We start from the raw sequence: 57,671 nt of genomic DNA on the forward strand, positions 1-57,671 counted from the left end.
AGAATGGGTTTCAAGGAATATGACACGGGCAGACAGGGCAGCTGGATGGTCCAGCTTTCCGATACGCCAGGCACACAGGGAAATCAAAACTGATGAAGCGTAACCGCAAAGTCAAAATTCTTGCAACTCTCGGCCCCGCCTCTTCCGAAGAGGCAATGATCGAAAAGCTGCATCTGGCCGGCGCCGATCTCTTCCGCATCAACATGAGCCATGCGAGCCACGACGTGATGCGCACGCTCATTCAGCGTATCCGTTCGGTCGAGAGCCGCAACGGCCGTCCCATCGGCATTCTGGCCGACCTGCAGGGTCCCAAGCTGCGCGTCGGAAAATTCGCCGAAACCAAGGTCGATCTCGTTCCTGGCCAGACCTTCACGCTCGATAATAACGACGCCCCCGGCGACAACAGCCGCGTTTTCCTGCCACACCCTGAAATTCTCGAAGCGGTCAAGCCTGGCCATCGCCTGCTGATCGACGACGGCAAGCTGCATCTGCGCGCTGAAAAATGCGACGGCAAGAGCATCGTCACCACGGTCGTTTCCGGCACCCGGATTTCCGACCGCAAGGGTATCAGCCTGCCCGACACCCTGCTCGGCGTCGGCGTGCTGACCGACAAGGACCGCGTCGACCTCGATGCCGTTCTCGCGACCAACGAAGTGGACTGGGTTGCACTTTCCTTCGTCCAGCGTCCGGAAGATCTGGCCGAAGTCCGCAAGATTTCCCGCGGCCGCGTTGGCCTGATGTCCAAGATCGAGAAGCCGCAGGCCATCGAACGGATCGAGGAAATCATCGAACTTTCCGACGCATTGATGGTCGCACGCGGCGATCTCGGTGTCGAAATGCCGCTGGAGGCGGTTCCGGGCATCCAGAAGCAGCTGACACGCGCCTGCCGTCGCGCCGGCAAGCCCGTCGTTGTCGCCACCCAGATGCTGGAATCGATGATTACCGCACCGGTTCCCACGCGCGCCGAAGTTTCTGACGTCGCGACTGCCGTGTTCGAAGGTGCGGACGCCATCATGCTTTCGGCTGAATCGGCTTCCGGCGATTATCCGGTCGAAGCCGTGTCGACCATGGCGTCCATCGCCAGCACGGTGGAGCAGGATCCCTATTATTCCAACATCATCTACGCGCAGCGTCCGCAGCCGGAAGCAACCGGTGCCGATGCGATTTCGCTTGCCGCCCGCCAGATTGCCGAAACGCTGAAGCTCGCAGCGATCGTCACCTATACCTCGTCCGGCACGACGGGCCTGCGCGCCGCGCGCGAACGGCCGCAGGTTCCGATCATTGCCCTTTCGCCGATCATTCAGACCGCACGCCGCCTGTCGGTCGTCTGGGGCCTGCACTGCGTTGTGACCGGCGATGCCAGCGATCTGGACGACATGGTGAACCGTGCTTGTCGCATCGTTGTGTCCGAAGGTTTCGGCAAGCCGGGCGACCGCATTATCATCTCCGCCGGCGTACCGCTCGGCACCCCCGGAGCGACCAATATGGTACGCATCGCCTATATCGGCTCGGACGGCCAGAGCGGCGTCTGACACCCGGACAGATCGTCATGAAAAAACCCGCCGTCGCCGGCGGGTTTTTTGTTGGCCTTTCGGCCACATTAGAACAGCTTGGGCTCAGTGCATTTTCACCGGTGTGCTGAAGCGGCTGGACTCGATTGCCGCAGCGCCCGGCCTGAAGCTTGCCGAGGTGGCAGAGGCGGACATGTCGTGGCTGAGCATGCGATTGGCGATAACGCGCGGCGCCTTCACAGAACGCCCGGTCGTACCCTTGTTCTGGTTGAGCGCCCAATCTGAGATCAGATCCTGCGTCAGGCGACCACCGCCGACCATGGCCTGATGGGAAACGGCCGCGTCCTGCTTGCTGGGGCGTGAGCCCTTGGTCGGAAGGCCGGCGGTGAGGCCACCATTGACGGCGGGCTTCAGATCAAACGCATCGCCGAAGCCTTCCTTCGGTTCCGCCTTGGCCGTTTCGGCGGGCGCTACCGTAACCTTGTGGTTGACAGCGGCCGGGAATGCCGCAGCTGTCGGAACGGCAGCGGACTGGACCTGCGAACGGGCAGCCTGACCGCTCTGTTCAAGAGCCGCAACCACAGTCGGCGAAAGCGTATCCTGCCGCGCGTCGGCAAGATCGTCTTCACCTTCGGGGTCAGCATTGGCTGCCGCCAGCAGGGCTTCCGCCACGGCCGGACGGTTGGCAGGTACCGGAACGGAGGCGAGTTCGCCGGTCGCAGCAGGGGTTGCACCATCTGCAGAAGCCGTCAGGATCGAGCCTTCAGCGTCGCCTCTCATGCCACGCGGCCCAAGAAGTGTCGGCACGGGTACGGATACCTCGGCCAGATCGGCAAATTGCTGACGCTCAGCTGGAGCGGACGCCGGTGTCGGCGTTGTCGCAGCCTGCAGTGCATCCTGCGCCGCGTTGCGGGCAGGAGAATAAAGTGCAGTCGCAAGGCCGGTATTGGCCGGCTGATTGCCGAAGGCGGGACGAGCCGTTGGCAGCGGCGCATCGTTCACGCCAGGAAGAGATTGTGCGGAAGCAACGGCAATGGCCTGTTCCGGCTCGGGCGCTGCGGGCTGCGGAGCAGCCGGCCGTGCGACAGCCGGGCGTTCGGCGGGCTCCGGCGCTGCGATGCTATCCGGATCTTCATCCTCATCGCCTCCGCCGCCAAAGAGTGTCTGCAACAGCGTCTTGCGCTTGCCGCCGCCGGAAGAAGCAGGACCAGAACCGGCGCTGGAAGCAACCTGGATGGAGGACGAGCTGACGCGCTTCTTGTAATCCGCCAGAGCCTGCTCGTAACCGGGAAGCGGCTTGCCGTCGGAAGGAAGATGCAGCGTATTGCCGTTCGGGAAGATGCGGACGAGTTCCTGGCGGCTCATGCGCGGCCAGGCGCGAACGCCGCCGACATCCATGTGCACGAAGGGAGAACCCGAACTCGGATAGAAACCCACGCCGCCGATCTGCATCTGCATGCCGATTTCGCGCAGACGCGACAGCTTCACGCCGGGTATGTAAAAATCCATGGCCTTGCCAAGCATATGCTGGCTTTTTTCCGCGACACCCTTGGTGCGCGTACGCAGGAGACCATTGGTCTCCGGCGAGCGGAAGGCCGAAACGACGTTGATGTAATCGGTCGCGCCGCTGCGGCGATAAACTTCCCAGACGAGATCGAACAGGCGCGGATCCATCCGTGTCGGCTGGTTGCGGCGCCAGTCACGCAGGAACCGGTTCAGCTCCTGCAGACCCTTCTGGTCGTATTTGCCATTGCGCTTGAAGGTGATGACCGCCTTCTCGCGTGTATGGATATAATACAGTTTAAGGCTGCGCGTCTCGGCGAAGGCTTCCGTCGCCGAGGCACCTACGAAAGGCATGGCGGCGAGCATCAGGCAGGCAAAGGTGACAGCGCGTGCCGACAGCTTCGTGCATATATCCTTGATCAAGCCGCGCGCGATCTTGGTCGACAGCGCGTTATTCCGATGCAGATATGGCAATTCGATCCCCGCCTGGAAGACAATTTCTGTCACATTGCCTCAAATGAACGTCAAATACGGTGACACGATGGCAAAATTGCCACACACATGCAACCTTCCTCTACATAGTGAATCAGCCACTAACAAGAGGTTTATAGACGGTAAGCGGATATCCTTGCTCAGAAGTTAACGAATCTCACGATCTGCCGGGGAATATGCCATTTGCGGCATCAGGCGGCATCTCGAAGCGGATCATCGGGATCGATGCCATAATCCTTCAGTTTTCGATAAAGCGTCGATCGCCCTATGCCGAGTTTCCGTGCGACCTGGCTCATCTGCCCGCGATAGAAACGAAGGGCGAAGCGGATAAGCTCTTCCTCGATCTCCGCGAGTTTTCGGATATTGCCCGAATCGTCCATGCTGGAGATCAGGTTGCCTCCGCGGTAGATGGTCGTCGAAATATCCGCCGTATCCTCAAGAACGGCGTTAGTTTCGGCCAATGGCGGCGGCGGGGAATAGGCCGCGAGTTTCAGCGACGATCCAGACGGCGACCGGATGGAATCTCCCGCATCATCCCCTGTTGCAAATTCCGGCAGTTGCAACGCGATCTGCGGAAAATCGGAATCCGCCAGTTCCTCACCCTGCGACAGCACGACGGCGCGGAAAACGGCGTTTTCAAGCTGGCGGATATTGCCCGGCCAGTCATAAGCCGTCAGCAGCGCCAGGGCGCTGGCATTGAGGCCAACGGGATTGGGCAATTTCTGCTCCGCCGAAAAACGCTCGGCGAAAACCCGCGCCAGATGGGGAATATCCTCCTTGCGGCGGCGCAGCGCCGGAATGGTGATCGGGAAGACGTTGAGGCGATAATAGAGATCCTCGCGGAAACGGCCTTCCTTCACCTCTTCGATAAGGTTCTTGTTGGTGGCGGAAATCAGCCGGACGTTGACCTTCTGCACACGCGCGGAGCCGACCGTCTCGATTTCGCCCTGCTGAACGGCACGCAGCAGCTTGACCTGAACGTCCAGTGGCAGATCGCCGATTTCATCGAGGAACAGCGTTCCGCCATCCGCCTCCATGAACTTGCCGATGTGCTTTTCCGTCGCGCCGGTGAATGCGCCCTTTTCGTGGCCAAAGAGAATGCTTTCCACGAGATTATGCGGGATCGCACCGCAATTGACGGTGATGAACGGCTTGTTCGCCCTGTCGCCGGCCGACTGGATGGCGCGCGCGACCATTTCCTTACCGACACCGGATTCGCCTTCCAGCACCACGGGAATGCTGGACTGGGCCGCACGCTGCGCGAGCTCGATGACCCTCAGCATTGCGGGGCTTGCGGAAACGATATCGGTAAAATTCACTGCATTGCTCCGTCCGCGCCTGCCCGTGCGGGCCTTTGCCTCTCTCCTGTCGAGCTTGAGGGCATTGGAGATGGCGGCGCCGATCCTTTCCGGCGAGACCGGCTTGACGACGAAATCGAAGGCGCCGGCGCGCATGGCCTGCACGACGGTGTCGATGCCGCCCTGCCCCGTCTGGACGATGACGGGAACATCGGTGCCAAGTTCGCCCACGGCTTTCAAAAAGGTCAGGCCGTCCATTTCCGGCATCATAAGGTCGAGGACAACAACATTGATCTCGCCGCTATATTGCTTGAGCAGCTCCAGCCCCGCTTTGCCGTTTTCGGCAAGCAAGGCGAGATGCCCATAACGTTCCACCGCGTTTTTGAGCAGGCGGCGCTGGACAGGATCATCGTCTATCACGAGAACATGCGCGGTCATTTTTGGCTCCGGTTTCCGGTTTATGGACCTGCGTCATGCGGTCCCTTATGCCGCACTCTGGCACAGGAGATTTGAACATCCAGTTTTGAGATTTGCTTGCATTTTATCCATTGCTACGGGAAACAAAGGCCCCATATGCTTCGAAAAGCATAACCAGAAGGATACGTCCGATGACCCTTAATCGCTCCATTCCGCAACCCGTATTTTCCCTTGCGGAAACCTCCGGTCCCGTGCTTGGTGACCTGCCCGACTGGAAGCTTTCGGATCTTTATCCGTCGGGCGACTCGCCGGAATACAAGGGCGATCTTGAGAAGGCGGCAGCAATGGCGACGGCTTTCGAGGATAAATGGAAGGGCAAGCTTGAGACCGCCGCAAAGGCGACAGGCGCCAACGGCATCGGCGCTGCCCTCAAGGAGTATGAAGCGCTGGACGATCTCATCGGCCGCATCGGCTCCTTTGCCGGACTGACTTATTTTTCCGATACGTCGAACCCGGCAAACGGCAAACTTTACGGCGATGCCCAAGCGAAACTGACGGATATTTCCGCCCATCTCCTGTTCTTTACGCTTGAACTCAACCGCATCGACGATGCGGTGATGGACGCCTGCATGGTAAATGATGCCGCGGCAGGGCATTACCGGCCCTGGCTGGTGGATTTGCGCAAGGACAAGCCGCACCAGCTTGACGACCAGCTGGAACAGCTGTTCCTTGAAAAATCGATGACCAGCGCGAGCGCCTTCAACCGTCTGTTCGACGAGACGATGGCCGATCTGCGTTTTGATATTGACGGCGCAAACCTTCCGCTGGAAGTGACGCTCAACATGCTCCAGGAGCCTGAGCCGGAAACCCGCAGGAAGGCGGCCGAAGCCCTGAGCGCCACCTTCAGGAACAATCTGCGGGTCTTCACCCTCATCACCAACACGCTCGCCAAGGACAAGGATATTTCCGACCGCTGGCGCAAATTCGAAGACATTGCCGACAGCCGCCATCTGGCGAACCGCGTCGAGCGTGAAGTTGTCGATGCGCTGGCTGCCGCCGTCAAAAACGCCTATCCGCGCCTTTCGCATCGCTATTACGCCATGAAGGCGAAATGGCTCGGCATGGAGCAGATGAACTACTGGGACCGCAACGCGCCGCTGCCCGATACGTCCAATACGATCATTCCATGGGATGAGGCAAAGGATACCGTGCTTTCCGCCTATGGCGATTTCGCGCCCGAGATGGCTGATATCGCCCGCCGTTTCTTTGATGAAGAGTGGATCGACGCTCCCGCCCGCCCTGGCAAGGCTCCGGGGGCATTCGCTCATCCGACGGTGCCATCAGCCCATCCTTATGTGCTCGTCAATTATCTCGGCAAACCGCGGGACGTGATGACGCTTGCCCATGAGCTTGGCCACGGCGTGCACCAGGTGCTGGCCGGCGGCCAAGGCGCATTGATGTGCGCCACGCCGCTGACGCTTGCCGAAACAGCTTCCGTCTTCGGTGAAATGCTGACCTTCCGCAAGCTGCTCAACGACACCAAGGATGTGAGAGAGCGCAAGGCTATGCTCGCCCGTAAGGTCGAGGACATGATCAACACGGTCGTTCGTCAGGTTGCGTTTTATGAATTCGAACGCAAGCTGCACACCGCCCGCAAGCAGGGCGAGTTGACCTCCGAACAGATCGGTGAATTGTGGCTTTCCGTTCAGGCCGAAAGCCTCGGCCCGGCAATCCGGATTTCCGAAGGCTACGAGACATGGTGGACCTATATCCCCCATTTCATCCATTCACCCTTCTATGTTTATGCCTATGCCTTCGGTGATTGCCTGGTGAACTCGCTTTATGCGGTCTACCAGAAGGCCGAGACCGGCTTTCAGGATAAATATTTCGAGCTTTTGAAAGCGGGCGGCACCAAGCACCATTCCGAGCTTTTGAAGCCCTTCGGTCTTGATGCGACCGATCCTTCCTTCTGGGACAAGGGCCTTTCGATGATCGAGGGGCTGATCGACGAGCTGGAAGCGCTGGATAACAAACAGGCTTAACCTCGCCAGCCGGCAAGGCTATCCTATTTCGGACAAGCTTTGCCGGTTGATATCGCCGGTATGGACACCAATGATGACTGCAGGCGACGAGCAAAGGCAATGAAACGCAAACCCGCTGATCTGACCTTGAGGGAAACCCTGCGCTGGGAGCCGCAATCGGGCTTTCAGCGCATTGACCAGCATATGCGCCGGCTGTTGCGCTCCGCCGATGCGTTGGGTTTTCGCGCACCCCTCAATGCGGTCCAGACCCTGGAAAAGACGGTGGGCGGCGAAAACCCGCTCTGCGTAAAGCTTGTCATGAACTACAAGGGTGAGCTGGATATTGAAACGGCCGACTTTCGTCCGTTGCAGGAAAATACCGTCTGGCGCGTCCGCATTGCCACCCAAACCACCCTTGATTCCGCCGATACCTTCTATCGCCACAAGTCGTCGCGCCGGGAGCCCTATGATGCCGCCCGCGCCGAATTCTCAGCCGCAGATGCGGATGAGGTTCTGCTTCTCAACGAGCGCGGCGAGTTGTGCGAGGGATCCTCGACCAGCATCTTCGTCGAAATGCCTGATGGGCAATTGCTGACGCCGCCGCTCGACAGCGGCATTCTTCCGGGCGTCCTGCGCGCCGATCTTATCCGTGAGCGCAAGGCCCGCGGGCAGGCGCTGAAACCGGAGGATCTTGCCGGGCGGCGGTTGTTCGTGGGTAATTCGCTGCATGGCTTGATTGCGGCGGAACTGGTCTAAACCGTCACCGCCAGAAGCCGGTCCCGACCTTTCTCCTTGGCCGCATAAAGGGCCTTGTCGGCACGCATGAAAACCTCGTCGGCGCTTTCCGCCATACGATAGGCGGTCATGCCGGCCGAGCAACTGTAGGAAAAATCCGGGAAATCGGGCAGGGGTCTAGAAAGACGCACCCTTTGCAGCAGCCGTTCGACAATCTCCCCGCTTTCGGCAACGGAGCTGCGCGGCAGGATGAGCATGAATTCTTCACCGCCAATCCTGCCGAAACAGTCCACCCGGCGCACGACGGAATGGGCGATGCCGACAAAATCACGCAGAACCGCATCACCGCATTTGTGGCCGAAACGATCGTTGATCTGCTTGAAAAAATCAATATCGAGCGTGCAAAGGCAAAAGGGCGCTTCAAGACCTCTGCCGACCCGTTCCACCTGCAGGGCCAATTTCGCGAAAACGAAACGACGGTTCGCCGTTCCCGTCAATTCGTCAGTCTGCGAGGCGCGCACCGCCAGATCGCGGTCCTGCCGCAGCGTTCTGTAGCCCTGGCGCAATTCGGTGACGTCGCTTGCGATGCAGAGCATCCATCCATCCTGCTGAACCGTCTCCGTCATCCAGAACCAGCGGCCGTCATACATGTCCATCTCGAAGGCACGATAGGGCAGCTTGCCGCGCCGGGACTGCGCTGACATCAGCCACCCCTCGAAATCGTTGTTTCTTATGACGACGCCGGTGCGCAGGCGATGGTTCAGCCGCATGATATCCGCCCAGGTCGGGAAATCTCCCGCAGCAAGCTGAAAGCTTTCCCGAAACGATGGGTTGGCGTGCCGCAACCGGTCCTCGGAATCATAGAGGGCGATCAGAACGGGGGTGGCACTCTGAAGCGCTGCAACACGCTCGATAAGACTATCCAACAGGCAACTCTCCTGTGATGGCGAAAATTTCCCCCGTCGTCATCCGGCCAAAGCCCCCAAGCCTTTGGACATATACACGAAAAGAAGAACCTAATTATAAACGCAGTATCTAAAATGCGAAGAGGCAGAATGTGGTGGAAAGGGTGCGCCGGCCCACCCCGTCGTCACCACCGTCATATGTCCGTCATCCACCTGCCCTTTATTGTGGCACGCTTTTATGATCTAGCTTACTTATTGGCTGAAAAAGGAAAATTGACGAATGACGGACGCAAACCATCCGATTTACGGCGATATTGACGGCCCCATCATCATGATCGGCTTCGGCTCCATCGGGCGCGGTACTCTTCCGTTGATCGAACGTCATTTCAATTTCGACAGGACCCGTCTCGTCGTCATCGATCCGCGCGAGGATATCGCGGCGTTTCTGGCCGAGAGAAACATTCATCACATCCGCAAACATCTGACCAAGGAAAACTATAAAGAGGTTCTCAAGCCGCTCCTCAAAGGTGTCCAGGGCCAGGGCTTTTGCGTCAATCTTTCCGTCGATGCCGCATCCGTTGATCTGATGAGGCTCTGCCGCAAACACGGCATGCTCTATATCGACACCGTGGTGGAGCCATGGCCGGGCTTTTATTTCGACGCCGACGCCGACAATGCCTCCAGAACCAATTATTCGCTGCGCGAGACCATGCTGAAGGAAAAGGCGCGCAAACCGGGCGGCACAACGGCGGTTTCCACCTGCGGCGCCAATCCGGGCATGGTGTCCTGGTTCGTGAAGCAGGCGCTGATCAACCTCGCCAGGGATACGGGTCTCGATATCGAGGAGCCGCAGCCGCATGACCGGGAAACATGGGCAAAGCTCATGAAACAGCTTGGCGTCAAGGGCGTGCATGTGGCCGAGCGCGACACGCAGCGGGCAAAGGAGCCCAAGCCATTCGGGGCGTTCTGGAACACCTGGTCCGTCGAGGGTTTTATCGCCGAAGGTTTTCAGCCGGCCGAACTCGGCTGGGGAACGCATGAAAACTGGATGCCGAAAAACGCGAAAAAGCAGAAAAAGGGCAGCAAGGCGGCGATCTATCTCGATCAACCCGGCGCCAATACCCGGGTGCGGACGTGGTGTCCGGGCCAGGGCCCGCAATATGGATTTCTGGTCACCCACAATGAAGCGATCTCGATTTCCGACTATTTCACCGTCCGCAATGACGATGGCGGCGTGATCTATCGCCCCACCTGTCATTATGCCTACCACCCTTGCAACGACGCCATTCTTTCCCTGCACGAACTCTTCGGCAATGGCGGCACGGCCCAGCCGATCCAGCATGTGCTCGGCGAAGACGAACTGGTCGACGGCGCCGACGAGCTGGGTGTTCTTCTCTATGGCCATGACAAAAATGCCTATTGGTACGGCTCGCGGCTGACCCTGCAGGAGGCGCGCTCACTCGCGCCCAACCAGAATGCGACCGGGCTGCAGGTCAGTTCGGCGGTGCTGGCCGGAATGGTCTGGGCAATTGAAAATCCGCAGGCCGGCATCGTCGAGGCAGATGAAATGGATTACCGCCGATGCCTTGAGGTGCAGCGCCCCTATCTTGGCCCGGTCGAGGGACATTATACGGACTGGACGCCGCTCGATGGTCGCCCCGGCCTGTTTCCCGACAATATCGACAAGTCCGATCCTTGGCAGTTCCGCAACATCCTGGTGCGCTAAAGGACCGGAGTCTCATATTTGTCACGCCGGCGCTTTCATGCGGGACGTCAGGAACCCGGGAGAGCAAACAACGTTGCCTTGAAATAAAGAACGCTTCACGGCATGGTCGAAGCACAAGGGTTTCATCGAATCGCAGGAGAACAGGCTCATGAACTTCAAGACAAGCGCTGCTTTGCTTTCAGCCGCCATCGCGGTGTCTTCATGCGTCGCGCCGGGTCCCTCCCAGCAGACCTCCATGGCCCCCTCGCTTGCCCGCGGGCCGGCCGTCGATGGCCGCTGGATCGACCGTAACGGCATCGTATCGACATTCCAGAACGGCGCTTTCTCCACACGTTCGACCGACACCAATACGCTTCTGGCGTCTGGCACCTATGTCACCATTTCGCCGACGCTCTACGAAATCAACATGACGTCACTGGTTCGCAATACGCAATCGCGCGTCAACTGCGCCCTTGTCTCCCCGTCACAATTGAATTGCACGACAGACACAAACAGCCAGTTCTCGCTGACGCGTCAAGGCTGATAATCTTATATTTTCAAATGGATAGCATTGTGAAACGCACGCTTCAAGCGTGCGTTTTTCTTTATTGCGCGACTGTCATAATTTCGCTTGCGACAACTGCCGCTAAATGGAAACATCGCGCTTTGAAAGACTGACATATTTTCGGACTAGAAAATAAGCACGACCGGATGATGATCGACCGGCCGTGGCTTCCGCTTTGAACAGGAGAGAGGGACCATGAAGAAAATTTTGGGACTGGGCATGCTGAGCGTTTCGGTAATAACGCTTTCGGCTGGAGCGGCTCTGGCCGATTACGAGCTCAACATTCTTCACATCAACGATTTTCACTCCCGTATCGAATCGATCAACAAGTCCGACTCGACCTGCTCGGCGGAAGAAGAAGGCAAGAATGAATGCTTCGGCGGTGCTGCGCGCCTCTTGACCGCAATCAACCAGACCCGCGACGCGCTCAAGGCTGAAGGGAAAAATGTTCTTCTGCTTAATGCCGGCGATAATTTTCAGGGGTCACTATTCTACACCACCTACAAGGGCACCGTTGAAGCAGAAATGCTGAACGCCATGAAGTTCGACGCCATGACCGTCGGCAACCATGAGTTCGACGATAGCGAAGACGGGCTTGCCGGCTTCCTCGACAAGGTCCAGTTTCCGGTCGTGACCGCAAACGTGGTCGCCAGCGCCGCCTCGAAGATCGGTGATCGCGTCAAGCCTTCCATCGTCCTTGAAGTCGGCGGCCAGAAAATCGGCATCGTCGGTGCGGTGGCCAACGATACGGCGGAACTGGCGACGCCCGGTCCCAATATCACCATTGCCGAAGATGTCGCGAAAATCAGCGAACAGGTGCAGAAGCTGAAGCAGGACGGCGTCAACAAGATCATCGCCCTTACCCATGTCGGATATCCGCGCGACCTCGAATTCATCGCGAAAATCCCGGATGTGGATGTCGTGGTTGGCGGCCACTCGCATACGCTGCTTTCCAACACCGACCAGAAGGCCGAAGGCCCCTATCCGACGCTCGTCGACAATCCCGGCGGCTACAAGGTTCCGGTGGTTCAGGCCGGACAATACAGCAAATATCTCGGTGACCTGCGCGTCGTCTTCGATGACAGCGGCGTGGTCAAGGAAAGCAAGGGCGACCCGATCCTGATCGATTCCTCCTTCAAACCCGATGAAGCGACGCTGAAGCGCATCGACGAGCTGAAAGCACCGATCGAGGCTCTGAAATCCAAGGTCGTCGGCACTTCGGAAGGCCCGATCGAGGGCGACCGCAAGATTTGCCGCGTCAAGGAATGCTCCATGGGCAATCTGGTGGCGGATGCCACACTGGCCCGCGTGAAGGATCAGGGCATCACCATCGCTTTCGCAAATAGCGGCGGCCTGCGCGCTTCCATTGATGCCGGCGATGTCTCGATGGGCGAGGTCCTGACGGTTCTGCCGTTCCAGAACACCGTTGCGACCTTCCAGCTGAAGGGCGAGGATATTCGCGCCGCCCTCGAAAACGGCGTCAGCCAGATCGATGATGGTGCTGGCCGGTTCATGCAGGTTTCCGGCCTGAAATATTCTTTCGACCGCTCGAAGCCTGCCGGCAGCCGCATCGTTTCGGTTGACGTTAAGGAAGGCGAGACGTTTGTGCCGCTCGACCCGGCCAAGACCTATATCGTCGCGGCCAACAACTATGTTCGCACCGGCGGTGATGGCTTCAAGGTCTTTGCGACGAAGGCGATCAACGCCTATGATTTCGGCCCCAATCTCGAAGAGGCTGTCGCCGCTTATATCACCGCAAACAGCCCCTATAAGCCCTATACGGACGGCCGCATCAGCGAAGTGACACCTGCCGGTTACGTGGCTCCGGCAAAGCCCGCAGCACCTGCACCCGCAGCAACCGCACCGGCACCGGCACCGGCAGCAGGCACACAGGCTCCGGCAGCAACACCGGCTCCGGCGCCCGCAGCGCCTGCTGCCACCGCACCTTCTGCCACGGCACCTGCCGCCACCGCGCCCGCGACCGCCGCTGCTGCGGTCAGCAAATATGTGGTTGAGAAGGGCGATTCGCTCTGGAAGATCGCGGCGGAAAAATATGGCGATGGCGCTCTCTGGACCAGAATTGCCAAGGCGAACACGCTGAAGCATCCGAACCACATTGAGATCGGTGAGGAACTGGAGCTTCCGGCGCAATAAGCCGGTAGCGACCAGACAGGGCAATTTGCCGCAGACCGGAAGCCGACCCTCAACCACGGGGTCGGCTTCTTATTTTCCTATAAAAAACAGGTCACTACAGGCCGCACTTTGCAAAAGGGCATCGTGCCTGCCAGCCAGCCCCGGAAATCACCTCCAGCGGTGGTTCTATCCTGAGAAATTTCGTCTAGAACATGAACAACTTGACGACAGGGGCGTATAGCTCAAGCATTTGCGACAGAATTCGTCAGGGTTCTCGTCGGTATGCATAAAACAAAAGATGGAGCCTTCCGCCCTCTCCCAAACGGAAAGCTCTTGTGCAAACAGTCCGAATTTCAGGGTGTCATTCATGGCGACAGAACTATCCGCACTCCCCGTAGACCATCCCGGCATAAGATTTGGCAAGGTCGGCGTTCTGCTCGTTAATCTCGGCACGCCGGATGGTACGGATTATTGGCCGATGCGCCGTTATCTGGCGGAATTCTTAAGCGACAAGCGCGTCATCGAATGGTCCCGCCTTTACTGGTATCCGATCCTTTACGGCATCGTCCTCAACAAGCGTCCGCAAAAGGTCGGCAAGGCCTATGAGGAAATCTGGAACCACGAACGCAACGAAAGCTATCTGCGCACCTATACCCGCAGCCAGGGTGAGTTGATGGCAAAGGCGCTGACGGATCTGCCCAATGTCGTCGTTGACTGGGCGATGCGCTATGGACAGCCTTCCATCGCCTCGAAAATCGACGCACTGAAAGAACAGGGCTGCGAAAAAATCCTGCTTTTTCCGCTCTACCCGCAATATGCCGCATCGACCACGGCAACCGTCAACGACAAGGCTTTCGAACACCTGATGAAGCTGCGCTGGCAACCTGCACTGCGCACCGTGCCCCCCTATCACGACGATCCGGCCTATATCGAAGCACTCGCCGCCTCTGTCAAAAACCATCTGGCGACGCTGGACTGGGAGCCTGAGATGCTGATCACCTCCTTCCACGGCATTCCGCAATCCTATTTCAAAAAGGGTGATCCCTATTATTGTCATTGCCAGAAGACCGCCCGCCTGTTGCGCGAGGCGCTGGGACGGACGGACAAGAATTTCATGATCACCTTCCAGTCGCGTTTCGGGCCGGAGGAATGGTTGCAACCCTATACCGACAAAACCGTGGGAAAACTGGCTTCAGAAGGCATCAAGCGCATCGCCGTCATGAATCCCGGCTTCGTATCGGATTGTCTTGAGACGCTTGAAGAAATTGCCGGTGAAGCCGGCGAGATTTTCCTGCATAATGGCGGCGAGAAATTTACCCATATCCCCTGTCTTAACGACAGCGCCGAGGGTATGGATGTTCTCGAAAAGGTTGTACGGCGAGAGTTGCAAGGCTGGGTGTAATCTTGCCATAACGATGCTGGGGTAAAATCCCTGACGGTTCTTACCCTGGAGGAAATGTGATGATTGCATTGGGCGGTTTCGATATTGTTGTTCTGGCAGCGGTGGTGCTGGTTATTCTGGTGCTGTTTGCCGGCATCAAGACCGTGCCGCAGGGGCATCGTTACACGGTTGAACGGTTCGGGCGTTACACCCGTACGCTCGAGCCCGGCCTGAACCTCATCGTGCCCTTCATCGAAAGCATCGGTTCGAAAATGAATGTCATGGAGCAGGTGCTCCATATACCGACGCAGGAAGTTATCACACGCGATAATGCCAGTGTCTCCGCCGATGCCGTCACCTTCTATCAGGTCCTCAATGCCGCCCAGGCCGCCTACCAGATTTCCAATCTGGAAATGGCGATCGAAAACCTCACCATGACGAACATCCGCTCGGTAATGGGCTCGATGGACCTCGACGAATTGCTGTCGAACCGCGATGCGATCAATGATCGCCTTCTGCGCGTGGTGGACGAGGCTGTCGGGCCTTGGGGCATCAAGGTCACCCGCATCGAGATCAAGGACATTGCGCCGCCGAAGGACCTCGTCGATTCCATGGCACGGCAGATGAAGGCGGAGCGTGAAAAACGCGCGCAGGTGCTGGAGGCAGAAGGCGCCCGCAACGCCCAGATTCTGCGCGCCGAAGGTGCAAAGCAATCGGCCATTCTTGAGGCGGAAGGTCAACGCGAGGCCGCGTTCCGCGATGCCGAGGCCCGCGAACGTCTGGCCGAGGCTGAAGCCAACGCCACCCGCATGGTGTCGGACGCCATCGCCGCCGGCAATGTCCATGCCATCAACTATTTCGTCGCCCAGAAATATACCGAGGCGCTCGCCGAGATCGGCACCGCCAAGAATTCCAAGATCGTGCTGATGCCGATGGAGGCCTCGGCGCTGATCGGTTCGCTCGGCGGTATCGGCACGATTGCAAAAGAGGTCTTCGGCGACAGGGGCGATGCGCCAACCGCACCCGCCGCCCCCACATCTTCCCGCTCGGTGCCACCGACGCGGTCTTCCGGCCAGACCATCAATGTCACGGTGCCCGGCAATCCCTTCGGCTCTTCATCGGAGAAGTGACGATGCTGCAACGGCTCGCCTCGGAATTTGGACCATGGAGCTGGTGGATCGTCGGCTTCATTCTGCTGGCCGCCGAACTCGTTGCTCCAGGGGTGTTCCTGATCTGGATCGGCCTTGCCGCGCTGGTCATCGGCGCGGTCTCGCTGTTTTTGTGGGACACGGCATTCTGGGCATGGCAATTGCAATTTGTGCTCTTTGCCGCCCTCTCCATCATCTTTGCCCTGCTTGGCCGGCGATATTTCGGCAGAAACCGGGAAACCAGCGACGAACCCTTTCTCAATCAGCGAGAGGCAAGCCTTGTCGGCCGCACCGCGACGTTGCAGGAGCCGATCGTCGAAGGGCGAGGCCGGATAAGGCTGGATGACACATGGTGGTCCGTCAACGGCGAGGATATGCCTGCCGGAACACGTGTCAGGATCGCGGCCGCGCGTGGTCGAACCCTCACGATAGAACCGCTCGACCGATCCTGACGGTCAGGCGACGCCGATCCGCAGAAGATCGTGGAAATGCACCAGTCCGATCGGCCGGTTGTCGTCATCGATGACGATAAGTGCGCCAATGTGGAATTTTTCAAGCGTCGCCAGAGCGCTGGTCGCCAGCACCGATTTTTTGACCGTTTTTGGATTGCGGGTCATGATGTCGTCAACCGTCAATTCGGCGAGGTTGCGCGACAGGTTGCGAGCCAGATCGCCCTCGGTGACGATGCCGCACAGGCGGCCATCCTCGTCGAGAATGCCAACGCAGCCGAAATGCTTGCGGGAGAGAACGCCGACCGCTTCCGGCATGGCCGTACCCTTGGTGACCAGCGGCACGCGATCACCCGTATGCATGATATCGCTGACCAGCGTGAGGCTTGCGCCCAGTTTGCCACCGGGATGAAACACCCTGAAATCGCCGGCGGTGAAATTGCGTGCCTCCAGAAGTGCCACGGCAAGGGCATCGCCGAGTGCCAGCTGCATCAATGTGGAGGTTGTGGGGGCGAGACCGAGTGGGCAGGCTTCCTGTTCATTGGGAACGAGAAGCACGATGTCGGAGGCTTTCGCGAGCGATGAGTTTTCGGAACAGGTGAGCGCGATCAGAGGAATGGAGAACCGGCGCGAATAGTTGATGATGCTGCGCAGCTCCGCACTTTCCCCGCCTTTGGAGATGGCTAAAACCACGTCATCACCGCCGATCATCCCCAGATCGCCGTGATTGGCCTCCGCCGCATGCACAAAAAAGGCAGGCGTGCCCGTCGAGGCGAATGTGGCCGCGAGCTTCGCGCCTATATGTCCGCTTTTGCCGACCCCTGTTATGATGAGACGGCCATTTGACTGGCCGATGGTCTCGATCGCCTTGCAGAAAGGCTCGGAAAGACCGTTCCTGAGAGCGTCCTCAAGAGCGGCAAGGCCAGCCCGCTCCATCGAAATCGTCCGCACCGCGGATTTGATGGCATTGTCTTCGACCAGTTTGACGGCGCGCGTAATCATGGCCGACTGTTACTCTTTCACCCGGAATATGTCCACTCTCCAGCCGGCGAGCGCTGCTTTTTAGTGGCGCAAGTCAGTGCCGCAAGTCGGGCGGAGAAATTTCCTCAATCGTGCCAAGCCGCTTGAAAGGGATGTTTTCCTCATCGACCAGATATCGCCCGACCGTCCTTACCCACGAGACCGTTCCGTCACCACGGCGCACCGCATATTCCTGGCTGTAGAAGCTTGCGGCCTTCAGCGTGGTCAACGCGGTCTCGATGACGCGATTTCGATGATCAAGATCCACTTTTTCAAGCATCTGGAAAATGCTGATGCCCTGCATCGCCTGCCTCAGCGGAATTCCGAAGAGTTCAGCGCAGATTTCGTCGAGATAAAATCGGTCGTTGGTAATATCCCAGCAATAAAAACCAACCTGATTGATGTTCAAAACGGGATTCATGAAAAGAAACTGTCACAAAAAATAAAAATCAACAGGATTTGCTGAGCGCTTATGGCCAGCACCACGAATTATAGGACAATTCCGTGCCAAATTGAAACGTTTAAATCTTATCATATTAGAAATATTTTTCATTAAGGCATAGGTCTCCGAACAGTCCGGCCTCAGGAAATTGACCTGCCGCCGCGGACCAAAACGGCCGCTGATATCCCGCTGCCACCGCAACGCTGAAATCCCGGCAATCTTTATCAACTGTTAACCATAAAAAACCTATTGTTAAAGCGATGTTAAAACTTGCGTCGCCTGCCTGATCGCCGGTTTGTCCACATCATTTCTCCGGCCTGTCGCTCAATGGCCTGGAGAAGTGCTTGGCGAACTTTCGATCCGGCATCGGCCAAATTCGCCGGGTGAAGAGGAATGAATGTGAAGGGCGCCGCCACACGTCTGCCGACGTCGCGGAAAGCAGCAACCATGCTGCTTGCCTGCACGCTTCTTTGCACGTCCGGAAACGCTTTCGCACAGACTGCGGTCACGACACCCCTGCCCAATGCAGTTCCCTCCCGCGACGGAACGCCTCCCGGCACGCCGACAGCAGAGACTGAGGCGAATACGGCGCAGACCACTGCACCTGCACCCGCGCCGCAACTGTGGCGCCCCTCGAACAATCCCGGCGATGCGATCTTCGAACAGCAGGACGAAGCGGGACAGCCCTATGCCGAGGCCGAAAATCCCTATGAGCCGACGGTAGACGGTGGCGAAAACCCGCAAATAGCGACCCAGCCGGGACAGACCCCCGGCATAAGGCTCGGCACATTCCTGTTGCGGCCATCGATCAGCCAGACGATCAACACGGAAAAACAGACCAATACCGGCGGCCCTTCCCGGCGCAACTATCTGACGACGGGCATACGGGGTACGCTGACCAGCGACTGGTCCCGCCACGCGCTGACGGTGACGGGTGATGGCGCCTGGGAGAGGAACTTCGGCAGCGACAAGGATGGCGAGGAGCCGAGGGCAAGGCTCGAGGCCGATCTGCGCCTCGATCTTGGTGAAGAAACAACGGCCAATCTCACGGCCGGTTACGAATTCAGCCGCGAAGATACGACAGATCCCAACGCTTTGACCGGCGCATCGGTGCAGGGTGGCGAACACCGCTTCACCGCCGGCGCATCGATCGAACGGGATTTCGGCAAGCTGCGCGGGCTTGCGGCGCTCGACCTGTCGCGAACGGTCTATACGGATGCGAAGGGCCTGAACGGCCAGCCGATCAGCCTCAGCGACCGCGACCAGAAAGCCGCGAACCTGCGCGGGCGCATCGGCTACGAATTGTCGCCGGCCTTGATCCCCTTCCTCGAACTGAACGCCGGAACAACGAAGTATGACCGGCGTCTCGATAATTCCGGTTACGCCCGCTCCTCGAATTCCTATGGCGCGAAGATCGGAACCGAGGTCGATCTCGGCGAAAAGACGCGCGGTGAGGCCGCCATCGGTTACCTGCGCAAGCAATATGACGACGACCGCCTTGCCGCCATCGGCGCGCTGACGCTGGACGGCGAACTGAACTGGTCACCCCAGCGCGGCACCAACGTCAATCTCGGGCTGCGCACGATGATAGAGGACTTCGCCGGCGGCCCGCAGGGCGGCTGGATTTCCTATCGGCTCGATGCCGGCCTGACCCACGAATTGCGCAGCAATCTGGTTGCACGATTGACGGGGCAGGTCGTCCACCGGACATTCCCCTCCTCTGACATCGAGAATGCGGTGGAATATACCGCAGGCGCCGGCCTGACCTGGGGCCTGAACCGCTATCTCGACCTGACGGCGGACGTCAGCTACCAGTGGACGCCGGTTTATGACAGCAGCGAACTGCGTTTCGGCGCCGGACTTGTCCTGAAGCGATAAACAGCTTCAAAACAGAAATCCCGGCGCAAGGCCGGGATTCCCATGACATATTTTGATGGCATATCTGGGCTGAATTACTTCAGACCTTCGATCAGGGCCTTGATCGGCTCCTCGATCGCAGGACGGATATCACCACGCTCCAGGGCGAAGGCAACGTTGGCCAGGATGAAACCATCCTTGGCGCCGCAATCGAAGGTCTGGCCGCGGAAATGATAGCCGGCAAACTCCTGCGACTGGGCAAGCGTCAACATGCCGTCCGTCAGCTGGATTTCGTTGCCGGCGCCCCGTTCCTGATTTTCGAGAATGTCGAAAATCTCGGGCTGAAGGATATAACGGCCGTTGATGTAGAAATTCGACGGCGCCGTTCCCTTGGCCGGCTTCTCGACCATTTCGGTGATCTTGAAACCTTCGCCCACGGCATCGCCCACGCCGACAATACCGTATTTATGCGTCTGATCAGGGGCGCACTCCTGCACCGCGATGACGTTGCCGGCGGTCTGGTCGTAAAGTTCGACCATGCCCTTCAGGCAGCTCTTCTGCGAATGCATGATCATGTCAGGCAAAAGCACGGCGAAAGGCTCGTCACCGACGATGTCCCGTGCGCACCATACCGCATGGCCAAGGCCGAGCGGCACCTGCTGGCGCGTGAAGCTTGCCGTGCCCGCCTTGGGCAGAAGGCCGGCCAGCAATGTCAGCTCGGCATTCTTGTTGCGCTCGCGCAGCATCTGTTCGAGTTCAAATTGAATATCAAAATAATCTTCGATCACGGCCTTGCCGCGGCCGGTGACGAATACAAAATGCTCGATGCCCGCTTCCGCCGCCTCGTCGACGACGTATTGAATGACAGGCTTGTCGACGACGGTGAGCATCTCTTTCGGAACCGCCTTGGTTGCGGGCAGGAAACGCGTGCCGAGACCTGCGACCGGAAATACGGCCTTCCGAATTTTCTTCTGTTCTACCACATATCCCTCCTGAGAGATAAAACTTGATCACAATCCCCGCACGCTGTTGTTATTTCAAAAATAACAACGTTTTGTAAAGGGTGACGCTACCATCTATTAATGGTAAAGAATTTGTTGACGTTCTTTTGTTATCCATGACGACGCCCGATGCGTTTTCGCAATCGAAATGACATTCGAGAGAACGAAAGACTGACGATGATAAAGATGATCCTTTCAGGTGTCCGCAAATTCGGCTGCATGATGGTTGCAGGTTTGGCAATCTCGCTGGCGCCCGTTTCTGCTCACGCAGATGCGGGGTTCAGACAGTGGATCAACCAGTTCTACGCAACAGCCGCCAAAGAAGGCATTAGCAAGGCCACATATCAAAAGGCCTTTGCCGGCGTCAGCGAGCCGGATCCGGATGCGCTGCGCAAGGCGACTTTTCAGCCGGAATTCACCACCCAGATCTGGGATTATCTCGATTCCCGCGTGAACCCCTATACGGTGCGGATCGGCCGCGAGATGAAGATGAAGCATGCGACGACCCTCAACTGGATCGAGCGCAACTTCAACGTCGATAAACATATCATCCTTGCCATCTGGTCGATGGAATCCAATTACGGCGCCGTTCTCGAAAAGCCGGAGCGACTGCACAATATTCCGCAGGCGCTGGCCACACTTGCCTATTCCGACCCCAAGCGCGCCAAATTTGCGCGCACGCAATTGATCGCCGCGCTCAAAATCCTGCAGGCGGGCGATGTGACGCCCAAGCAGCTGACGGGCTCCTGGGCGGGCGCGATGGGTCACACCCAGTTCATTCCGACCAGCTATCTGCTTTATGCGGTGGATGCTGATGGCAACGGCAAGCGCGATATCTGGCACTCGGTTCCCGACGCGCTGGCAACGGCTGCCAATCTTCTTTCCCGGAATGGCTGGGAGCCCGGCCGGACCTGGGGTTACGAGACCGCAGTGCCGCGGGGCGGCGCGCGTTACGAAGGCCAGACGAAGACGATTACCGAATGGGCAAAGCTTGGTTTTGCCCGCCCGAACGGCAAGAATTTCACCCGCGGCTCCGACCGCGCCATGCTGAAATTGCAGGGCGGCGCAAACGGCCCCGGGTTCCTGATGATGAAAAACTTCTTCACCATCAAGAAATACAACGCATCGGACAGCTATGCGCTGGCAGTTGGCCTGCTTGCCGACGAGATCGCCGGTTATGGCGGCATGCAGCAGAAATGGCCACGCCCGGATGGCACGCTCGATATTCGTGAAAAGTTCGAACTCCAGACCCGCATGAAGGAACTGGGTTATTACGACGGCGAGATCGACGGCAATTTCGGCTCCGGTTCGAAGGCTGCCATCAGCGCCATCCAGTCGCGCATGGGCATGGAAAATGACGGCCAGCCGTCGCAGCGATTGCTGAGAGCCCTGCGCAACTAATAGTGTGCCGGCAAATTCGGCGACGGTCGTTACCGCCGCCGAGCCATCCGGAAAGGTCGATGTCATGAGTAGGACACCTGCTGCGAAACGCGGAAAGACAGGCTGGCGCTTCTGCGTCATCATTCTTTGTGCGGCCATCTGCGCCCCGCTCGTGCCGTCCGAAAGCTTTGCCCAGGAACAGCGGCGCACCCTGTTCGAAATGCTGTTCGGCAGGCCCGTGGGCCGGGAGGATGCGCCGGGCCGCGAATACCAGCCGCGCAACCGCCGGGATTTCCCATCGGCCCCGCGCGAAAGAGCGGTCACTCGTCCGCAGCCCGCAAGAAAAGCGCCTTCGGTGGTTCAGATGCGAACCATAAAACCGGAGCCGGCCGCCAAGCTTGAAAATGCAAGGCGCGTGCTGGTGGTCGGCGATTTTCTGGCCGGAGGCATGGGCGAAGAACTGGTCAACGCCTTTGCCAGTTCGCCGGCAATTGCCGTGGATGTGCGGGCAAACGGCTCTTCCGGCCTCGTTCGCACCGATTATTACGACTGGTTCGCCAACCTGCCGCAGTTCATAAACGAAACCAACCCGGCCACAATCGTCATCATGATGGGATCGAACGATCGCCAGCAGATGCAGATCGGCGATATCAGGGAAAAATTCGGCACCGATGTGTGGTTCAAGGAATATGAGCGGCGGATCGATGAGCTTCTGACCATTGCCGGTCGCAAGAAGGTACCGCTGCTGTGGGTTGGACTGCCCGCTTTCCAGTCGCCGTCGCTCACGGCCGATCTCGTTGGCTTCAACCGGCTTTATCGCAGCCATGTCGAGAAATACGGCGGCGAATTCGTGGATGTGTGGGACGGTTTCGTCGATGAGGCCGGAAAATTCGTCATTACCGGTTACGACATGAACGGTCAGCAGGCCCGATTGCGCGAGGCCGACGGCGTTGGCATGACAAGCGCCGGCAAACGCAAGCTCGCCTTTTACGTCGAGAAATTCGTGCGCAGGCACCTCGACAGCGCCGGGCCGGACCTCGTGAAACTGGATGGCAGCAATCTGCCCGCGCTCACCTCGCTGCCGGCACTCGGCATCGACGCGGGACAGGTGCGTACGCAACCGATCAGCCTCACCGATCCCAATCTCGATGGCGGCGACAGGCTGCTTGGCGACACCCCAGCGACAGCCGGGCCGACACGCGTATCGGTGGTGGAATCGCCGCGCGAACGGCTGACCAAGCGTGGCGAGATGGCCGATGCGCCGGCGGGCCGTATCGATGACTATCGCATAGCCCCGGATACGGCACAGGCCAGGCAATAGGCGCTATCAGACCGGCAAGAGCCCGTCAGGGCGTAATGTTTAGGCAATCCGAAAATGGCAGGATAAGTGAAGCTCTGCAGGAATGCGGCCTTTAACCGCATTTTCGCATGGCGATCTTTCTTCGACACATCCACGAAACCGTCATTTTCATTTCATGCGCGACACCTTGCACGGAAAGCGCGCCCAGACATTGCCGAGAACAATTCATGCGCCTGCTGCTTGTTGAAGATGAACGCGAAATGGCAGCAGCCCTGTCCGCCGCCCTGCACCGGTTCGATATCATCGTGGACAATGTCGGGACGCTCGATCTTGCCCGTCATGCGATCATGGACGGCGTTCACGATCTTGTCGTGCTCGACCGGCAATTGCCGGATGGCGACGGCATCGAACTCATAGAAGATCTGCGCCTGCTGCCCGTCACCCCGCCCGTCATTGTGTTGACGGCGCAGGGAACGCTTGCGGACCGGGTGAACGGCCTGAACCTTGGAGCCGACGATTATCTCGGCAAACCCTTCGCCGTCGAGGAGCTTCTGGCCCGCATCCGCGCCCTGATGCGCAGACCGGCCGGCACCGTGACGATGACGGCGAAACTGGGCAAGCTGGAATTTTGCTTCGAAACCCGGGAGGTGCGCATCAAGGGGGAGTTCATTCCCCTGACGAGACGCGAACTGCTCATTCTCGAAGCCCTGCTGCGCCGGCAGGGCAGGACGGTGCTGCGATCGGTGCTCGAAGAGGCCGTTTATAATTTCGACGACGAGATCCAGTCCAATGCGCTTGATTCCCACATTTCGCGCCTGCGCCGCAAATTGCAGGCGGCGGATGCAGGCCTCGAAGTCCACGGCATTCGCGGCGTTGGTTATCTTCTGAGGGCGGCCGCATGAAGCTGGCCGGGAGGAAATCGCTCAAGCGTCGCCTGACAATTCAATTGCTGCTGTTCCAGATCGGCAGCCTTTTCATCGTCAGTGCTGCGATCGTCGCTTATCTGTCGAGTGGCGGCGCAGGCAGCGCCCTGCTCAGCCCGCAGGCAGCCCAGATTACCGCCAATGCAATCGTGCGGGACAAGGACGGTCGACCGGTGCTCGAGGAGACGCAAGATTTCATCGAGATGCGCAGCAACATGCCCGATTTCTGGTTCGTCGCGGTCGGCGAAAAGGGCGATGTCGTGCAGGGCGGGCCAGTGCCCGAAGCATTCAACATGGATCAGCAGCTCAGCGATATCAGGGTTTCCGATGTGCGCGACGCGGCCTTGTCCTATTCCTATCTTGCAGTCGTGCGCATCGCCGTCGTCCGCCGTGTTTCCGGACCGGCGGGCGAGTTCGTGATGATCGGCAAAGGCGGTCCGTTCAGCATGACATTCCCGGTTCTGCTGTTCTCCAACATATTGATCCTGCCGATCCTCATTCTCATGTCCATCGTCACGATCGTGACCATTCCCTGGATCATTCGCAGGGAATTTCTCGCCCTTTCCACCATTGCGCACACGGCAGAAACCATCGATATCGACAAGCGCGGATATCGGTTACCGGATGCCGATATTCCACGGGAGGTGCAGCCGCTCGTTCATGCGGTCAACGGCGCGCTGCAACGGCTGGACGATGGTTATGAACGGCACAAGCGTTTCATCCTCGATGCCGCCCATGAATTGCGAACCCCGGTCGCCATTCTCCAGACCCGTGTCGAAACGCTGCTGGACGGGCCGGACCGGAGCAGGATATTGGCCGATGCCAGCCGTATCGCCGTGCTTGCCGAACAATTGCTCGATCTGCAGCGACTTGGCGGGCAAAAGGCGCCCCTTATCCCGCTTGATCTCGTTGGCCTTTGCAGGTCGGTCGTGGCGGATATGGCGCCGCTTGCAATCTCTCAAGGCTACGAGCTTTCGTTCGAGCCGGAAGAGGAGCCTATCCTCGCCCTTGCCGATGACGCCTCGCTGCAACGCGCCCTGATGAACATCGTGCAAAATGCCATCGAACATGGCGGCAATCGCGGAACGATCACCATAAAAGTAGGGGCCAACCGCGTGATTGACATCTCCGACGAAGGCAACGGAATTCCCGAAGAGGACCGGGAAGCCGTGTTCGACGCATTCCACCGGTTGAGGCCCAAGGATCGCGGCACCGGGCTCGGTCTCAACCTCGTGCAGGAAATCGTCCGCTACCATGGCGGAGAGATCACCATCAGTGATTCTCCCGCTGGCGGGGCCTCCTTTCGCATCAGCCTCCCCTATTGCTGAACCAGTCCTGTCTTTTGAAGCACGTAATATTATTGCAATTCTCAGGCGCGATATATTGTCCGTCCCCCTGAATGCGAGACCTCCATCGCGTTCCGGTTCTCCAGTCAAACAAAAGGCCTGTTGTGAAACACAACAGGCCTTTCTGTTTTCGTTACGACGGCTTGCGCCGCATCGACCGGCTCAGCGCGGCAGGACGGTTGCGCCCATCAGCGCCTCGTCGATTGCGCGTGCCGCCTGGCGGCCTTCGCGGATGGCCCAGACCACCAGCGACTGGCCGCGGCGAACGTCGCCCGCCGCCCACAGCTTGTCGACCGAGGTCCTGTAGTCCGTCTCATTGGCGACCACATTGGTGGAGCCGCGACGATCGGTATTGAGCGTCAGCTTGCCATTCATTTCCTTCAGCACGCTATCGGTGAAGGGGCCGGAGAAGCCGATGGCGATGAAGGCGAGATCGGCCTTGATGATGAATTCCGTGCCGGCGATGGGCTTGCGGCGATCATCCACCTGACAGCACTTCACACCGGTCAGAACGCCATCTTCACCAACGAATTCGAGCGTGGCGACCTGGAACTCGCGGATGGCGCCTTCAGCCTGCGACGAAGAGGTGCGCATCTTGGTTGCCCAGAAAGGCCAGACCGCGAGCTTGTCTTCCTTTTCCGGCGGCATCGGGCGGATGTCGAGCTGCGTGACTTTCACCGCACCCTGACGGAAAGCCGTACCGACGCAGTCAGACGCCGTATCGCCGCCGCCGACAACGACGACGTGCTTGCCGCCGGCGAGGATCGGATCGGCAGGCCAGCCGATGCTGTCGATGTTTTCGCGGCCAACGCGGCGGTTCTGCTGTACGAGGTAAGGCATGGCGTCATGCACACCCTGAAGCTCAGCACCGCCGATACCGGCCGGACGCGGGGTTTCCGAACCACCGCAATAAAGAACGGCATCGTGGTCGGCCAGAAGCGCCTCGACCGTTACATCCACGCCGACATTGACGCCGCAATGGAAGGTGACGCCTTCGCCCTTGATCTGCTCGACACGGCGATCGATGAAGTTCTTCTCCATCTTGAAATCCGGGATGCCGTAACGCAGCAACCCGCCTGGCTTGGATTCACGCTCGTAGACATGAACCTCGTGACCGGCGCGGCCAAGCTGCTGTGCGGCTGCCATGCCCGAGGGCCCGGAACCGATGACGGCAACTTTTTTCCCGGTATGGATCGTCGCCGGCTTCGGCACGATGAAGCCCAATTCATACGCCTTGTCGGCAATCGCCTGCTCGACGGTCTTGATGGCGACCGGTGCATCCTCGAGGTTCAGCGTGCACGCCTCCTCACAAGGCGCGGGACAGACGCGGCCGGTGAACTCCGGGAAATTGTTGGTGGAATGGAGGTTGCGGATCGCCTCTTCCCAGTTGTTGTTATAGACGAGATCGTTCCAGTCGGGGATCTGGTTGTGCACGGGACAGCCGGTCGGGCCGTGACAATAGGGAATTCCGCAATCCATGCAGCGTGCCGACTGCTTCTGCACCTCGGCATCCGACATCGGAATGGTGAATTCGCGGAAATGGCGGATACGATCCGATGCCGGCTGATACTTACCCACCTGCCGGTCGATCTCCAGAAAACCTGTAACCTTGCCCACGTTTATGTCCTCACATCAAAGCGGAGCGCCTGTCGGGCCCCAGTACCAGGTGGCGAAACCGAAAACCGCCCCCAATACGATGAATTCAAATCCGGTCTCGCCGCTCGTCCAGTAGATCGCCGTGGGAACGGCGACCGCGATCATCAGCGAGACCAGTTGGTGTAGTATCCTCACGCGGCGGATTACTCCGCCGCCACGCCCATGCGCATGCGCTCCATTTCCTCAAGCGCACGACGGTATTCGACCGGCATGACCTTGCGGAACTTCGGACGGAACTCGCTCCAGCGGTCGAGTATATCCTTGGCGCGCGACGAATTCGTGTAATGGAAGTGGTTGGAGATCAGCTGGTAGAGGCGCTCCTCATCGTGGCGCGTCATGTCCTCGGAAACGTCTACACGTCCCTTGTGCATGAGGTCGCCGCCGTGATGATGCAGCTTCTCCAGCATGTCGTCCTCTTCCGGAACCGGCTCCAGCTCGACCATGGCCATGTTGCAGCGTGTGGCGAAATCACCCGTCTCATCGAGAACATAGGCCACGCCGCCGGACATGCCGGCCGCGAAGTTACGGCCCGTTTCACCGAGAACGACCACGATGCCGCCCGTCATATATTCGCAACCGTGATCGCCGACACCTTCGACAACTGCGACCGCACCGGAGTTGCGCACCGCAAAGCGCTCACCCGCGACACCGCGGAAATAGCACTCGCCGGTGATTGCGCCATAAAGCACGGTGTTGCCGACGATGATCGAGTTTTCCGCGACGATGCGGGTGTTTTCCGGCGGGCGCACGATGATGCGGCCACCCGACAGACCCTTGCCGACATAGTCGTTGCCGTCACCCACCAGATCGAAGGTGATGCCGCGTGCGAGGAAAGCGCCGAAGGACTGGCCCGCCGTGCCGCGCAGCGTCACGTGGATCGTATCGTCCTTCAGGCCCTTGTGGCCCCAGCGCTTGGCAAGCGTGCCTGATAGCATGGCGCCGGCGGAACGGTCGACGTTCTTGATCGGCACTTCGAACACGACAGGCTCGCGGTTTTCCAGCGATGGCAGCGACTTCTCGATCAGCTTGCGATCGAGAATGTCATCGATCGGGTGCTTCTGGCGCTCGGTCCAGAAGGTTGCCTCCTTGGGAGCCTCGACCTTGTGGAAGATGCGGCTGAAATCCAGCCCCTTGGCCTTCCAGTGTGCCAGCATCTCATCTTTTTCGAGCAGCTCGGAAGCGCCGATGATCTCGTCCAGCTTGGTAACGCCAAGCGAGGCAAGGATTTCGCGCACTTCTTCGGCCACGAAGAAGAAGTAGTTGATGACGTGCTCCGGCGTGCCCTTGAAGCGCTTGCGCAGAACCGGGTCCTGCGTTGCGACGCCGACCGGGCAGGTGTTGAGATGGCACTTGCGCATCATGATGCAGCCAGCCGCAATCAGCGGCGCGGTGGCAAAGCCGAATTCATCCGCACCGAGCAGCGCGCCGATGATGACGTCGCGGCCAGTCTTCAGGCCGCCATCCACCTGCAAGGCGATGCGCGAACGAAGGCCGTTCAGCACCAGCGTCTGCTGGGTTTCGGCAAGGCCGATTTCCCATGGGGAACCGGCGTGCTTCAGCGACGTCAGCGGCGAAGCGCCCGTGCCGCCATCGAAACCGGCAATGGTGATATGGTCGGCACGCGCCTTGGCGACACCGGCCGCAACCGTGCCGACGCCCACTTCCGACACCAGCTTCACCGAAACATCGGCTTCAGGGTTGACGTTCTTGAGGTCGTAGATCAGCTGCGCCAGATCTTCGATGGAATAGATATCGTGGTGCGGCGGCGGGGAAATGAGACCGACGCCCGGCGTCGAGTGACGGGTCTTGGCAACCGTCGCATCCACCTTGTGGCCGGGCAATTGTCCGCCTTCGCCGGGCTTGGCACCCTGCGCCACCTTGATCTGCAGCATGTCGGCATTGACGAGATATTCCGTCGTCACACCGAAGCGGCCGGATGCGATCTGCTTGATGGCCGAGCGTTCCGGGTTCGGCTTGCCGTTCAAAAGCGGCATGTAGCGGTCGGATTCTTCGCCGCCTTCGCCAGTGTTGGACTTGCCGCCGATGCGGTTCATGGCAATCGCAAGCGTCGTATGCGCCTCGCGGCTGATGGAGCCGAAGGACATCGCACCGGTCGAGAAACGCTTGACGATATCGACCGCCGGTTCAACCTCATCGATGGAAACAGGCTTGCGGCCGAGCGCTTCCGCCGACTTGACCTTGAACAGGCCACGGATGGTGTTCATGCGCAGCGCCGTCTCATTCACCATGCCGGCGAATTCGCGGTAACGCTCCTGGCTGTTGCCGCGCACAGCGTGCTGCAGCGAGGCAACCGCATCCGGCGTCCAGGCGTGGCTTTCGCCGCGCATGCGATAGGCATATTCGCCGCCAATATCGAGCGTGTTGGCAAGGATCGGGTCCTTGCCGAAGGCGGCCGTATGGCGTGTCACCGTTTCTTCGGCGATCTCGGTCAGACCCACACCCTCGATGGAGGTGGCGGTGCCGAAGAAATACTTCTCGACGAATTCCGACGACAGGCCGATGGCGTCGAAAATCTGCGCGCCGCAATAGGACTGGTAGGTGGAAATGCCCATCTTGGACATGACCTTGAGGATGCCCTTGCCGACCGCCTTGATGTAGCGATAGACGACTTCGTCGTCGGAGACTTCCTTCGGGAAAGCGCCGTGCTTGTGCATGTCGAGCAGCGTGTCGAAGGCGAGATAGGGGTTGATCGCCTCCGCACCGTAACCGGCGAGCAGACAGAAATGGTGAATTTCGCGCGGCTCACCGGTTTCAACGACGAGACCGACCGACGTGCGCAGGCCCTTGCGGATCAGGTGATGATGCACGGCGGCCGTCGCCAGGAGGGCGGGGATCGCAATGCGGTCCGGGCCAAGCTGACGGTCGGAGAGAACGATGATGTTGTAACCGCCGCGAACGGCCGATTCTGCACGCTCGCACAGGCGGTCGAGCATATCTGGCATGCCTTCGGCGCCGCGCTCCACATCATAGGTGAAGTCGAGCGTCTTGGTGTCGAAACGGTCTTCCGTGTGGCCGATGGAGCGGATCTTTTCCAGATCGCCATTGGTCAGGATCGGCTGGCGCACTTCCAGACGCTTGGCGCGGGCCGCACCTTCATGGTCGAGAATGTTCGGGCGCGGACCGATGAAGGAGACGAGGCTCATCACCAGTTCTTCGCGGATAGGGTCGATCGGCGGGTTGGTGACCTGCGCGAAGTTCTGCTTGAAATAGGTGTAGAGCAGCTTCGACTTTTCCGACATGGCCGAAATCGGCGTATCGGTGCCCATGGAGCCAATGGCTTCCTGACCGGTGGTCGCCATGGGCGACATCAGGAGCTTCGTATCTTCGCTGGTGTAACCGAAGGCCTGCTGGCGGTCGAGCAGCGACACGTCGCGGCGCAACGCGCGCGGTTCAACCGGCTTCAGCTCTTCGAGGATGAGCTGCGTGCGGTCGAGCCAGGTGCGGTAGGGGTGCTTGGCGGCAAGTTCGTGCTTCACTTCCTCGTCGGAAATGATCGAGCCCTTTTCCATGTCGATCAGCAGCATCTTGCCGGGCTGCAAACGCCACTTCTTGACGATGCGCTCTTCCGGCACCGGCAGCGTGCCGGCTTCAGACGCCATGATGATGCGGTCATCATCGGTGACGAGATAGCGCGCTGGGCGCAGGCCGTTGCGGTCGAGCGTTGCGCCGATCTGCTTGCCATCGGTAAAGGCGACGGCGGCCGGGCCGTCCCACGGCTCCATCAGCGCGGCGTGATATTCGTAGAATGCCTTGCGTTCGGCCGACATGGACTGGTTGCCGGCCCAGGCTTCCGGGATCAGCATCATCACGGCATGGGCCATGGAATAACCGCCGCGCACGAGGAATTCGAGCGCGTTGTCGAAGCAGGCGGTGTCCGACTGGCCTTCGTAAGAGATCGGCCAGAGCTTGGAGATATCGTCGCCGAACAGCGCCGACGAAACCGACGCCTGACGCGCCGCCATCCAGTTGACGTTGCCGCGCAGCGTGTTGATTTCGCCGTTATGGGCAACCATGCGGTAGGGATGTGCGAGCTTCCAGGACGGGAAGGTGTTCGTCGAGAAACGCTGATGCACCAGGGCAACCGCGGATTCGAAACGCGGATCCGCCAGATCCTTGTAATAGGCGCCTACCTGGTAGGCGAGGAACATGCCCTTGTAGACGATGGTCGAGGAGGACAGCGATACGGGATAGAAATCCTGCGTCTCCTTGCCGCCGCCCTCGTCGTAGATGCGGTTGGACAGCACCTTGCGGATGAGGAACAGCTTGCGCTCGAAATCGGCATTGGTGGCAGCGTCACGCCCGGCGCCGATGAAAACCTGAACATGGTGCGGCTCGGTTCCGGCGATATCCGGAGCCTTGGAGAGCGAGGCATTGTCAACCGGCACATCGCGGAAGCCGAGAAACTGCTGCTCCTCCTCGCCGATAACATCAACGATCACCTTCTTGTAGTGATCGATACGGGACGGATCGCGCGGCATGAAGATATGGCCAACGGCATATTCGCCGGCCTTCGGCAGCGTTACGCCCTGCGCCGCCATTTCCTCGCGGAAGAAGCGGTCGGGGATCTGCACGAGAATGCCCGCGCCATCACCCATCAGCGGATCGGCGCCGACAGCACCACGATGCGTCAGGTTTTCGAGAATGAACAGGCCGTCCTTGACGATCTGGTGCGACTTCTGACCCTTCATATGGGCAACGAAACCGACACCACAGGCATCATGTTCATTGGCCGGATCGTAAAGACCCTGCTTTTCCGGCAAGCCGCCCGCGAAACGCCCTTTCGCAGAAACGGGTGCGGCCGCAGCCGCGGTGGGACAGTCTGTGGTCAAGGTGGCGGCGGCGATCTCTGCCTGCGGCTTGTTCGTCATTTTTGTCCCTCCTGCAAAATTACCTGCATGGTTTCATGCGAAGATCCGGCTCGACACGAATTTCCGTTTACCGAAAAATCCGCACTCAACCCGGTTCGATCAAATTTAGGACAGCAAAGCTGTCTCAATTCGGAAGAATTTTGGCAGAAACTGGCGGATTTAGCAAGGGTGCGAATCCAATTAGTCGCACTACCGATTTGCAGCGAAGTTTCGATACTGACCTATTGCGCGAAACTTTCTGTCGTAAAGCGGCTCGACCCATTGCTTTCATTGCCGGATTTGCCAATCGCCAAGTTAGGTCCTAGAACTTTTGCCGGTCATCGGCCACGCATTGCCAAACCAGAACCTCAGCCATCGGAAAGCCTTCAGAGATGTTTTTTGCTTCAGACAATTGGGCCGGCGCCCACCCTGCCATCAACGAACGGCTTTCCCGGGAATCCACCCGGTTTGCCTCAGCTTACGGCAGCAGCGCCCTCGACCTTTCCATAGAAAAACGCTTCAACGAGATATTCGAGCGCGAAGTGGCTGTGTTCTTCGTCGCGACGGGCACGGCGGCCAATTCGCTTTCGCTGGCAAGCATCGCCCGCCCCGGCGGCCTGACCTTCTGTCACTCCGAAGCCCACGTCATCGAGGATGAGTGCGGCGCGCCGGATTTCTTCTCCGGCATGCGCATGGTCGCCGTTGAAGGGCCAAACGGCAAAATGCTGCCGGAAAACCTGATCGAGCGTATTTCACGTTATCCGCAGGATGCTGTTCACCACGGGCGCGCCGCAGCCATCACCATGACGCAGGCAACCGAGGCCGGCACGGTCTATACCCTCGATGAAATTGACGCGATCGCCAAGATCGCCAAGGAGAACGGCCTGCCGCTGCACATGGACGGCGCGCGTTTTGCCAATGCGCTTTCCGCACTCGGCACCACGCCCGCCGAAATGACCTGGAAACGCGGCGTCGACGTCCTGTCTTTCGGCGGCACGAAAAACGGCTGCTGGTGCGCGGAAGCCATCGTGTTTTTCGATCCCGCACTTGCCAAAGACTTCGCCTTCCTGCGCAAGCGCACCGCCCAGCTCTTTTCGAAGTCACGCTTCATCGCCGCGCAATTCGAGGCCTATTTGCAGGACGACCTGTGGCTTGGTCTCGCAAGCCACGCCAACGCCATGGCCAACCGGCTGCGCGCCGGCTTTGCCTCGCTCAACAGCGCGCGCTTGGCATGGCCGACCACCGCAAACGAGGTTTTCGCCATTCTGCCAAAGGCCGCCGCCGAAGCGGCAACGGAAAAGGGCGCGAAGTTCTATGACTGGCTGGTGCCGCGCGACATGCCGGAAAAGGTCGGAAAGGACGAAGTGCTGATCCGCATGGTCACCAGCTTTGCGACGACCGAAAGCGACGTGGACGAATTCCTGTCGATCTGCGCTTCCGTCTGATATTTCAGGGTGTCGTTTCATAACAGTGTCCGAAGAGTGATGGTATCGCTCTTCACAAATTGGATATCATCCTCGGGCTTGACCCGAGGATTTACTAAATTCAACGGGGATGGATCCTCGGGTCAAGCCCGAGGATGACGGAGGAGAGCGTCAGTGTGGGCGCTTCGCCTTAACGACGCACTCAAACTTCCTGCAACCGGTAACCGACACCGGTCTCCGTCAGAATGTAGCGCGGCTGGTCCGGGATTTTTTCGATTTTCTGGCGAAGCTGCCGCACATAGACCCGCAAATATTGCACGTCAGTGAGTTCGTCCCACACGTGTTCCAGCAGGAAACGGTGCGTCAGAACCTTGCCCGCATGCTGCACCAGAACCCGCAGAATATCATATTCCTTGGGCGAAAGTTTCACCTCCCGGTCCTCCACTTTCACGATACGCCTGACGAGATCAACCGAGAGATCACCAGTCTGAAAGACCGGCTTCTCCCCTTGGGTCTGCAGGCGATGGCGCAGGGCGACGCGGATGCGGGCGACGAGCTCGTTCATACCGAAAGGCTTGGTGATGTAATCATCCGCTCCCAGTTCCAGTGCCCTGACGATACCCGCTTCGTCCGTTCGGCTGGAAAGGATGATGACGGGCAGGGAAAGCCCTTCCCCCCGCCATTTTGCCAGAAGGTCATGCCCCGACATATCCGGCAGGCCAAGATCGAGAACCACAAGATCGGGCTTGTCCTCATTCACCAGCTCCATCGCGACGCGGGCATTCATCGCCTCGCTGACCGCATAGTCCTGCGTCGAGAGGCCTACTCGCAAAAGCTTGCGGATCGGCGGCTCATCATCGACGATCAGAATGCGGACGGCGGAATTGGTCATTTCCGATCTCCTTTGGCGGCATGGCAAGGCACGCGAATGATTCTCCCCTGAAATCGCGCCCTAGTCATGATCTAGCACAGCCGGCTCGGTGGGAACCGGCAAACCTATCGTGAATTGCGCGCCTGATCGACCCTGCCTGTTTTCCGCCCGGATCGACCCGCCCATGGCCTCGATGAACCCCTTGCAGATGGAAAGCCCGAGCCCTGTTCCGGCCTGCACGTGGTCGGCCTTGCGCACCCGGTAAAAACTGTCGAACACACGCTCCGTATCATCAGGGGGAATACCCGGCCCCTCATCGGCAACGGCGAGGAAAACACGTCTGCCCTGCCGCCACCCGCGAATGTCAATTGCGGTGTGTTCGGGCGCATATTTTGCCGCATTGTCGATGAGGTTGAACAGAACCTGTTCGAAAAGCACGGGATCGACCTTCAGCATCGGCAGGTCAGAGGGAATATCCAGAACGATCTCGTGCCTGACGACGATTTTTGCCGCCCGCGACAATGCCGTTCCGACCATGTCACCAACGAAATGCAGCCCGTAATTCGGCTCCATTGCGCCCGAGCCGATCCTCGTCATGTCGAGCAGGTTGGAGATGAAGCGGTTCAGCCGTTCGGATTCCTCAACAATCGTCGAAAGCAGTTCGGTGCGCGCATCGGGGGGAATGTCGTCGGCAAAATCCTTCAGCGTTCCGGCCGAACCCAGAATGGCGGCGAGCGGCGTTTTCAGGTCGTGGGAGATGGAGGTCAAAAGCGCGGTGCGCAGCCGGTCGGTCTCCGCCGCAAGCCTTGCACGGTCAACATCCGAGACCAGCTGAATGCGCTCTATGGCGAGTGCTGCCTGATCTGACAGCGCATCGAACATGCGCTGCTGTTCGGGCGTAAGAAGCGGGCCGAGCCGGTCGTCGTCCAGCCCCACGACGCCGACGGCGCCGCTGCCGGTGCGCAACGGCAGATAAAGCCGTTTGGCGCCGGGCAGCGTATCCGCGCCCCTTCCCGCAGCCTTGTTGTGTTCCCAGGCCCATTGGGCTGCCGCTATATCCGCATCCATCAGCGTATCGTCGGGAGGATAACCGGCCTTGACCGCAATCGTATTGTTTTCCGGCAGCAGCAGAACGACCCGGACGTTCAGCATTGACGCCATCTGGAAAGCGGTTGCCCACAACACGTCGTCCAGCGTGCCGGTGCCTGCCAGCTTTTTGGAAAACAGATAAAGGTCCTCGGTGGTTCGCGCCCTCGCACGCGCGGACGCCGCCTGCCGTTGCACGGCGACCGTCAGGTTGGAGCCGATAAGCGCCACGCCAAAATAAAACAGCAGGGCGACGACGCTATCGGGTGCGCTCACCGTCAGCGTGTAACGCGGCTCCAGAAAGAAGAAGTTGAAGGCGACGGCACCGAGCACGGAGGCATAAAGCGCCGGCGCCAACCCGCCGCGCACGGCAGCGGCCAGAACCGCCATCAGGAACACCAATGCCAGGTTTTGAACGTCGAGCGTCTGGTCAAGCACGATACCGACCAGGATCGCCAGCCCGACAAACAGGGTGCTCTTGAGATAGGGCAGCACCGAGAAACGTGATTGCACCAACAGCGGCTTCACGCTCTGCGCTGGTTTTTCCTCGCTCTTGTCGCCGGAGATGACATGCACGCTGATATCGCCAGCATGGTCGATCAGATCATGCGTCAGCGAGCGCTGCAGAATTCTCTGCCACCAGGATTTTCTGGGACGGCCGATGATGATGTGGGTGAAATTATTGGCATTGGCATAGGATATGATCTCGCGCGTGAGATCGAGCGCCGGCAGGGTCACGGTCTCCCCTCCGAGCTGCTGGGCGAGCCGCATGGTGCCCGCCAGCCGATCCTTCTCCGCCTCCGACAATTGCTGCGATCGGGGCGTGTCCAGATGCAATGCCGTCCAGGGTGCACGCAGCCGATCCGCCTGCCGGCGGGCATAACGCACCAGACCCGGACCGTTGCCGCCATGATCGAGACAGACCAGCACCCTGTCTCCCGCAGCCCAGGGGCCCGAAATGGCGTGCGACTGCATGTGGTTGAGCAATTGCTCGTCAACCCGCTGGGCTGTGCGCCGCAGCGCAAGCTCCCGCAAAGCCGTCAGATTGCCGCGTGAAAAATAATTCTCGATGGCGCGCCGTGCGGTGCGGGGCAGATAGACCTTGCCATCCTGCAGGCGCTTTATCAGATCGTCGGGGGTGATATCGATGATTTCAACATCGTCTGCCCGGTCGATGATGCTGTCCGGCACCGTTTCGCGCACACGGATGCGGGTGATTTGCGCCACGACATCGTTCAGGCTTTCCACATGCTGGATGTTCAGCGTCGTATAGACGTCGATGCCCTGTGCCAGGATTTCCTGAACATCCATATAGCGCTTGGGGTGGCGGCTGCCGGTGGCGTTGGTGTGTGCCAGTTCATCGACCAGAACAAGAGCCGGCCGACGGGCGAGAATGGCGTCGAGGTCCATCTCATCCAGTACCTGGCCGCGATAATCGATCTTCCTGCGCGCAATGATCTCGAAACCCTGCACCAGCGTTTCGGTTTCCTTGCGGCCATGCGTTTCCACGACACCAATGACCGTATCGACGCCATCCGCCAGTTTTGCCCGGCCCGACATCAGCATTTCATAGGTCTTGCCGACACCGGGCGCCGCGCCCAGAAAAATCTTCAGCCGGCCCCGCGCCTCGCGCCGGGCGTTTTCCAGCAGCGCATCCGGCGACGGTCTGCTCGGCATATTGCTGATATCGTCAGGCATTTAACCCACCAGTGGTCGAGGCGATGGCTCCAAAGAAGCCATCGCCATTTCAGGTCATGAGCCGGCTGCGTCAAGAGCCATGTTGAGAGCCAGCACATTTACGACTGGTTCACCCATGAAACCGAGTTCCGGCCCTTCGACATGGCGTTCGACGATGGCGCGAAGCGAGGCCTCATCCATGCCCCTTGCCTTGGCGACGCGCGGAACCTGGAAATAAGCGGCCTCAGGCGACACATGCGGATCAAGACCGCTGCCCGACGCCGTGACCAGATCGGCGGGAACGTCAGCGCTCGGGTTTTGGGCCTTTGCCGTCTCATAGTCCTGCTTTACCCGGTCAATGAGTTTCGCGCTCGTCGGACCGAGGTTGGAGCCGGAAGACGACGCGGCATTGTAGCCATCGCCGGCGGCCGATGGCCTGCCATGGAAATATTTCTCGCCGGCGAAGGCCTGCCCGATCAATCGTGATCCGACGACGGTGCCATTCTTCTCGATCAGGCTGCCATTTGCCTGAAAGGGGAAGATCGCCTGTGCAAGGCCCGTCATTCCAAGAGGATAGGCAAGGCCGGTGATTGCGGTGGTGGCAAGGATCAGCACCAGTGCGGGACGTAGCTGTTTCAGCATTTCTATACTCCTCAGGCGAGACCAAGCGCCGTAATGGCGAGGTCGATGGCCTTGATGCCGATGAAGGGCACGATGATGCCGCCCAGGCCATAGATGACCAGATTCCGCGACAGCAGCGCGCCGGCGCCGATCGGGCGGTATTTGACGCCCTTCAGCGAGAGTGGGATGAGCGCTATGATGATGAGCGCGTTGAAGATGATGGCCGACAGGATCGCGCTTTGCGGCGTCGAAAGGCCCATGACATTCAGCACGCCAAGTTGCGGATAAAAGGCCAGGAACATGGCCGGGATGATGGCGAAATATTTGGCGATGTCGTTGGCGATGGAGAACGTGGTCAGCGCGCCGCGCGTCATCAACAATTGCTTGCCGATTTCCACGATCTCGATGAGCTTGGTCGGGTCGCTGTCGAGATCGACCATGTTGCCGGCCTCGCGCGCCGCGACCGTGCCGGTGTTCATGGCGACGCCAACATCGGCCTGCGCCAGTGCCGGAGCGTCGTTCGTGCCGTCACCGCACATGGCGACGAGCTTGCCCTTGGCCTGTTCCTCGCGGATGAGGTCCAGCTTGTTTTCCGGCGTCGCCTGAGCGAGGAAATCATCGACCCCGGCTTCTGCCGCAATCGCAGCGGCCGTCATCGGGTTGTCACCGGTGATCATCACGGTGCGGATGCCCATGCGGCGAAGCTCCGCGAAACGCTCGCGAATGCCGCCCTTGACGATATCCTTCAGCTGCACGACGCCAAGCAGCTTTCCGTCCCGCACCACGGCAAGCGGTGTGCCGCCGGTCTTGGCGATCTCTTCCGCAATGGTGCGTATGTCGCGGGTGGCATCGGTTTCGGTTTTAACGGCGAGCGCCGTATTGCCCTGCTGCGGAGCACCACCGTCGACATAGGAAAGAACGGCATCGACCGCACCCTTGCGAATGGAAGAACCTTCGAAATCGACGCCGCTCATGCGGGTCTGGGCAGTGAAAGGCACGAATGTAGCGTGCAGCCTCTGCATGTCGCGGGCGCGGATGCCGTATTTTTCCTTGGCGAGAACGACAATGGAACGGCCTTCCGGCGTTTCGTCGGCCAGCGATGCAAGCTGCGCCGCATCGGCCAGATCCTGCTCGGTAACGCCGGTGACAGGGCGGAATTCGGTGGCTTGCCGGTTGCCGAGCGTGATGGTGCCGGTCTTGTCGAGCAGCAACGTATCAACGTCGCCGGCTGCCTCTACAGCGCGGCCCGACATGGCAAGCACATTGAAGCGCACCAGCCTGTCCATGCCGGCAATGCCGATGGCCGACAGAAGAGCGCCGATCGTCGTCGGGATAAGCGTCACGAACAGCGCCACCAGCACGATGATCGGGATCGAACCACCGGCATAGGAGGCAAAGCTCGGGATTGTCGCCGTGGCCAGAACGAAGATCAGCGTCATGCCCGCAAGCAGAATGTTGAGCGCGATTTCGTTCGGCGTTTTCTGGCGCTCGGCACCTTCAACGAGCGAAATCATCCGGTCGAGGAAAGTGGAACCGGCAGCGGCAGTGATACGAACCCTTATCCAGTCCGACAGGACCTGCGTGCCGCCGGTGACGGCCGAGCGGTCGCCGCCGGATTCGCGAATGACGGGGGCGGATTCGCCTGTTATCGCCGCCTCGTTGACGGAGGCAACGCCTTCGACGACTTCACCATCCGAGGGTATGATCTCGCCTGCCTCGACGAGGACGACATCGTTCACCTTCAGGCTGGTACCCGCCACCATTTTATACTGGCTGCGATCCTCACCGGTCAGCAGTTTCGCCTGGGTTTCGGTGCGGGTGCGGCGCAGCGAATCCGCCTGCGCCTTGCCGCGCCCTTCAGCGACGGCTTCGGCGAAATTGGCAAACAGCACGGTGAACCAGAGCCAGAGATTGATCTGGAAGGAAAAGCCGAGATTGGCGCTGCCGATGATGAGATCGCGAATGAACAGAACGGTGGTGAGCACCGATACCGTCGCCACGACGAACATGACCGGATTGCGCGCAAGCGTGCGCGGGTTGAGTTTTTTGAATGCGTCGGCAATGGCCGGCACGAGAATGCGAGAATCGAGGATGCTCGCTTGTTTGGACTGGCTCATGAAGAGGCTCCAGCGTTTGAAACAGGGCGGCCGATGAGGGTCGGTCAGGCCGTGAGAATTTCGAGAGCGACGACGGCGGCGAACAGGACCGCCATCATCGCAAGAATGAGATTGGATGCGCACCAGCCGCCGGGACCGGCGCTCCTGCTCACAGGAGCGCCCGAGCGGACAGGGAGGGTGCGGTTACGTCGGGAGTTATCTCTGGTCATGGCACCACCTCAAAAAACCTGACCGGCGGCCATAACGAGATGTTCCACGACCGGACCGAGCGCCAAAGCTGGCAGGAAGGTGAGGCCGCCGACGATCAGGATCGTGCCGACGAGCAAACCGACGAAGAGCGGACCATCCGTTGGGAAGGTGCCGGCCGATGCTGGGACGGTCTTCTTGGCGATCAGCGAACCGGCAATCGCCAGTGCGGGAATGATCACCAGAAAACGCCCCATCAGCATGCCAAGACCAAGCGTGATGTTGTACCAGGTCGTATTGCCCGTGAGCCCGCCAAAGGCCGAACCGTTATTGGCCGCCGCCGATGTATAGGCATAGAGGATTTCGGAAAATCCGTGCGGCCCCGCCGTGCCGATCGACGCAACCGCCGAGGGCAGGATGGTGGCGGTGGCGGTGAAGACCAGCATGGCGAGCGGCAGGCAGAGAATGGCCAGAACCGCCATCTTCATTTCCTTGGCCTCGATCTTCTTGCCGAGATATTCCGGCGTGCGCCCGACCATCAGGCCCGCCACGAAGATGGCGATGATGATGAACATGAGAATGCCGTAAAAACCCGCACCGACACCGCCGACGATCACTTCGCCGAGCTGCATGTTGATGAGCGGAATGAGGCCGCCGAGCGCCGTGAAGCTGCCATGCATGGCGTTGACCGCGCCGCAGGACGCCGCCGTGGTGATGACCGCAAAGAGCGACGAGAGTGCCACGCCGAAGCGGGCTTCCTTGCCCTCCATGTTGCCGCCAGCGAGACCAAAGCTGTGCATCAGCGGATTTCCGGCCGCTTCCGCCCAATAGGTAACCGCGACGCCGGCTATGAACAGAACGCCCATGGCGGCGAGGATCGCCCAGCCCTGACGGGCGTTACCGACCATACGGCCAAAAACGTTGGTAAAGGCCGCGCCGATCGCGAAGATCGACACCATCTGGATCATGTTGGAAATGGCGTCCGGGTTCTCGAACGGATGCGCGGAATTGGCGTTGAAGAAACCACCGCCATTGGTGCCGAGCATCTTGATCGCCAGCTGCGACGCCACGGGGCCGACCGCAATCGTCTGCCGCGCCCCTTCCAGTGTCTGCGCGAAGACGTAACCACCCAGTGTCTGCGGCACGCCGAGCCAGACGTAAACGAGGGTGAGCACGATGCAGACGGGCAGAAGCACGTAGAGCGTCGCACGGACCATATCCACCCAGAAATTGCCGATGGCCTTGCCGGAAGCGCGTGCGAAGGCGCGGATAAGCCCGATGGCAATCGCCATGCCTGTCGCAGCGGACACAAAGTTCTGTACGGTGAGGCCAGCCATCTGGGTGAGATAGGACATGGTGCTTTCGCCGCCATAGTTCTGCCAGTTGGTATTGGTGACGAAGCTGACTGCCGTATTGAAGGAGAGTTCCGGTCCGACTGCCGCCATTCCTTCCGGATTATATGGCAGAGCGGCCTGAAAACGCATCAGGACATAAAGCAGGATAAAACCGAAAAGGTTGAAGAGGAGCATGGAAAACGCATAGGTTGTCCAGTGCTGTTCTTCGCGCTCACTCGTCCCGGCAAGGGCATAAAGGCCGCGCTCGACGGGTGCGAGAACCGGCGAAAGCAGGGTGCGTTCGCCACTAAAGACATGCGTCATATAGAAGCCGAGAGGCTTCACCAGCGCGACAACGATCCCGCAGAAAAGCAGGATCTGAAACCATCCATTGAGGGTCATGGTATTGAACTTTCAATAAAGCATCGGACCGAAAAGTGTCATGCGGTTTTCGGAAAATCCGATGCTCGGACAGAAAGAGAGAGCGGCGGATCCGATTCCATTTTCTCTCCGCCGCTCGAACGGCCGCTTCCCGATCAGAAGCGTTCGGGGCGAATGAGAGCATAGGTGAGATAGGCGGCGACAAAGACGGTGACGGCACCGCTCAAAACATAGTCGAATATCATCGCAGCCTCCGCCTAAAGCCGGTCGCAGGCGCGGGTATAGGCAAAGCAAAGTGCAAAAAACACCGTGGCCGCGCCAATCAGAATAACGTCCATCATTGATGGGACTCCCTTTTTAACCGAGGAGCCGGACAGGAAGAAAAGCGCCGTCATGTGGGACGTCGCTTTTCATTCTTTCTGGCTTGAGAAGGGAACACCATCCCTTCCCGCACAGAAGAATGCACCCGAACCGCATAAAGGTTCGAGACGGCGGCGGATGGAATAAAATAGGAATCCTATAGGAATTTCGATGCCCGCTGAGGCGGGCATCTCAGCCGTTTCCTAGTCAGAAAGCGACTCACCGAAGGCGGAAACAATGGTTTCCGCAGGGCTTTTATTAGCCAGCAACGCCGCCAGCAGAATACGGGCTTGCCCAGGCCGAAGGGTGGACGAATGCACGGCGCCCGCCGCGACAAGGTCATGCCCGCCGCCGCCGCCGCCGTAACTTGCCACCAGCAGCCCTTCCGGCACACGGCTGGAGACGACAACGGGAACGCCGCGCTCGGCACAGCGCTTCACAGCAACTGCAATGCCGGGATTGGCGTTGCCGGAACCAAGTGCGGCAAGCACTAATCCATCAGCGCCCGCCTGCAGGCTCGCCTCGATATGGGCGGCATCGCAACCGGGATAAATGGCAACGATATCGACCCGCAGATCGGCGACGGGAGCGGCAAGGTCCATCGCTGCGGCATGCGCCGCCGCCGGTCGCGCGGAGCGAAAGGCATCCGCCGCATCCGCACTCCGCTTGTAAAGCCCCCAGGCCGGCAGGCATCTGCCGCCGAAGGACAGGAGTACGCCGCGCTCGGCATTCGCCTGATCGAGTGCGGTTTCAATCGCTCGAGCCAGATTGGCCGGCCCATCCGCATTCGGATGGTCCGCGGTGAACTGCGCGCCGGTGAAGACAACCGGTTTGGTGATGGCGTGCTGCAAATGCACGAGTAGCGAGGATTCCTCCATCGCGTCGGTACCGTGCAGAATAACGACGCCTGCCACGGCGGAGTCATTGAGCTCCACGCCAACGGCGTCGCTAATGCGCTGCATGTCGGCCAATGTCAGACTGGAAGAGTCCTTCGCCATCAGATCAACCGGCTTCAGGCGTGCACTGATCTGCGGAACCAGTGCAAGCAGGTCTTCACCCGAAAGGCTGGGGGTGCTTACGCCATCGATGCCGCGCCTGCTGGCAATGGTGCCACCGGTGGCGATGACCGCCACCAGCGGCGCTTCACCCTGCCCGCTCAATGCGATGCTCCCGCGCCTGCGCGTTCGCCGGCCAGACGGTGGATACGGTCGCGCAGCAGATACCAGCCGATAACCAGCGCGGGGATGATGACCAGCAGCGACGCGATGGTCCACGAGCCGATGGGATAATCAAATGCCATCAGCACCAGCACGCCGAACAGGAAGATGAGCGTGAGGATGCCCGTATAAGGCGCGCCGAACATGCGGAAATCCGGACGCACCAGCTCGCCGCGCCGGGAAAGCTGCCAGAGCTTCAACTGGCAGAGCACGATGACGGCCCAGGCGCAGATGATGCCGAGCGCCGAGAGGTTGAGCGCGATCTCGAAGGCTGCAGCAGGCACGACGGCATTCAGCGCGACACCGAGAACGGTGACGACAGCGGTCACTGCGATGCCGCCATAGGGCACGCCGGCCTTGTTCATCTTCGCAAGCGCTGCCGGCGCCGAGCCGGAAACCGCCATGGAGTGCAGAATACGCCCGGTGGAATAAAGGCCGGCATTAAGCGATGACAGCACGGCGGTCAGAACCACGAGGTTCATGATCACATCCGCACCCTGGACGCCAATGGAACCGAAGAAGGTAACGAAGGGGCTCTCACCCGCCTTATAGGCGGTATAGGGCAGAAGCAGCGTGAACAGCAGCACCGAGCCGACATAAAACACCACGAGACGCAGGACCACGGCGCGGATGGCACGGGGCATGACCTTGCGCGGGTCTTCAGTTTCGCCAGCAGCCGTGCCGATCAGCTCGATTGAGGCATAAGCGAACACCACGCCCTGAATGATGACGAAGGCCGGAAGAATGCCGTTGGGGAAGAAGCCGCCATTATCGGTAATGATGCTGAAGCCGGTGACATGGCCTTCGATGGGTGTGCCGAAAATGACGAAATAAATGCCGACGACCAGGAAAATGGCGAGCGCCAGAACCTTGATCAGGCTGAACCAGAATTCAAGCTCGCCGAAGACCTTCACCGACAGCATGTTCATCGCCAGCACGACCAGAAGCGCCGTCATTGCGAAGACCCACTGGTCGATACCGGAGAGCCACGGAACATATTGCTTGAAGAAATTCATGTAGAGGGCAACGGCGGTCACATCCGCGACTGACGTCATTGCCCAGTTCAGCCAGTACATCCAGCCGGCGGCAAAGGCCATTTTCTCGCCGTAGAACTCACGGGCATAGGAGACGAAGGAACCGGAACTCGGGCGGTGCATGATAAGTTCGCCAAGCGCGCGCAGCACGAGAAACGCGAAGAAGCCGCAGAGCGCATAAACAAACACCAGTGCGGGGCCTGCCTGCGCCAATCGCCCGCCAGCGCCGAGGAAGAGGCCGGTCCCGATGGCGCCGCCGATGGCGATCATCTGGATCTGGCGCGGCTTGAGAGCCTTGTGATAGCCGAGGTCTTCCTCGGCAAAAACCTCTCGTTCGGCGGGTACCTTTTTCACGGATTGCATTGATATTTCTCCTCCCGATGAATTTGCTTTTCAGTCGGCGATACGCCGGAAATCAAAATGGAACTGGCACAGCCCTCGCTGGAGATATGGCTAGCATGCCCACGCACGCTGTAAAGCTGCATGACAGATTTTCGACCCTCATAATCGGACAGAATGCCGCTCGTCAAGGGGATGCAATCATTATTGACCTTCTCAAGACCAAGGATTAAGGTCGAAAAATCTGTAAGACAGCTTTACAGATACAGATAACGCTTTGAGCCATTGGAGGAAAAAGTGAGCGTGACGCGCAGGGAGCATGATTTGCTCGGGACGAAGGAAATTCCGGCAGATGTTTATTGGGGTGTGCACACGGCACGCGCGGTGGAGAACTTCAAAATCACCGGCGTGACGATCGGCCACAACCCCTATCTCATCAGGGGGTTGGCCTATGTGAAGGAAGCCGCCGCACGCGCAAATCACGAACTCGGCCTGCTTGATGGGGAACGGATGGAAGCCATCGCCGCTGCCTGCCGCGAAATCCGCGCCGGGGCGCTGCATGAGCAATTCGTGGTGGATGAAATTCAGGGTGGAGCCGGCACTTCCACCAACATGAATGCCAACGAGGTCATCGCCAACCGCGCGCTGGAACTACTTGGCCACCAGAAGGGCGATTATGCCCGCCTTCACCCCAACGACCACGTCAATCTCAGCCAATCGACCAACGACGCCTATCCGACCGCGATTAATGTGGGGCTGATCGAGGCGATCGATGACCTGGCGGCCTCCATGGGCGTGCTGAAAGACGCCTTCGACCGCAAGGCACAGGAATTTTCCGGCTTCATCAAGATCGGGCGTACGCAGCTGCAGGACGCCGTGCCGATGACGCTCGGCCAGGAATTCCGCACCTTCGTGGTGATGCTCGGCGAAGATCAGGCGCGTCTCATCGAATCCGCAGCACTGCTGCATGAGATCAATCTTGGTGCCACCGCCATCGGCACCGGCCTGAACGCTCCGCGCGGTTATGCAGCCCTCGCCTGCCAGCATCTGGCGCAGCTGACCGGACGCCCTCTGGTTACGGCGGCTGACCTGATCGAGGCGACGCAGGATCCGGGCGCATTTGTCCATCTTTCCGGCGTGCTGAAACGCGTCGCCGTCAAGCTGTCCAAAACCTGCAACGACCTTCGCCTGCTCTCTTCCGGCCCGCGCGCCGGCATCGGCGAAATCACGTTGCCCTCCGTTCAGGCTGGCTCCAGCATCATGCCGGGCAAGATCAATCCGGTCATTCCCGAAGTGGTCAATCAGGTGGCCTATGCGGTGATCGGCAACGACATCACCATCACCATGGCCGCCGAGGCCGGTCAGCTTCAGCTCAATGCTTTCGAGCCGATCATCGTGCGCGCCCTTTCCCAGAGCATCAGCCAGCTGAGCGCCGCCTGCCGGACACTGGCGGAACGCTGCGTCGACGGCATCGTGGCCAATCCCGCCATCATGGCGCAGCGTGTGGAGGAATCGATCGGCCTCGCGACCGCGCTCAATCCGTTGATCGGTTATTATGCGGCTACGGAAGTGGCGAAAGAAGCGCTCGCCAGCGGCCGCACCGTGCCGCAGGTGGTTCTGGAACGCGGCCATCTGACGGCTGAGGAACTGCAGCGCGCACTGAGCCCCCGGCACCTCGCCAACCTGCCGGCACTTACGGCTGGCGAACCCGATCTTCTCCAATGATGGTCGTCACCACCTGCTTCACCTGCCCCAGGTGAAGCTCCATCGCCTCCCGCGCCTCAGGCGCGGAACCCCGCCGGATTGCCTCGACGATCCGGCGGTGCTCGTAATTCGAGGCGACGCGGCGGCCTGCCATCAGGTTCACCATCTCGGATTGCTGGGATACGGCCTCGCGGGCATCCGCCACCACCTTGGCGAACAGTCCGTTGGCCGAAGCTTCCGCGATGGCGCAGTGGAATTGCCCGTCCAGCAACACCCAGGGGTGCGGCCTCTCTTCAGCTTCCATCCGGTCACATAGCTCCAGCAAGACTTCGAGCTGGGCTTCCGTGCGTCGCAGCGCCGCCCAACCGGCAGCAGGCACCTCGATGAAGGGACGAGCCTCGATCAGGTCGCGGGCGGAATAGGCTCCATAATTCAGTTCGGACGGCGGCGTTCCCGTCATGACATAGGTACCGCTTCCGGTGCGGGTCTGCGTCAGCCCGAGCGTCTGGAGAGATCGCAGCGCCTCGCGCACGATCGGCCGGCTGACGCCATATCTTTTCGCGAGATGGGCTTCGGACGGTAGCCGGGTTCCGACCGCAAGCTGGCCTGAGGTGATGGCGGAACGGATATCCTCAAACACCGCTTCTGCGGCATTCTTGCGATTGATCGGCTGTGCATCCGCAAGCCAATCCGACAACCCGCCCATCTTTCAACCCTCCGGCACCCGTGATCTGTCCTTACCCATGGGAGAAGCCGCCGTTTGAGGAACGGCGCTGATCCCAAAGCCAAGTCGATCTTCCTAACACTATCGGGACAGAAGGAACAACGATGGCAGGCATATTTACGGGAATTTAAGGTGAAGGCACTGCTCCCCACCACCACACCCTCGCGACCGCAAGGGTGTGGTATCCGTCGCCCGTATCACGCCTTGACTTCGTCTGCCTCCGACTGATCGTCCTCACGCGGAATACGGAACCACGCGACGTAAAGCGCAGGGAGGAAGAGCAGCGTCAGCGCCGTGCCGACCACAATGCCGCCCATCATCGCATAGGCCATCGGACCCCAGAAAATCTCCCGCGATATGGGGATGAGGGCAAGTGTCGCTGCCGCCGCCGTCAGCATGATCGGCCGCATACGGTGCTCGGTCGCCTCAATCACGGCGCGCCAGGCCGAGACCCCTTCGCTTCTCAGATGCTCGATCTGCACGACAAGAATAACCGAGTTGCGGATGAGGATGCCGATCAGCGCCAGCACGCCGAGAATGGCGACGAAGCCCATCGGCGCATTGGAGAAGAGCAGCGCCACAACGACCCCGATCAAGGCCGTGGGGGCCACGGCGAAGACCAGGAACAGCCGGCTGAAGCTTTGCAGCTGGATCATCAGGATGGTCGCCATCGCAAACAGCATCATGGGCACAACAGCAACGATCGGCGCCTGCGAATCCGCGCTGGATTCCACCGAGCCGCCCGTCTCCAGCGTGTAGCCGACGGGAAGCGTTTTCTGGAACGCCTCGATCTTCGGTTTCAGCTGCTCCACGATCGTTGCCGGCTGCGTTGGACCGATAATGGCAGCCTTGACCGTGATCGTCGGGATCCTGTCACGACGCCAGATGGTCGGCTGCTCCAGCTCGTAGCGGAAATTGGCGATGGCCGAGAGCGGCACGGCCTTGCCGTTCGTGGCAGGCAATTGCAGGTTCTGCAATGTCTCGATGGAGCCGCGTTCCGCCAGCTGCGCCCGCGCCACCACATTGACAAGGTAGATGTCGTCCCTGACCTGCGTGACGGTGGAACCCTCCACGATGCTGTTCATGGCATTGGCGATATCTTCCGACGAGACGCCGAGCTGACGGGCCTTGTCCTGCAACACATCCACCTTGACCACGCGCGTCGGCTCGTTCCAGTCCATGACAATGTTGGACAGCAGCCGGTGTTCGCCGACGATGCCCGACAGTTGCTGCCCGAGTTCGCGGACATGCTGGATATCAGGACCGCTCAGGCGATATTGCACCGGTTTTCCAACCGGCGGGCCGATATCGAGCAACTTCACGAAGGCGTCGGTGCCGATAAAGGTCTTGTTCAGATAGTCCTGCAACTCGGCACGGACCTTGTCGCGTACATCCAGCCCCTTGGTGACGATGACCGTCTGGCCGAAAGTGACATCCGGCGTCTGCACGTCGAAGGACAGGATGAAACGCGGCGCGCCTTCACCGACATAGGTTGTCCAATGGTCGACATCAGGATTCTTGACCAGCATTTCCTGCTCGAACTGCGCCATCTGCCGGTTGGTTTCGGCAATCGAGCTGTTTTGCGGCAGGTTCCAGTCGACGATCAGCTCCACACGGTCGGATGAGGGAAAGAACTGCTGCTGCACAAGGCTCATGCCGCCAACGGAGAGACCGAACAGGGCAATGGTGAGGATGATCGTCACCCAGCGCCAGCGCAGCGCCCGGCCGAGAAGCCAGGAAAAGGCCGAGGCAAAACGGCCCTTCTTCTCATGATGCGATTTCATCGTCTTCGGCAGGATCGTCACGCCGAGAAGAGGTGTGAACAGGACCGCGACAATCCACGATACGATGAGCGAAACGGCGATCACCACGAAGAGGGTGAATGTGAACTCGCCCGCCGCGCTGTTGTTGAGGCCGACGGGGATAAAGCCAGCAACGGTGACCAGTGTGCCCGTCAGCATCGGGAAGGCGGTTGACGTATAAACATAGGTCGCCGCTTTCCTGAGGTCGTCGCCGACCTCAAGCCTTGCCACCATCATCTCGACCGCGATCATGGCATCATCGACGAGAAGCCCGAGTGCGATGATGAGAGCGCCAAGCGAGATGCGTTGCAGCGAGATGCCGGTGTATTCCATGTAGACGAAGGTAATTGCCAGCACGAGCGGAATGGAGACGGCAACCACCATGCCGGCCCTGAGACCAAGGCTGATGAAGCTGATGACGAGAACGATCGCGATCGCCTCGAAGAGCGCCGAGGTGAAGCCGGAGACCGCCTCATCGACCACGGCGGGCTGATCGGACACGCGATGCACATCGACACCGATTGGCAGATCCGCCACGATGCGCTTCATCTGCGCATCCAGCGCCTCGCCGAAATGCAGGAGGTTCGCACCGGTTTTCATGCCAATCGCAAGGCCGATGGCCGGCTGGCCGTTAAAACGGAACAGCGAGGACGGCGGATCGACATAACCGCGCCGGATCGTCGCCACTTCCGTCAACGGGAAAAACCGGTTGTTGACGCGCAGGTTGATGGCGCGAAGGCTGTCTTCCGAGGTGAACTGGCCGCTGACGCGCAGCGCCACACGCTCCGGCCCGGCATTGACGAAACCGGACTGGGTAACGGCATTCTGGGATTGCAGCGTCTTGATGATCGATTGCTGGTCGATGCCAAGCGCTGCGATCTGCCGCGTGGAAAACTCCAGATAGATCGCCTCGTCCTGCGCGCCGATGACATCGACCTTGCCGATATTCTCGACGGTCAGAACCTTGGCACGGGCATCCTCCACCAGATCGCGCAATTGCCGCTGGCTCAGACCATCGCTGGTGAAGGCATAGATATTGCCATAGACGTCGCCGAAACGATCGTTGAAGAAGGGGCCGACGACGCCCGAGGGAAAATCACCCTTGATGTCGGCGATCATGTTGCGCACCCGCACCCAGGTGGGCTCAACGTTGCGCGCCTTGGTTTCAGGGACAAGCTCCACGAAGATCGTGGTACGGCCAGCCACAGTCTGGCTGCGCAGATGGTCGAGATTGTCGAGTTCCTCGAGCTTCTTCTCGATCCTGTCCGTCACCTGCCGGGCAACCTCTTCGGCGGAGGCGCCGGGCCATTGGGCGCTGATCACCATCGTCTTGATGGTGAAATTCGGGTCTTCCTCACGTCCGAGGTTGAGATAGGAGAAAACGCCGGCAAGAACGAAGACCAGCATGAAGTACCAGACGAGCGAACGGTGTTCGAGCGCCCAGTCGGAGAGATTGAATTTCTTCACTGATGGACCTCCTGATCGATCCTGATGGCCTGTCCATCCCTAAGCTTGTGGACGCCGGCGCTCGCGACGCGTTCGCCTGGCTTGACGCCACCGGTGATGCGCACGCTGCTGCCCTCGGCAGGCTCGCCCTCCAATGTGACGGGGCGCAACGTTACCGTGGCGGTATCGGCGTTGACGATCCAGACACCCCATCCGCCATCGGTTTTCAGCAGGGCAGAAGAGGGAAGCATGATCTGCGGCTCGGAGGCGGCAAGCGCAGAGGCCGTGACGACGGATCCGAGCCGGAACGCCGGCGGCGCATCCTGCAGGCTGATTTTCGTGCGGCGCGTCCGCGTCGCCGTTTCGGCTTCCGGGGCAATCTCGCGCACCACGCCGGTTGTGTGTATTTTAGGGTCGAGCTGCAACGCAATCGCGAAGGCCGATCCGATTTCCAGTCGCTGGGCCGCAAATTGCGGAACGTCGACCACCACATCGCGCACTTCCGGGCGGGCGATGGTCACGACAGTCTGGCCGGCCGAGACGACCTGGCCGATTTCACCTGAGGTTGCCGTCACCACGCCATCGAATTCCGCGTGAAGCTGCGCATAACCCAGCTGTTCTTCGGCCTTGTCCAGATTTGCGCGGGCCTTGGCGACGGCGGCATTGGCGGTTCGCGTGGCCTGTTCGGCCTCTTCCAGTGCCGCTTCCGTGCCGCTGCGCGCCTCGGCCAGCACGCGCTGGCGTTGTTCGGTCGTCACCGCATTCGCAAGCTGCGCTTCGGCATTGGAAAGATCGGATTGTGCGCTCTTCACCGAAAGTTCGAGCGCGAGCGGATCAATCGACGCCACCACATCGCCTTTTTTGACCAGATCGGCGACATCGACATTACGGGCGATGATCCGGCCAAGAACACGAAAGCCGAGATCGGTCTGAATGCGCGATTCCACCGTGCCGGTGAGGCGCAGCGCATCGGCCGGCTTCTCCTCAACCACGACGGAGAGCACCGGGCGCGGTGCCTCGGCTGGCGCCTCCTGCTTTTCCCGGCAGGCCGAGAGCGCGAGCGCTGGAAGCAGCAAAAACAAGCTTCTGTTTATCCTGAACATTATTGTGCCTGCCCCTTTTCATAGGCGACCTTTTCACCGGTGCGGAGAAATTTGGTCCCGCCGGTCACGACGAGATCACCGGGAAGAAGCCCTTCCGCGACGACGAATTGACCCGTCTCGTAATCGGCGACCTCGATCCGGCGCATCGCGATTTCCGAGGATTGCGGATCAACCACCCAGACGGCTGGAAGACCGTTCTGCGACGCCATTGCCGACCAGGGAAGCTCGATTGCATCGACCTGCTTGAAGCGGAAATGACCCGAGACCGGTGCGCCGAGCGGCATGGTCAGATCACCATTCAGGCCGACCTTGACCCTGATCGTTCCATTATCCGGATCAATCGTCGGGGAAACCTCCCGCACCGGCGCATCCACGCTGCGGGCGGGATCCGACAGGAGGCTGACATTGACGAGGTTGTCGATGTCACGCTCAAGGAACAGGGATTCGTAGACATCGAAAACCGCATCGCGCGGCCCGTCATGTGCAAGCGTGAAGACAAGCTGGGCCGCCTGCGCCACCTGACCGACTTCGACGTTGCGCGCCGTAATCACGCCATCCGCATCGGCGCGCAGTTCGGTGTAGGACAGTGCGTCGCGCGCCGTGTCCAGCTGCGCCTGCGCCGATCTTACCGCCCCTTGCGTGGTGAGCAGGGTTTCCTGCGCCTTGTCGACTGCCGAGCGTGAGGTCACCTGCGTCTTGAAAAGACTTTGCTGGCGGTCGAATGCCAGCTGCGCCTGCGTCATCTGCGCTTCGGCGGATTGCAGGTTGGCGAGAGCAACGTCGATATCCGCCTTCTGCTCCTCGGGATCGATGCGGGCGAGCAATTGTCCGGTCTTTACCCGCGCGCCCACATCCACCAGCCGCTCGGTGATCTTGCCGCTCACCCGGAAGGACAGGTCCGTCTGAACACGCGCCCTCACCTCGCCGGTGATGACACTGCCGCGATCGACGGGTTTTTTCGTGGCCGTGACCACATCGACGAGACGCAGCGGCTTTTCGGCCGGAGGCTCTTCACTGCTGCAGGACGACAGGGCGAAAATGCTGCCAAACGCCACTGCCATAAGAATGGTTTTCATGGTGACCTCTTGATCTTCGCCGCATCCTATAATATTTAACTGACTGAATAGTCAATGAAATTCTTGTGTCACCGGTCTGGGAACTTTTCCGATATCGAAGCCGGGGTTCCCGAATGATCATTCCATAAGTCTGCCCGATGCGTCCCATCGGACGCATCGGGGATGTTTCGGCATACTGAACCACGCACCGGATGCTGCAAAAATCGATTCCGGTTTTTGCGCCGGTGTTATAGGCAGACCACCTGTCATTTCCGCCGATTGCGACGGACAAAAGGGCACGCGCTTAAAAGAATACGTAGGGATCCGGGGTTATGGCCAAAGCAAAACTGACACGTGCTGAGCAGAAGATACAACGTCCGTTGCAAATTCTCGACGCCGCATTTGAGGAATTCACCAAAAGGGGATTTACCGCGACGCGGGTTGAGGACATCGCCGAGCGGGTGGGGGTCACAAAAGGCACGGTCTACGTCTATTTCGAGACCAAGGAGGCACTTTTCGAGGCGATGATCCGACACGCCTCCGCGCCTTTTCAGGCGGCGTTCAAAGCCTATGAACGCAACTCCAACGATCCCGCCGAAGAGCTTCGGCTGCTGCTCGAATTCCTTTTCGATACCCTTGTCGACAATAGAAGGATGCGGGAACTGTTCCGCCTCATCGTGGCCGAAGGCGCAAAATTCCCCGATCTCATCGACCAGCACCATGACGTGTTCATCGCACCGATATTCGCGCGCATCAATGGGATCCTTGAGGATGGCGTGGCAAAAAAGCGGTTCAGGGCCAATCCCCCGGAACTCGCCAAGGTCGTCATGTCGCCAATGGTCGGAACATTGGTGTTCCGGCTGATTTTCGACGACCGGCGCATTCTGGACCGACAGGCCGTTTTGAAGGTCCATCTCGAACTGATCATGCGCGGGCTGCTGGCATAGCCAATATCAGCCGACGCAGCCAATGAAGACACCGCGCCGGCGCACCGTGTTTGCCAGCATCCTTGGAGTTGCTGAATTGTCGCCATAGGGTTCCGAAGCAGTGCCACGACTCACCCCGGCACCGCAAATTTCGCATTGCCACGACCTACGGCTTTCGAAGCCACTCCATCAATCACTGTCGAGAGCCGCCTCTACGGACTTCAGGCTTCGACAGGCTCGCGAACATCATCCAGGAGAAAATGCACAATCACATAGCGTGTCGTGTATTTCTGACCGCTATCGGACATGCTCTCGACGCTACCGCCGTCGGAGGGGTGCCATTGCTGGTAATGAGGATTGTTGGCGATCAGCGTGATCGCCTTGCCCGAAAACCTGCCGTTCAGCCGATACCGGGCCTCAGCCAGATGCCAGATCTTCTCAAAATCCTGCTGGGTGATACGGGCTTTCAAGGCCTTTCTGGAGATTGCTTCTCCTGGCGAATTATCGTCGTGCGCCACCGGTGGAATACGCAGATCAACCTCTTCCGCACCGTCCAGCAGAAAGGCAAATTCGTCTGGCCACATCCGTCTCATGTATCGCTCCTCCCAAAGCTATCCATCCACTGCACAACCATGATAGCGCCTCTGCCGCGAGAGGCAATGGTGGATATGAACCTGCGCCTGCACCGGGAAGCCGGGAGAGAGCAAGTGAGCGAAGTTATGCCGGGAGTGTGGTCCGCGCCAATTTTCGCGCTTTCATCTAAGATCGAAAGTTCAGCAAATCACGGGAAAAGTTAGCGACGACTTGCTGATGAACACAACATCGGATTCCATACTTTCGCATTCGGAGAACGCGGCCAACATAGCCATACCTCTCGTCACAGCGCCTTTTCGAGTTCCGGCAGCGCCACGAACAGATCTGCGACGAGGCCGTAATCGGCAACCTGGAAGATCGGCGCTTCCTCGTCCTTGTTGATTGCAACGATGACTTTCGAATCCTTCATGCCGGCCAGATGCTGGATGGCGCCGGAGATGCCGGCGGCGATGTAAAGCTGCGGCGCGACCACCTTGCCGGTCTGGCCAACCTGCCAGTCGTTCGGAGCATAACCCGCATCGACCGCAGCGCGCGATGCGCCAACGGCTGCACCGAGCTTGTCGGCGACCGGAAGGATCACTTCCGTGAACTTCTCCGAGGAGCCAAGCGCGCGACCGCCCGAGATGATGATCTTGGCCGATGTCAGTTCCGGACGGTCGGAAGAGGCGAGCGCGTCGGACACGAAGCTGGACAGGCCGGGGTTCTCGGCAGCGCCAATCGTTTCGACCGGAGCCGAGCCGCCTTCAGCGGCCGCCGCAAAGGCGGTGGGGCGCACGGTGATCACCTTCTTCGCATCGGTCGCCTGTACCGTCTGGATGGCGTTGCCGGCATAGATCGGGCGCTTGAACGTGTCGGGCGAAACGACCTCGATGATTTCCGAGACCTGCGCCACATCGAGAAGGGCCGCCACACGCGGGGCAACGTTCTTGGCCGACGCGGTCGCCGGCGCGATGATGACGTCGTAGGAGGGGCTGAGCGAAACGATCAGCGCCGCCAGCGGCTCGGCGAGCGCATTGGCATAGGACGCGTCATCGGCCAGCAGCACTTTCGATACGCCGGAGAGTTTTGCGGCTGCATCGGCAGCGCCCTTTGCACCGGAACCGGCGACCAGAACATGCACGTCGGAGCCGATCTGCGTTGCCGCCGTCAGCGTCTTTGCCGTCAGGTCGGAAAGGGTTGCGTTGTCGTGTTCTGCCAGAAGAAGAATGGCCATGAGAATATCTCCCTTTTCCGAAACCTTAGAGGACGCCGTCGGCTTTGAGCTTTTCGACCAGCTCGGCAACCGAGCCGACCTTGATGCCCGCCTTGCGGCCTGCCGGCTCCTCGGTCTTCAACACCTTCAGGCGCGGCGAAACATCGACGCCGAAATCGGCCGGAGCCTTCTTGTCGAGCGGCTTCTTCTTCGCCTTCATGATGTTCGGCAGCGAGGCATAACGCGGCTCATTGAGACGAAGGTCGGTGGTGACGACGGCGGGAAGCTTCAGCTCCACCGTCTGCAGGCCGCCATCGACTTCACGCGTCACCGCAACCTTGCCGTCGGAAGGCTCGACCTTGGAGGCGAAGGTGCCCTGGCCCCAGCCCAGCAGCGCCGCCAGCATCTGGCCGGTCTGGTTCGAATCGTCGTCGATCGCCTGCTTGCCGACGATGACGAGGCCGGGCTGTTCGGCCTCCGCCACGCCCTTCAGCAGCTTGGCGACGGCCAGCGGCTCGACCGCTTCGTCGGTCTCGATCAGGATGGCGCGGTCGGCGCCCATGGCGAGCGCGGTGCGCAGCGTTTCTTCCGCCTTGGCCGGGCCGATCGACACGACCACGACTTCTTCGGCCTTGCCTTGCTCCTTCAGGCGAAGCGCCTCTTCCACCGAGATTTCGTCGAACGGGTTCATCGACATCTTCACATTGGCGAGCTCAACGCCTGAACCATCCGCCTTCACGCGGATCTTGACGTTGTAATCAACAACTCGTTTGACGGGGACAAGGATCTTCATGGGATGCCTCTCGGAATGGATTTAGAAAACGAATGGATCAGTGAATGATCTGGTCGAGGAAATAGCGGGCGCGCTCCGTCTGCGGCGCGGAGAAGAAGGCTTCGGGCACGCCCTGCTCGATGATTCGCCCCTTGTCCATGAAGATGATGCGGTCGGCCACCTCACGGGCAAAGCCCATCTCGTGGGTGACGCACAGCATCGTCATGCCGTCGGTCGCCAGTCCCTTCATCGTCTCGAGAACCTCCTTGACCATTTCCGGATCGAGCGCCGAGGTCGGTTCATCGAACAGCATGACCTTCGGTTTCATGCAGAGCGCCCGCGCAATCGCCACACGCTGCTGCTGGCCACCGGAGAGCTGAGCAGGAAACTTGCTGGCCTGTTCGGGGATGCGGACCTTTTCTAGAAAATGCATGGCACTGTCCGTCGCCTCCCTGCGCGACAGGCCAAGCGCCGACATGGGGGCCAGGAGGCAATTCTCAAGCACGGTCATGTGCGGAAACAGGTTGAAGCTCTGGAAAACCATCCCGGTTTCCCGCCGAACCATGTCGACGGACCTCGCATCGCGTTTCAGTTCGATGCCGTTGACGGCAATTCGCCCGTCATCGTGCTTTTCGACGTGGTTGATGCAGCGGATCAAGGTCGATTTGCCGGAACCGGAAGGGCCGCAGATCACGATCTTCTCGCCCTTCGCGACGGTGAGGTCGATGTCCGTTAGCGCCGTGAAATCGCCGAACCGTTTGTAGACGGCCTCGATGCGGACGGCGGAGGGCTCGGTGCGGATGTTGGTGTCGTTGGTGCTCATCTTTTATCCTGCTCGAAGGTTCAATGCTGCACGGTGGCGGGTTTCGTCTCGCGGGCGACAGAACGTCCGAAATGACGTTCCAATCGCTGCTGGACGAGATCCCAGACCGACACCAGAATGAGGTAATAGACGGTCGCCGCGGCAAAAACCTCCAGGATCTGGAAGTGCTCCTGCATCAGCATGTCGCTTCGCCGCATGATCTCTTCTACGGAGATAACCGAGGTCAGCGACGTCGCCTTCAGCAGCGAGTTCACGGAGTTTCCGAAAGGCGGGATCATCAGGCGAAAGGCCTGCGGCAGGGTCACACGCCAGAAGATCGTCGCCTTTGGAATACTGAGCGCCCAGGCAGCCTCACGCTGCCCCTGCGGCACCGCCATGAAGCCGCTGCGGATGATCTCAGCGAGATAAGCCGCCTCATGCAGGATGAGCCCGATCAGCGCCGAACCGATGACGCCGAACTTCAGGCCCAGTTGCGGAAGGCCGGTATAAATGACGACGAGCTGGATCAGCAGCGGAGTTCCGCGAAAGAACCAGATATAGATCTTCGCGGGAATGGAAAGAGAGCGGCTGGCGGACATGCGCATCAGCGCGATGACCATGCCGAGGACAAGGCCGCCAAGCACGCCAGCGACGGTCAGCCCGATCGTGACGAGAACACCGCCAAGCAGAAATCGGTTGAAGAGGTAGTCCACGAACGCGGCGGGATCGAAGTAGCTCACGGCTTGGCTCCTTGTCTGGATGCATCGAGGTTCAGGCTGGACCCGGGCCGGCGATCTCAAGCGGCTGCTCGGGCGGGAGCGCGGTCAGGCCGAACTTGTCGAAGAGCG

46 protein-coding genes and 1 pseudogene (2 of these 47 running past the window's edge) are annotated in these 57,671 nt (G+C 59.7%); 18 read left to right on the forward strand and 29 right to left on the reverse strand.

Features of this window, described 5'->3' with window-relative positions; genetic code table 11:
• Positions 1-93: the 3' portion of a DUF1036 domain-containing protein gene (locus OK142_RS09490; protein ID WP_374701181.1), read on the forward strand. The gene continues 339 nt to the left of window position 1, outside the view; the window shows 93 of its 432 coding nt (coding positions 340-432); its start codon lies beyond the left edge, outside the window; its stop codon occupies positions 91-93.
• Positions 93-1,532, forward strand: a complete 1,440-nt coding sequence (pyk, locus tag OK142_RS09495; protein ID WP_216333182.1) for a pyruvate kinase — start codon at positions 93-95, stop codon at positions 1,530-1,532. The genes OK142_RS09490 and pyk overlap by 1 nt, the downstream gene beginning before the upstream one ends.
• 84 nt (positions 1,533-1,616) lie before the next feature.
• Here the strand turns inward: pyk and OK142_RS09500 are convergent, their stop codons facing one another.
• Complete coding sequence (locus tag OK142_RS09500; RefSeq protein ID WP_498682350.1) at positions 1,617-3,521, reverse strand: peptidoglycan L,D-endopeptidase MepK; 1,905 nt, start codon at positions 3,519-3,521, stop codon at positions 1,617-1,619.
• A 176-nt stretch (positions 3,522-3,697) separates the two neighbouring features.
• Positions 3,698-5,242 carry a sigma-54-dependent transcriptional regulator gene (locus tag OK142_RS09505; protein WP_313607576.1) on the reverse strand — a complete coding sequence of 515 codons (1,545 nt, stop codon included), beginning with the start codon at positions 5,240-5,242 and terminating at the stop codon, positions 3,698-3,700.
• Positions 5,243-5,412: 170 nt separating this feature from the next.
• Between OK142_RS09505 and OK142_RS09510 the strand changes: the two genes are divergently transcribed.
• Together OK142_RS09510 and OK142_RS09515 are read left to right on the forward strand one after the other, a co-directional pair.
• A complete protein-coding gene (locus OK142_RS09510; protein ID WP_498682352.1) occupies positions 5,413-7,263 on the forward strand; it encodes a M3 family oligoendopeptidase in 1,851 nt (616 codons plus the stop codon).
• Positions 7,264-7,362: 99 nt separating this feature from the next.
• Positions 7,363-7,998 carry an aminotransferase class IV family protein gene (locus tag OK142_RS09515; protein ID WP_498682354.1) on the forward strand — a complete coding sequence of 212 codons (636 nt, stop codon included), beginning with the start codon at positions 7,363-7,365 and terminating at the stop codon, positions 7,996-7,998.
• Here OK142_RS09515 and OK142_RS09520 read toward each other — a convergent pair.
• A complete protein-coding gene (locus OK142_RS09520) occupies positions 7,995-8,903 on the reverse strand; it encodes a GGDEF domain-containing protein (RefSeq protein ID WP_313607578.1) in 909 nt (302 codons plus the stop codon). The two genes, OK142_RS09515 and OK142_RS09520, sit on opposite strands and share 4 nt — an antisense overlap.
• Before the next feature lie 259 nt (positions 8,904-9,162).
• Between OK142_RS09520 and OK142_RS09525 the strand changes: the two genes are divergently transcribed.
• From OK142_RS09525 to OK142_RS09550, 6 genes are all read left to right on the forward strand, one after another.
• Complete coding sequence (locus tag OK142_RS09525) at positions 9,163-10,608, forward strand: homospermidine synthase (RefSeq protein WP_498682358.1); 1,446 nt, start codon at positions 9,163-9,165, stop codon at positions 10,606-10,608.
• A gap of 148 nt (positions 10,609-10,756) precedes the next feature.
• Complete coding sequence (omp10, locus tag OK142_RS09530) at positions 10,757-11,131, forward strand: outer membrane lipoprotein Omp10 (RefSeq protein ID WP_003497694.1); 375 nt, start codon at positions 10,757-10,759, stop codon at positions 11,129-11,131.
• A gap of 216 nt (positions 11,132-11,347) precedes the next feature.
• The gene (locus tag OK142_RS09535) at positions 11,348-13,306 is read left to right on the forward strand and encodes a 5'-nucleotidase C-terminal domain-containing protein (RefSeq protein WP_498682360.1); all 1,959 of its coding nucleotides are present in this window, start codon (positions 11,348-11,350) and stop codon (positions 13,304-13,306) included.
• Between the two features lie 346 nt (positions 13,307-13,652).
• On the forward strand, positions 13,653-14,687 hold the full coding sequence (gene hemH / locus OK142_RS09540; protein ID WP_137039219.1) for a ferrochelatase: 1,035 nt from the start codon (positions 13,653-13,655) through the stop codon (positions 14,685-14,687).
• A 59-nt stretch (positions 14,688-14,746) separates the two neighbouring features.
• Positions 14,747-15,796: an SPFH domain-containing protein gene (locus OK142_RS09545; RefSeq protein ID WP_498682363.1), complete on the forward strand. Its 1,050-nt coding sequence runs from the start codon at positions 14,747-14,749 to the stop codon at positions 15,794-15,796.
• Between the two features lie 2 nt (positions 15,797-15,798).
• Positions 15,799-16,266, forward strand: a complete 468-nt coding sequence (locus OK142_RS09550; protein WP_498682365.1) for an NfeD family protein — start codon at positions 15,799-15,801, stop codon at positions 16,264-16,266.
• Positions 16,267-16,269: 3 nt separating this feature from the next.
• Here OK142_RS09550 and OK142_RS09555 read toward each other — a convergent pair whose 3' ends face one another.
• The gene (locus OK142_RS09555) at positions 16,270-17,265 is read right to left on the reverse strand and encodes a KpsF/GutQ family sugar-phosphate isomerase (RefSeq protein WP_498682368.1); all 996 of its coding nucleotides are present in this window, start codon (positions 17,263-17,265) and stop codon (positions 16,270-16,272) included.
• 73 nt (positions 17,266-17,338) lie between these two features.
• Entirely contained in the window at positions 17,339-17,704 is a 366-nt protein-coding gene (locus tag OK142_RS09560) for a PAS domain-containing protein (protein WP_082185329.1), read from the reverse strand.
• 414 nt (positions 17,705-18,118) lie between these two features.
• On the opposite strand from OK142_RS09560, the gene uppP reads away from it, so the two are divergent.
• A complete protein-coding gene (uppP, locus tag OK142_RS09565) occupies positions 18,119-19,603 on the forward strand; it encodes a polysaccharide biosynthesis protein UppP (RefSeq protein WP_216333199.1) in 1,485 nt (494 codons plus the stop codon).
• A gap of 74 nt (positions 19,604-19,677) precedes the next feature.
• Here the strand turns inward: uppP and galU are convergent, their stop codons facing one another.
• Entirely contained in the window at positions 19,678-20,565 is an 888-nt protein-coding gene (gene galU, locus OK142_RS09570; RefSeq protein WP_082185327.1) for a UTP--glucose-1-phosphate uridylyltransferase GalU, read from the reverse strand.
• A 195-nt stretch (positions 20,566-20,760) separates the two neighbouring features.
• Between galU and OK142_RS09575 the strand changes: the two genes are divergently transcribed.
• The 4 genes from OK142_RS09575 to OK142_RS09590 all read left to right on the forward strand — a co-directional run bounded on the left by OK142_RS09575 (position 20,761) and on the right by OK142_RS09590 (position 25,514).
• Positions 20,761-21,984 carry a lytic murein transglycosylase gene (locus OK142_RS09575; RefSeq protein ID WP_498682370.1) on the forward strand — a complete coding sequence of 408 codons (1,224 nt, stop codon included), beginning with the start codon at positions 20,761-20,763 and terminating at the stop codon, positions 21,982-21,984.
• A 64-nt stretch (positions 21,985-22,048) separates the two neighbouring features.
• Positions 22,049-23,284, forward strand: coding sequence for an SGNH/GDSL hydrolase family protein (locus tag OK142_RS09580; protein ID WP_137039221.1), 1,236 nt, complete (start codon positions 22,049-22,051; stop codon positions 23,282-23,284).
• A gap of 206 nt (positions 23,285-23,490) precedes the next feature.
• Positions 23,491-24,165 (forward strand): response regulator transcription factor, encoded by a 675-nt coding sequence (locus OK142_RS09585; RefSeq protein ID WP_035242915.1) that lies wholly within the window; start codon positions 23,491-23,493, stop codon positions 24,163-24,165.
• Positions 24,162-25,514, forward strand: a complete 1,353-nt coding sequence (locus OK142_RS09590; RefSeq protein ID WP_498682373.1) for a sensor histidine kinase — start codon at positions 24,162-24,164, stop codon at positions 25,512-25,514. The genes OK142_RS09585 and OK142_RS09590 overlap by 4 nt, the downstream gene beginning before the upstream one ends.
• 180 nt (positions 25,515-25,694) lie before the next feature.
• Here OK142_RS09590 and OK142_RS09595 read toward each other — a convergent pair whose 3' ends face one another.
• The 3 genes and pseudogenes from OK142_RS09595 to gltB form a co-directional block, all read right to left on the reverse strand.
• Positions 25,695-27,149, reverse strand: a complete 1,455-nt coding sequence (locus OK142_RS09595; RefSeq protein WP_003497725.1) for a glutamate synthase subunit beta — start codon at positions 27,147-27,149, stop codon at positions 25,695-25,697.
• A 15-nt stretch (positions 27,150-27,164) separates the two neighbouring features.
• On the reverse strand, positions 27,165-27,323 hold the full coding sequence (locus OK142_RS09600) for a hypothetical protein (RefSeq protein WP_158001527.1): 159 nt from the start codon (positions 27,321-27,323) through the stop codon (positions 27,165-27,167).
• A gap of 8 nt (positions 27,324-27,331) precedes the next feature.
• Positions 27,332-31,978 (reverse strand): annotated as a pseudogene (gene gltB, locus OK142_RS09605) (glutamate synthase large subunit); the annotation flags it as partial.
• A 470-nt stretch (positions 31,979-32,448) separates the two neighbouring features.
• Here gltB and OK142_RS09610 point away from each other — a divergent pair.
• A complete protein-coding gene (locus tag OK142_RS09610; protein ID WP_313613885.1) occupies positions 32,449-33,501 on the forward strand; it encodes a threonine aldolase family protein in 1,053 nt (350 codons plus the stop codon).
• A 181-nt stretch (positions 33,502-33,682) separates the two neighbouring features.
• Here OK142_RS09610 and OK142_RS09615 read toward each other — a convergent pair whose 3' ends face one another.
• The 10 genes from OK142_RS09615 to OK142_RS09660 all read right to left on the reverse strand — a co-directional run bounded on the left by OK142_RS09615 (position 33,683) and on the right by OK142_RS09660 (position 44,727).
• Complete coding sequence (locus OK142_RS09615) at positions 33,683-34,372, reverse strand: response regulator transcription factor (protein ID WP_003497737.1); 690 nt, start codon at positions 34,370-34,372, stop codon at positions 33,683-33,685.
• A 60-nt stretch (positions 34,373-34,432) separates the two neighbouring features.
• The gene (locus OK142_RS09620; protein ID WP_498682375.1) at positions 34,433-37,135 is read right to left on the reverse strand and encodes a DUF4118 domain-containing protein; all 2,703 of its coding nucleotides are present in this window, start codon (positions 37,133-37,135) and stop codon (positions 34,433-34,435) included.
• Between the two features lie 54 nt (positions 37,136-37,189).
• A complete protein-coding gene (kdpC, locus tag OK142_RS09625) occupies positions 37,190-37,756 on the reverse strand; it encodes a potassium-transporting ATPase subunit KdpC (RefSeq protein ID WP_003497740.1) in 567 nt (188 codons plus the stop codon).
• 11 nt (positions 37,757-37,767) lie between these two features.
• On the reverse strand, positions 37,768-39,852 hold the full coding sequence (gene kdpB / locus OK142_RS09630) for a potassium-transporting ATPase subunit KdpB (protein WP_498682378.1): 2,085 nt from the start codon (positions 39,850-39,852) through the stop codon (positions 37,768-37,770).
• Between the two features lie 44 nt (positions 39,853-39,896).
• On the reverse strand, positions 39,897-40,061 hold the full coding sequence (locus OK142_RS09635; protein ID WP_167373927.1) for a hypothetical protein: 165 nt from the start codon (positions 40,059-40,061) through the stop codon (positions 39,897-39,899).
• A gap of 9 nt (positions 40,062-40,070) precedes the next feature.
• A complete protein-coding gene (gene kdpA / locus OK142_RS09640; protein WP_498682380.1) occupies positions 40,071-41,774 on the reverse strand; it encodes a potassium-transporting ATPase subunit KdpA in 1,704 nt (567 codons plus the stop codon).
• Positions 41,775-41,908: 134 nt separating this feature from the next.
• Positions 41,909-41,998, reverse strand: a complete 90-nt coding sequence (kdpF, locus tag OK142_RS09645; RefSeq protein WP_006313429.1) for a K(+)-transporting ATPase subunit F — start codon at positions 41,996-41,998, stop codon at positions 41,909-41,911.
• Between the two features lie 12 nt (positions 41,999-42,010).
• On the reverse strand, positions 42,011-42,148 hold the full coding sequence (locus OK142_RS09650) for a hypothetical protein (protein ID WP_003497749.1): 138 nt from the start codon (positions 42,146-42,148) through the stop codon (positions 42,011-42,013).
• Between the two features lie 168 nt (positions 42,149-42,316).
• On the reverse strand, positions 42,317-43,273 hold the full coding sequence (locus OK142_RS09655; protein WP_498682384.1) for an asparaginase: 957 nt from the start codon (positions 43,271-43,273) through the stop codon (positions 42,317-42,319).
• Positions 43,270-44,727 (reverse strand): amino acid permease, encoded by a 1,458-nt coding sequence (locus OK142_RS09660; RefSeq protein ID WP_498682386.1) that lies wholly within the window; start codon positions 44,725-44,727, stop codon positions 43,270-43,272. The genes OK142_RS09655 and OK142_RS09660 overlap by 4 nt, the downstream gene beginning before the upstream one ends.
• Positions 44,728-45,000: 273 nt before the next feature.
• Between OK142_RS09660 and OK142_RS09665 the strand changes: the two genes are divergently transcribed.
• Complete coding sequence (locus OK142_RS09665) at positions 45,001-46,428, forward strand: aspartate ammonia-lyase (protein ID WP_246231403.1); 1,428 nt, start codon at positions 45,001-45,003, stop codon at positions 46,426-46,428.
• On the opposite strand, the gene OK142_RS09670 is transcribed toward OK142_RS09665, so the two are convergent.
• The 4 genes from OK142_RS09670 to OK142_RS09685 all read right to left on the reverse strand — a co-directional run bounded on the left by OK142_RS09670 (position 46,397) and on the right by OK142_RS09685 (position 52,558).
• A complete protein-coding gene (locus OK142_RS09670) occupies positions 46,397-47,113 on the reverse strand; it encodes a FadR/GntR family transcriptional regulator (protein ID WP_498682388.1) in 717 nt (238 codons plus the stop codon). The genes OK142_RS09665 and OK142_RS09670 overlap by 32 nt on opposite strands.
• 215 nt (positions 47,114-47,328) lie before the next feature.
• Positions 47,329-50,400 carry an efflux RND transporter permease subunit gene (locus OK142_RS09675; protein WP_498682390.1) on the reverse strand — a complete coding sequence of 1,024 codons (3,072 nt, stop codon included), beginning with the start codon at positions 50,398-50,400 and terminating at the stop codon, positions 47,329-47,331.
• Positions 50,397-51,482 (reverse strand): efflux RND transporter periplasmic adaptor subunit, encoded by a 1,086-nt coding sequence (locus OK142_RS09680; protein WP_498682391.1) that lies wholly within the window; start codon positions 51,480-51,482, stop codon positions 50,397-50,399. The genes OK142_RS09675 and OK142_RS09680 overlap by 4 nt, the downstream gene beginning before the upstream one ends.
• A complete protein-coding gene (locus OK142_RS09685; protein ID WP_003497765.1) occupies positions 51,482-52,558 on the reverse strand; it encodes an efflux RND transporter periplasmic adaptor subunit in 1,077 nt (358 codons plus the stop codon). The genes OK142_RS09680 and OK142_RS09685 overlap by 1 nt, the downstream gene beginning before the upstream one ends.
• Positions 52,559-52,869: 311 nt before the next feature.
• Here OK142_RS09685 and OK142_RS09690 point away from each other — a divergent pair, with 311 nt between their 5' ends.
• Positions 52,870-53,484, forward strand: coding sequence for a TetR/AcrR family transcriptional regulator (locus OK142_RS09690; protein ID WP_313607598.1), 615 nt, complete (start codon positions 52,870-52,872; stop codon positions 53,482-53,484).
• A gap of 200 nt (positions 53,485-53,684) precedes the next feature.
• Here the strand turns inward: OK142_RS09690 and OK142_RS09695 are convergent, their stop codons facing one another.
• The 6 genes from OK142_RS09695 to OK142_RS09720 all read right to left on the reverse strand — a co-directional run.
• On the reverse strand, positions 53,685-54,047 hold the full coding sequence (locus OK142_RS09695; protein WP_003497769.1) for a hypothetical protein: 363 nt from the start codon (positions 54,045-54,047) through the stop codon (positions 53,685-53,687).
• 293 nt (positions 54,048-54,340) lie between these two features.
• Positions 54,341-55,270 (reverse strand): electron transfer flavoprotein subunit alpha/FixB family protein, encoded by a 930-nt coding sequence (locus OK142_RS09700; protein ID WP_498682393.1) that lies wholly within the window; start codon positions 55,268-55,270, stop codon positions 54,341-54,343.
• Between the two features lie 25 nt (positions 55,271-55,295).
• Positions 55,296-56,042 (reverse strand): electron transfer flavoprotein subunit beta/FixA family protein, encoded by a 747-nt coding sequence (locus tag OK142_RS09705; RefSeq protein ID WP_216333080.1) that lies wholly within the window; start codon positions 56,040-56,042, stop codon positions 55,296-55,298.
• Positions 56,043-56,079: 37 nt separating this feature from the next.
• Positions 56,080-56,844 (reverse strand): amino acid ABC transporter ATP-binding protein, encoded by a 765-nt coding sequence (locus OK142_RS09710; protein WP_082185310.1) that lies wholly within the window; start codon positions 56,842-56,844, stop codon positions 56,080-56,082.
• Positions 56,845-56,864: 20 nt separating this feature from the next.
• Positions 56,865-57,563, reverse strand: a complete 699-nt coding sequence (locus OK142_RS09715) for an amino acid ABC transporter permease (protein ID WP_003497781.1) — start codon at positions 57,561-57,563, stop codon at positions 56,865-56,867.
• 31 nt (positions 57,564-57,594) lie between these two features.
• Positions 57,595-57,671 carry the final stretch of an ABC transporter substrate-binding protein gene (locus OK142_RS09720; protein ID WP_313611181.1) on the reverse strand. 760 nt of this gene lie beyond the right edge of the window, so only the last 77 of its 837 coding nucleotides appear in the window; its start codon lies beyond the right edge, outside the window; the stop codon is at positions 57,595-57,597.

The sequence above is a fragment of the Agrobacterium sp. BT-220-3 genome, assembly GCF_025910175.1.
Lineage (GTDB): Bacteria > Pseudomonadota > Alphaproteobacteria > Rhizobiales > Rhizobiaceae > Agrobacterium > Agrobacterium oryzihabitans.

Excerpts from the sequence above, each read along its gene's own strand:
- pyk (WP_216333182.1), top strand. The coding sequence starts at position 93 with ATGAAGCGTAACCGCAAAGTCAAAATTCTTGCAACTCTCGGCCCCGCC.
- OK142_RS09505 (WP_313607576.1), bottom strand. The coding sequence starts at position 5,242 with ATGACCGCGCATGTTCTCGTGATAGACGATGATCCTGTCCAGCGCCGC.
- OK142_RS09510 (WP_498682352.1), top strand. The coding sequence starts at position 5,413 with ATGACCCTTAATCGCTCCATTCCGCAACCCGTATTTTCCCTTGCGGAA.
- OK142_RS09515 (WP_498682354.1), top strand. The coding sequence starts at position 7,363 with ATGAAACGCAAACCCGCTGATCTGACCTTGAGGGAAACCCTGCGCTGG.
- OK142_RS09525 (WP_498682358.1), top strand. The coding sequence starts at position 9,163 with ATGACGGACGCAAACCATCCGATTTACGGCGATATTGACGGCCCCATC.
- omp10 (WP_003497694.1), top strand. The coding sequence starts at position 10,757 with ATGAACTTCAAGACAAGCGCTGCTTTGCTTTCAGCCGCCATCGCGGTG.
- OK142_RS09535 (WP_498682360.1), top strand. The coding sequence starts at position 11,348 with ATGAAGAAAATTTTGGGACTGGGCATGCTGAGCGTTTCGGTAATAACG.
- hemH (WP_137039219.1), top strand. The coding sequence starts at position 13,653 with ATGGCGACAGAACTATCCGCACTCCCCGTAGACCATCCCGGCATAAGA.
- OK142_RS09545 (WP_498682363.1), top strand. The coding sequence starts at position 14,747 with ATGATTGCATTGGGCGGTTTCGATATTGTTGTTCTGGCAGCGGTGGTG.
- OK142_RS09550 (WP_498682365.1), top strand. The coding sequence starts at position 15,799 with ATGCTGCAACGGCTCGCCTCGGAATTTGGACCATGGAGCTGGTGGATC.
- OK142_RS09555 (WP_498682368.1), bottom strand. The coding sequence starts at position 17,265 with ATGATTACGCGCGCCGTCAAACTGGTCGAAGACAATGCCATCAAATCC.
- OK142_RS09560 (WP_082185329.1), bottom strand. The coding sequence starts at position 17,704 with ATGAATCCCGTTTTGAACATCAATCAGGTTGGTTTTTATTGCTGGGAT.
- uppP (WP_216333199.1), top strand. The coding sequence starts at position 18,119 with ATGAATGTGAAGGGCGCCGCCACACGTCTGCCGACGTCGCGGAAAGCA.
- OK142_RS09575 (WP_498682370.1), top strand. The coding sequence starts at position 20,761 with ATGATAAAGATGATCCTTTCAGGTGTCCGCAAATTCGGCTGCATGATG.
- OK142_RS09580 (WP_137039221.1), top strand. The coding sequence starts at position 22,049 with ATGAGTAGGACACCTGCTGCGAAACGCGGAAAGACAGGCTGGCGCTTC.
- OK142_RS09585 (WP_035242915.1), top strand. The coding sequence starts at position 23,491 with ATGCGCCTGCTGCTTGTTGAAGATGAACGCGAAATGGCAGCAGCCCTG.
- OK142_RS09590 (WP_498682373.1), top strand. The coding sequence starts at position 24,162 with ATGAAGCTGGCCGGGAGGAAATCGCTCAAGCGTCGCCTGACAATTCAA.
- OK142_RS09610 (WP_313613885.1), top strand. The coding sequence starts at position 32,449 with ATGTTTTTTGCTTCAGACAATTGGGCCGGCGCCCACCCTGCCATCAAC.
- OK142_RS09615 (WP_003497737.1), bottom strand. The coding sequence starts at position 34,372 with ATGACCAATTCCGCCGTCCGCATTCTGATCGTCGATGATGAGCCGCCG.
- OK142_RS09620 (WP_498682375.1), bottom strand. The coding sequence starts at position 37,135 with ATGCCTGACGATATCAGCAATATGCCGAGCAGACCGTCGCCGGATGCG.
- kdpC (WP_003497740.1), bottom strand. The coding sequence starts at position 37,756 with ATGCTGAAACAGCTACGTCCCGCACTGGTGCTGATCCTTGCCACCACC.
- kdpB (WP_498682378.1), bottom strand. The coding sequence starts at position 39,852 with ATGAGCCAGTCCAAACAAGCGAGCATCCTCGATTCTCGCATTCTCGTG.
- OK142_RS09635 (WP_167373927.1), bottom strand. The coding sequence starts at position 40,061 with ATGACCAGAGATAACTCCCGACGTAACCGCACCCTCCCTGTCCGCTCG.
- kdpA (WP_498682380.1), bottom strand. The coding sequence starts at position 41,774 with ATGACCCTCAATGGATGGTTTCAGATCCTGCTTTTCTGCGGGATCGTT.
- kdpF (WP_006313429.1), bottom strand. The coding sequence starts at position 41,998 with ATGATATTCGACTATGTTTTGAGCGGTGCCGTCACCGTCTTTGTCGCC.
- OK142_RS09650 (WP_003497749.1), bottom strand. The coding sequence starts at position 42,148 with ATGACGGCGCTTTTCTTCCTGTCCGGCTCCTCGGTTAAAAAGGGAGTC.
- OK142_RS09660 (WP_498682386.1), bottom strand. The coding sequence starts at position 44,727 with ATGCAATCCGTGAAAAAGGTACCCGCCGAACGAGAGGTTTTTGCCGAG.
- OK142_RS09670 (WP_498682388.1), bottom strand. The coding sequence starts at position 47,113 with ATGGGCGGGTTGTCGGATTGGCTTGCGGATGCACAGCCGATCAATCGC.
- OK142_RS09680 (WP_498682391.1), bottom strand. The coding sequence starts at position 51,482 with ATGTTCAGGATAAACAGAAGCTTGTTTTTGCTGCTTCCAGCGCTCGCG.
- OK142_RS09685 (WP_003497765.1), bottom strand. The coding sequence starts at position 52,558 with ATGAAAACCATTCTTATGGCAGTGGCGTTTGGCAGCATTTTCGCCCTG.
- OK142_RS09690 (WP_313607598.1), top strand. The coding sequence starts at position 52,870 with ATGGCCAAAGCAAAACTGACACGTGCTGAGCAGAAGATACAACGTCCG.
- OK142_RS09695 (WP_003497769.1), bottom strand. The coding sequence starts at position 54,047 with ATGTGGCCAGACGAATTTGCCTTTCTGCTGGACGGTGCGGAAGAGGTT.
- OK142_RS09700 (WP_498682393.1), bottom strand. The coding sequence starts at position 55,270 with ATGGCCATTCTTCTTCTGGCAGAACACGACAACGCAACCCTTTCCGAC.
- OK142_RS09705 (WP_216333080.1), bottom strand. The coding sequence starts at position 56,042 with ATGAAGATCCTTGTCCCCGTCAAACGAGTTGTTGATTACAACGTCAAG.
- OK142_RS09710 (WP_082185310.1), bottom strand. The coding sequence starts at position 56,844 with ATGAGCACCAACGACACCAACATCCGCACCGAGCCCTCCGCCGTCCGC.